Genomic DNA, 53,818 nt, shown 5'->3' with positions numbered 1-53,818 from the left:
ACAAGTAAGAGAGCCCTGAACGTCTGTTCAGGGCTTTTTTACGTCTGCAGAAAATAACTTTTACGTTCGCTCACGAGCTTTGCTCAGGCATCAGTACGCTATGCGTACTTTTTTCACCTTAAAAAACATCTTACCTTCCGGCTTTTTATGCCGGCGCACTTTTCCTTCCTCTCTGCCGCTGCCGGCTATACCACTTTAAGCTGAAACATTTTCATAAATAGCATGAATTCTCGACATTCGCCTTCTGCCAGGCTAATCTCGGGCATCTGGATGTCTAAACGTTTATATGGTTATCAGCAAGAGGTGAGCAGGTTATGCCAATCAGGGTGCCCGACGAATTACCGGCAGTGAATTTCTTACGTGATGAAAATGTGTTTGTGATGACCTCATCGCGTGCCCGTGTTCAGGAGATCCGCCCGTTAAAAGTATTGATCCTTAACCTGATGCCAAAAAAGATCGAGACTGAAAATCAGTTTTTACGTCTGCTCTCAAACTCACCGCTGCAAATTGATGTGCAGCTGTTGCGCATAGACAGCCGTGAATCACGTAATACTCCCAGCGAACACCTGAATAACTTTTACTGCAATTTTGAAGATATTCAGCACGATAACTTCGATGGTCTGATTGTGACAGGTGCGCCGCTGGGGCTGGTTGACTTCAACGATGTGGCTTACTGGCCGCAGATCCAGCGCGTGCTGCACTGGGCAAACGAGCACGTTACTTCTACGCTGTTTGTCTGCTGGGCGGTACAGGCCGCGCTGAATATCCTGTATGGCATACCCAAACAGACGCGACAGAATAAACTGTCCGGCGTCTATGAGCATCAGATCCTGCATCCGCATGCGTTGCTGACGCGCGGCTTTGATGACAATTTTCTGGCGCCGCATTCGCGCTATGCCGATTTCCCCAGCCAGCTGATTCGTGACTATACCGATCTTGAGCTGTTTGCTGAATCTGAAGCGACCGGCGCTTATCTGATGGCGAGTCGGGACAAACGGCTGGCCTTTGTAACCGGGCATCCCGAATATGACGCGCTGACCCTTGCAGGTGAATTTCACCGGGATAATGATGCGGGCCTGCAGCCGGAAGTTCCGTTTAACTATTTCCCGCAGAACAATCCGGCCCTGCCGCCACGTGCGACCTGGCGCAGCCACGGCAACCTGCTGTTCTCTAACTGGCTGAACTACTATGTTTACCAGATCACGCCGTTTGATCTGCGCCATATGAATCCGACTCTCGACTGATCTCTTTTTAGCTTCTCTCCACCGCGATCGCCCTCAGGCCATCGCGGTTTTTTTATGTCTTTTCCAAAGCAGAAACCATTGCCTTTATTTCGAAGATTTAAATAACATCATTTTCATAGGGTTAAATATTATCCACCATAAAAATGGAAATAGTTTTTGAAATAAAAATTAAAATACATATGCTCTGATCCTGTCGGTTACAAAACATCCAGCATCCCGATCCCGGCGATAAAGCCGGATCGCTTCAGGAGACAGCCAGCATGACAGATACGGTTATTCATTCAACGCTGACCTTCACTCAGCCCTTCTCTGACACGGAGCAGCAGCTGCTGACGCCGGCCGCTATCGACTTTCTGCAGGCGCTGGTTGTGCGCTTTGCCCCGGAACGCGATCGTCTGCTTAAGGTACGCCGGCAACGTCAGCAGGAGTACGATCGCGGAGCACTGCCCGACTTTAATCCGGAAACGGCTTCCATTCGTGAAAGCGCCTGGCAGGTGCGCGCACTGCCGGCGCTGCTGTGCGATCGCCGGGTCGAAATTACCGGGCCACCCGATCGCAAAATGACGATTAACGCCCTGAATGCCAACGTCAAAGTCTTCATGGCTGACTTTGAAGATTCACTGGCGCCGTGCTGGAACAAACTGATGGACGGGCAGCAGGTGTTGCGCGAGGCGGTCGCCGGTACGCTGCGATTCACGCGCGAAGATGGCCGGATCTACCAGCTGCGTTCCGATCCTGCACTGCTGATGTGCCGGGTACGCGGATTACATCTGGACGAAAAACACGTGGAATGGCGCGATAAAGCGATTCCGGCTGGCCTGTTTGATTTTGCCCTCTACGTGTTCCATAACGTGCGGGCACTGCAGGAGAAAGGGCACGCGCCGTGGTTTTATCTGCCTAAAACCGAACACGCCAGTGAGGTGGCATGGTGGCGTGAGATCTTTCGCTTCAGCGAAGATCGATTTGATCTGCCGCGCGGCACGATCAAGGCCACGGTACTGATTGAAACGCTGCCCGCGGTGTTCCAGATGGATGAGATCCTGTGGGAGCTGCGCGACCACGCGGTGGCGCTTAACTGCGGCCGCTGGGATTACATCTTCAGCTACATCAAAACGCTGGGTCAGCATAGCGACCGCATTCTGCCCGATCGGCAGCAGATCACCATGGATCAGCCCTTTCTGGACGCCTATTCCCGGCTGCTGATCAAAACCTGCCACCGGCGGGGCGTACTGGCCATGGGCGGTATGTCTGCACTCATTCCGGCGAAAGAGGAAGCGCGGAATAGGTGGGTAAAAGAGAAGGTTGAAGAAGATAAAGCGCGCGAAGCGGGCAACGGTCATGACGGCACCTGGGTGGCGCATCCCGGTCTGGCGGACAGTGCAATGGAGGTGTTCAATCGCCAGCTGGGTGAGCACGCTAATCAGTTACACGTAACGCGTGATACCGATCCACCGGTAACGGCCGGACGGCTGCTGCGTCCCTGCCGCGGTCTGCGTACTGAAGCGGGAATGCGCGCAAACATCCGCGTAGCGCTGCAGTATCTGGAGGCCTGGATTAGTGGCAACGGCTGCGTACCGATTGAGGGACTGATGGAGGATGCAGCAACGGCTGAAATCGCCCGCGCCTCTATCTGGCAGTGGATCCGCCACAAACAGATCCTGAGTGATGGCCAGCTGGTCACCGCTGCCTTGTTTGAGCAGTTTCTTGACGAAGAGCTGGCCGCACTGCGCCAGCGCTACGGCGACGTACGTTTTCAGCAGGGACGTTTTGAAGATGCGGCCGCGCTGATGGCGCAAATCACCACGGATAAAGAGCTGGTTCCATTTCTGACGCTGCCAGGCTACCGCCTGCTGGCCTGACCCCCGGAGAGAGTGCTATGAATCGGACACAACAGATCACACAACTGGAAATGAGCTGGCAGGATGCGCGCTGGAACGGTATCACGCGTCCCTATCGGGCAGAAGAGGTCATCAGCCTGCGCGGCTCGGTAACGCCCGCCTGCACGCTGGCAGAACGGGGCGCCGTCAGGCTCTGGTCGCTGCTGAACGGCGGCGCGACTAAAGGTTATATCAATAGCCTTGGTGCGTTAACCGGGGGGCAGGCAGTGCAGCAGGCGAAAGCCGGTATCGAAGCGATCTATCTCTCGGGCTGGCAGGTGGCAGCGGATGCAAACCTCGCCGGACAGATGTATCCCGATCAGTCGCTCTATCCGGTTAACTCTGTGCCGGAAGTGGTGCAGCGGATTAATCAGAGTTTTCAGCGCGCCGATCAGATCCAGTGGGCGAGTGGTCTGTCACCGGAGGATGACGCGTATGTCGACTATTTTCTGCCGATAGTGGCCGATGCGGAGGCGGGCTTTGGCGGCGTACTGAACGCTTTTGAGCTGATGAAATCGATGATTGTGGCCGGGGCTGGCGCCGTGCATTTTGAAGATCAGCTGGCGGCGGTTAAGAAATGCGGTCATATGGGCGGTAAGGTGCTGGTGCCGACGCAGGACGCGATTCAGAAACTGGTGGCAGCACGTCTCGCGGCTGATGTCATGAATGTGCCCACCGTGCTGATTGCGCGCACTGATGCAGACGCCGCCGACTTAATTACCTCTGACTGCGATCCAAACGACAGCGCGTTTATCACTGGCGAACGTACGCCAGAGGGATTCTTTCGCACCCGCGCCGGCATTGAACAGGCGATCAGCCGCGGCCTTGCCTATGCGCCTTATGCCGATGTTTTGTGGTGTGAAACCTCCACGCCCGATCTGGCGCTGGCGCAGCGCTTTGCGGACGCGATACACGCACGTTTTCCGGGCAAACTGCTGGCCTATAACTGCTCGCCTTCGTTTAACTGGAAGAAAAACCTCGACGATCGCACCATCGCCCGCTTTCAGCAGGCGCTGAGCGACATGGGCTATCGCTTTCAGTTCATCACGCTGGCAGGTATCCACAGTATGTGGTTCAGCATGTTTGACCTGGCGCACGCTTATGCGCAGGGGGAGGGCATGCGCCACTACGTTGAAAAAGTGCAGCAGCCGGAATTTGCGGCGCGCGATAAAGGCTACACCTTTTCCGCACATCAGCAGGAAGTGGGCACCGGTTATTTTGACCGTATCACCACGGTGATTCAGGGTGGCGCATCTTCTGTAACGGCGCTGACCGGCTCTACGGAAACCGCACAGTTCTGATAACGTCAGACCTGACGTGAAAAGCAGGCGCCGCTGCCGCGCAGCGGCGCGTCTTATGGCAATCGCGTACCGGAGGTGGCTGATGTCACCCAGAGAATCCCTTATTGCTCACACTATCCTGCAGGGCTTTGACGCGCAGTACGGACGTTTCCTTGATATCACCGCCGGCGCGCAGCAGCGGTTTGAGCAGGCTGACTGGCCGGCGGTGCAGCGCGCTATGAAGGAGCGTATTCACCTGTATGATCATCATGTCACGCTGGTGGTCAGTCAGTTACGCGTACTGAGCGGGCAGACGGAGTGGGACACCGCATTCTGGCTGCGGGTAAAAGCGCATTATGAGGCGCTGCTGCCGGGCTATCCGCGCCATGAAATTGCCGAGAGCTTTTTTAATTCCGTTTACTGTCGTCTGCAGGGGCACAGCCATCTGTTTCCGGAGCGCCTGTTTATTCACGCTTCGCAGCCGGCACTGAAACAACCGGAAGCGCAGCGTCCGCTGTCGCGTCTCTATGCTCCCCGGCCCGACTGGCAGAGTGCGCTGCGGCAGTTAGTGTCCGAGCTGCCTCTGCGGCTGCCGTGGCAGGATCTGGCACGCGATATCCGCTGGATCGAGCAGCATCTGAGGGAAGCGTTCAGCGCGGTGCAGCTGGAGGGTGCCACGCTGGAGGTCGCCAGCGAACTCTTTTATCGTAACAAAACTGCGTGGATTATCGCGCGGCTGCAGTTCAGCTGCGGTGAGATCCTGCCCTGTCTGCTGCCGATCCAGCGCGACAGCAGCGGACAGCTGTGGATCGATACCTGTCTGACGGATCGCGATGAGGCAAGTATCGTTTTCGGCTTCGCCCGCGCCAGCTTTATGGTTTACGCCCCGGTGCCTGCGGCGCTGGTGGCGTGGCTGCAGCCGCTGCTGCCTGGCAAAACCCTGGCCGGGCTCTATATCGCCATTGGCTGCCAGAAACATGGTAAAACCGAGATCTACCGCGAATATCTGCACTATCTGGCCTGCCATGATGACGCATTTACCCTGGCGCCTGGCATACGCGGCATGGTGATGCTGGTCTTTACCCTGCCGGGTTACGATCGGGTGTTCAAGGTCATCAAAGATCGTTTCGCGCCGCAAAAAGAGGTAACGGAAGCGCAGGTACACGCCTGTTACCAGCTGGTAAAAGAGCACGATCGCGTCGGACGCATGGCCGATACGCAGGAGTTTCGCTACTTTGCTTTGCCGCGCGCGCGCATTCCTGACGCGCTGATGGCGGAATTCATGCGTGATATACCGGAAAAGATAACGCTGCGCGGTGACAGCGTGATCATTCGCCATCTCTGGCTGGAGCGCCGCATGGAGCCGCTCAATCTCTGGCTGCAGCACGCCAGCGAAGCGCAGCGACGGCATGCGCTGGAGGAGTACGGCAACGCCATCTCTCAGCTGGCGGCGGCGAATATTTTTCCCGGCGACATGCTGTTTAAAAATTTCGGTATGACGCGCCACGGCCGCGTGGTGTTTTATGATTACGATGAAATTCGCCTGATGACCGAGCTGATATTCCGCGACGTTCCGCCAGCGCGTTATGAAGAGCAGGAGCTGCAGGCCGAGCCCTGGTACAGCGTCGGAGCAGATGATGTGTTTCCGGAGACGTTCCGCTACGCGCTCTGCAGCGAACCCGCGACCGGCAGGCTGCTGCAGGCGCTGCATCCGCAGCTGTTTGACCCTGGCTGGTGGCGGGCGCTGCAGGTGCGCATCCGCAACGGCCATGTTGAAGAGGCGATGGCGTGGCGTAACGCCCGGCGCTTCAGCGTGCGCTACGCCACGGTGGCGGTTTAACGTCCGGCATAAGCCTGCGTGACCGTCCGGGCGGCGCGGATCACCAGTGCGCCCAGTTCGGTGATGCGATCGTCCGTCATGCGGGCCAGCGGGCCTGAAATAGAGATCGCGGCAAAGGCGTCGCCGTGCTCGTCATAAATGGGCGCCGCTACGCAGCGCAGCCCCAGCGCATGCTCCTCATCATCGTGTGAGAAGCCCATTTTGCGGATCAGCGCCAGATTCTCTTTCAGCGTATGCGGCGACATCAGCGTTTTGGGGGTATAACCGTGCAGGCCTTTCTGATGCAGCAGCGCGGTCACCTGTTCATCATTCAGATGGGCCAGAAAGGCTTTTCCGGCGCCGGAGGCGTGCATCGGCAGCTTGCCGCCAATCGGGGCTGACATTCGCATCAGCTGCGTGCACTGCACCTGATCAACAATCACCGCCTGATAATCACTGAGATCCAGCACCGCCAGATTCACCGTCTCGCCGGCTTCCTCCATCAGTCGCCGTAACACCGGATGCACAATGGCCAGCAGATTGCGGCTCTGCAGAAAACTGCTGCCCACCACAAACGCATGGGCGCCAATCGTCCAGTAGCCCAGATCGCCCACCTGATGCACAAAGCCCTGCTGCTGCATCGTGGAGAGCAGACGATGCGTGGTTGAATTTGGCAGGCCCGCCTGCTGCGCCAGTTCAGTCAGCGCCACGCTGCCGTGCGCATCGGCAATCAACTCCAGCAGACGCAGGCCGCGCGTCAGCGACTGAACCTGACCGCCAGCAGGCGGCGTAGCCGCAGGGGGTGTGACGCGAGGTTTTTTTCCGCGTTTAGCCGGTACCGGGGTAGCCATAGTTGCTCCATTTCAGCGTTGTACGTGGAAACCATTTTCGTTTTAATCATTATGGAGGCAAATGCAGCTGTGCTGGTCGGATCTGTGAGCAATGAGGCAAGAAACCGTGCGGTGTCTGGCTGACGCCAGGGGGAAGAGAAGTGGAGTGTGTATCAGCACAGCTAAAGTGCGCGGGTATTACCCCGCGCATGGTGTTAATTAAAGCGCGCGTCGCGATCGGCGGTTAAATCGTAGAGCTGATATTTACGACTCAGCATCTGGCCACCATCACGCGTCAGCGGCACCCAATTCACCTGTGCACGGCCGCGCGTTGGCGTGACGGTAAACAGATCCATCGGAATCGAAATATAGAAGCCTTTGGTAAAGTCGCCTTCGCCATACGCTTCGGATGAAACATTGGTTTTGGTGGCGTAGAAACCCACGGTGACGCCGCTGTCGTAGCGTTTGGAGACATCCAGCGTGGCGCCTTTATCTTTCGCCAGATACTGTCCCACGCTCGCTTTCACCAGCACATCCTGCATAAACCACGGACGCCAGTAGGCGGTCAGATGGCCGGTTGGCGCTTTGTAGTCGCGGAACTGCATCATGTTGTCCCAGTCGCGCTGTTTAACGTAGTTAGCGTCTGCGCCCACTGCCCAGTTGCTGTCCACTGGCCGGTAGAGCACTTCAGCACCGGCGCCGCCATACATGGTTTCCAGATAGCCGCCATAAACCTGGCCATAAATGTTATTACCGAGGTAACGCATATAGTTGGCCTGCAGATCGTTGACGTAGAGATTGTTTTTCACATAGTCGCGGATATGGGTACGCACGCGCGGTAGCGTGGAGTCAGAGGGCGCGCCGTTATAGTTGAAGCGGTCATAGTTGTTCACGATATTACCAAACAGGCTGCCGCCCACCAGCAGGTGATCGGTCAGCCAGTAATCGGCGTTCGCCATCGCGCCAGCCTGATACATATAGAAGCTTTCCGGCCCGCCCACTGACTGGTTGAGCACCGGCGACAGGCTGTAGTTCAGGCGATCTTTACGCATGAACAGGCCCTGCTCGGTTGCGCCCGGATCGACCGGATTATCGCGCGACTGCTGCAGCGGCTGATCGTGTCCCAGCGGATAGCCGCTGAGCGTATTATGCAGACTGGCAACCTGCGTGCGCGTCGTCACCTGCGGCATATTAAAGCGCGACTCTGTGACGGCAATCGTATCAATGCCGGCCGGCAGATGATTCATCATTATGCGATTGGCGCGGTCAACCCCTTCGCGCGTATCGCGATATTTGATTTGCTCGCCGCTGACGTAAAGGGTCGCGCCTTTGGTCTGGATGCGCGGGCCGTTGAATCCGGCATCATATTTCAGTGCGCTGAGCTGGCTGGCGACCACGGCAGAATCCAGCAGATCGCCCTGCGGATGCGGGTCGTAAGCGGGTTTCGGCGTATCAATATGCGTCTGGCGCAGATCGTTGAAGTTGGTGCGAAGGGTGATGCCAAACATAAAGGTATTGCCGCGCTCATAGCTGGCGTTGATATCTGCCCAGTCAGTGAGGCGATAAATCGCGCCGGCATTGACCTTGCTGCGCTGCTCCAGCCGTCCGGCAAAGTCATCCTGATAGTCGTTGCCTTCATATTCCAGCTTAAGGCGCAGCGGCTGCCAGGGGGTCTGATACTCCACGCCGCCAAACAGGGCAGCGGGGCCATGAAATAGCTGCGAGCCATTGACTGCACCGGCCGTCCCGCCACCGGTACGGCTGCAGTAGCTGTCGCTGTAAGAGCAAAACGGGTTTTTCACGGTGCCGCTGCTGCCGAGATAGCCCCAGCCGAGGCCCAGCGTAAAATCAAACGGTCCCCAGGCTTTAGACGCCACCAGATACTCGCTGTCAAACAGCCCGGTACCGCCGAGGTCGCGCGAACCCACCGCCACCTCCGGCAGCCAGTAACTCTCCTGCCAGAGACGCAGTTTCAGATCGAACGCTTTATCTTTATAGCTCTGATTACCACTGAAATCTTCCACGCCGCTGTAGCGACGGGTGCGCACATCGGTATAGCGTACGGTGGTTTCCAGCCATGACAGAAGCTGCAGTGAGGCGGAATAGTAGCGGTACTGATCGTTATCCCGGGCGTTAAGACTGAATTCGCCCTCTTTCGCCATGCGCGCGGTTGGCGTCTGCATCAGGCCGACGCCACCAAAATCGGATTGTGAAGGGCCCACCGGCTGCGGCCAGGTTTCAGCCTGCACCTGACAGGCGGCCGAGACGGATGCAGCCAGCAGGCTGAGCAGTAGTTGTTTTTTCATTATTGCGGGATCCGGTGAGTCAGAACAGAAATCAGACGCGTATTTAAATCTGCCTGGCCCCACGGCAGGCTCCATGAGGTAAAGCCGAGCCAGATAATGCTGCCGGGTTCGACTTCAGCATGACGCTGATTCCAGTACGCGACCGGGACCTGCCGGACCTCGCCAGAGGGCGTAATAACGGTGGCCACGCTGCGCTCACCGCCGGTCAGGCGGTCATGTGCGGCGAGATAGTCACGCACGCTGCGCCCTGGCTGCCAGGATTCTGCGCCAGGCCGGGTGAGGGCGCCCAGAATCAGCACCTGATGCGGTTCCGGCAGGGTATAAAGATCGTAACTGCCCTGCAGCGCACGATCTGCCTCCGGATGCAGGCGCAGCCAGTCGATATCCAGCGACGTAAACTGCCGGCCGGTAACCGGCAGCGCGTCGAGCTGCCGGATCACAGCACCGATGGTCGCACCCAGTGCGGCGTCGCTGCTGTTTTGCCAGGCGCGCAGATCGGCCAGCAGCTGGCTGCGCTGTTGCTGTACGGCAGCGGTAGCGCCGCGCTCTGCGATGACGGTGCCGGGCCACCAGGTGCTGAGGCCAGGATGCGTCAGCAGCTGGCTCAGGCGCTGAAGATCATTGATTTGCACGCTGCTTTCGCCAGGCGCGGTGTGCACGCTAATCTGGCTTGCGGCCAGCGCGCTGCCTGCCGCAGGCAGAGCCAGTGCAGCCAGCAAGGTAATTATTTTTTTCATGATTTAGCCGGCTTCAGAAGAGTGGTTACAACAGGAAACTGGTCAGCGGCAAGCGTCTGCTGCGCCTGCAGCACCGTGCCGTCACGATTGTCGATCCAGAAAATGTTCTGCCAGGTGCGGTTCAGGCTCGCCATCGATACATTTTCATGCCAGACGCGGCACGGTACCGCTTCTCCCGCCAGCGTCAGCACTTCATCAGTGCCGCGCTGAAACTGCGAGGTCGCCGTTGCGGCGCGTACCCGATCCTGTTCACGCCACTGCACGACGCGTGTCCAGCTCGCTCCATTCTGCAGATACAGTGCATCAGCCAGCGGATCCCCGGCGAGGTTACTGACCGCCTGCAGGTTGTCGCGCAGCCCCAGCGTTTTCACCAGGCGTCCCTGCTGCATCACCAGCATCGCTTTATCCTGAGTCACCCACTTCTGCTGACCCGCTTCAAGGTAGCCGAGTACCACAAAGATACGTGTGCCATTGTCGATGCGGGCGTACATACTGGCGTAAGGCAGTTTCTGAATCTGTTCTGCACTGACCGTCACGTCGTCCGGACCATTAACGGCAAGCATGACGGTCTGCTCAAGACCTTTTTGCGTCTGTGTGCAGGCCTGCAGCAACAGACAAAGCAGCAGCAAAGAGAGTTGGCGCACTGTGTATCCCTGTCAAAAAAACAAAAGCCAAAAATAACCACACGGGCGTGCGGTCAGGAGAAAAAGTGTCTTATCAACGGATAGTGCCCGTTGTGGTTGTTGTTGTACCCGTATTTGCGCCGTCACCGCCGCCGCCAGCAGCGGCAAGACCGAGGCCCACCAGCGCGCCGAGCGCGCCAATCCCCACCGCAGTCGATGCACCCGAGGAGATAGCTCCCGCCTGTGCGCCAGCTGCCGCGCCGGTCTCTTCCGGTACGGCATGGGCGGCAGAAGAGGCCGCGATATATAACAAGGCTGCACCGGCAGCCACGAGTTTTTTCATAACAGCGTTTCCTGCATTGAGAACAAAAAAGAATGAAGGCGCTATCCCGGTTTCAGGCGCGTTCACGCCAGAGCAGTAAAATATCAGCGTTCAGCAGACTAAAAAGCGCGCTCTTATCCGGCTGCTGTTGTATTACAGGCAGACTTAAGTGGCGTAAACACCCTTTTTCCGTGGCACGTTTGCCACTGTCTGAAGAATAAATATGACGACATTATATACGGCAGGATTTTACACATTTTTAGTAAAATTTGGCACGGAATAGGAATTATCGGATTTTCCTGACGGGTTGTAAATTTAAATTGGCGCGCATTCAACGCGATAGAGTGCCTGGCGCATACAAACAGATCCGTTAAAAGCTGTGGTTTATACGGTGGCTTAGCGTAATGTCAGATTTTCTTTAGCAGGTGGGGAAGATATTTCATCAGCAATGAATGGCCGTATTAAAACCGGAAAACAGGCGGGATAAAAAAGGCGGCCAGCGGCCGCCCTGATAATCTTAACGCAAATTAACGCCAGGATTTATAGCGATTGATTAAGCCATTGGTGGAGCTGTCGTGGCTGGCAATATCAGCATCATTTTCAAGCTCAGGCAAAATACGGTTCGCCAGCTGTTTGCCCAGTTCCACACCCCACTGATCAAACGTGTAAATATTCAGAATGGCACCCTGTGTGAAAATCTTATGTTCATACAGGGCAATCAGCGCGCCAAGGCTGTAAGGGGTAATTTCGCGCAGCAGAATAGAGTTAGTCGGACGGTTTCCTTCAAACACTTTAAACGGCACAACGTGCGCCACGGACTCCGCCGATTTGCCGGCATCCGTAAACTCTTTCTCTACCGTATCGCGTGACTTACCAAACGCCAGCGCCTCGGTCTGAGCAAAAAAGTTCGACAGCAGCTTCTGGTGGTGATCGGCCAGCGCGTTATGGGTAATAGCCGGTGCGATAAAGTCACACGGCACCAGCTTGGTTCCCTGGTGGATCAGCTGATAAAACGCATGCTGACCATTGGTGCCAGGCTCGCCCCAGATAATCGGGCCGGTCTGATAGTCGACCGGATTGCCCTCGCGATCGACATACTTGCCGTTCGATTCCATATTGCCCTGCTGGAAATAGGCGGCAAAGCGATGCATATACTGATCGTAAGGCAGAATCGCTTCGGTTTCAGCACCAAAGAAATTGTTGTACCAGATACCAATCAGCGCCAGCAATACCGGCAGGTTCTGCTCTGCCGGGGCAGTGGCAAAGTGCTGATCCATGGCGTGTGCGCCGCTGAGCAGCTGCGTGAAGTTATCAAAGCCGATGGAGAGAATAATAGAGAGGCCAATTGCCGACCAGAGTGAGTAGCGCCCGCCCACCCAGTCCCAGAACTCAAACATGTTGCTGGTATCAATACCAAACTCGCTGACCGCTTTGCCGTTGGTAGAGAGCGCGGCGAAATGTTTTGCCACGTGCTGCTGATCGCCCGCCGTTTTCAGGAACCAGTCGCGCGCGCTGTGCGCATTGGTCATGGTTTCCTGCGTGGTGAAGGTTTTTGAGGCCACCAGGAACAGCGTGGTTTCCGGATTCAGATCTTTCAGCGTCTCGGCAATATGCGTACCGTCAACGTTGGAGACAAAGTGCATGTTCAGATGGTTTTTATAGGGGCGCAGCGCCTCTGTAACCATAAACGGGCCGAGATCGGAGCCGCCGATACCGATGTTGACCACGTCAGTAATGGGCTTACCGGTATATCCCTTCCACTCGCCACTAATGATCCGCTCAGAGAAGCCTTTCATCTTATCCAGCACGGCGTTGACTTCCGGCATCACATCTTTGCCATCAACCAGAATCGGCGTATTGCTGCGGTTGCGCAGCGCCACGTGCAGCACGGCGCGCTCTTCCGTACGGTTGATCTTCTCGCCGGAGAACATCGATTTAATGGCGCCCGCCAGGTCGGTCTCTTTAGCCAGCGCCTGCAATTTAGTGAGGGTTTCCTCAGTGATACGGTTTTTTGAGAAATCCACCAGCATCTGATCATCGAACGTAGCGGAGAATTTCGCAAAACGATCGGCATCCTGCTGAAAAAGATCGGCGATCTGCACTGATTTCATCTGTTCAAAATGCTGCTGCAGCGCTTGCCACGCTGCGGTTTGTGTCGGATTAATATTTTTCATGGCAACACTCTTGTTGATATAAGAACCGTCATTTCATCCGGGCGCGTTCCGCTGGCCCGGCCTGCTTAGTTTCTCTTACGGCGCGCTGCGGATACCCCGGTCTGTGCCTGTGTATCAGGCGCATAACCGCGTCGGGTACAGTCGAACAGGCATCGCACAAACGCATTTCAGTATGACCATAGTTGAAGGGGAAAGGAAAAATTTTGTGACCCTGGCCGCGCGGTTTCAGCGAAATCCAGGCACCAGTATGCAGCAGGCAGAAATGACAAATTCTGAGGCACATCAGTAAAAAGCCGCGTAAGCAGGCGATGTTGTGTCAGACATTATGCGTCAGGCCCGGCGCACGTTTTCACCGGAGCCGCACGGGTTAAAAAATCATTTATCCGGGCGCTACAAGGCTGGACAGCAGCACAATTTGTCGATAATTTATGCCCGCGACTTGCACCTCCGGGTGCAAGCCAGAAGAGGCGCGTCGCCCAGGCAGTGTGTTTGAGGATCCGTATCCGGCGAAAACACATCAGGGGGTGCGACGCCGAGATGGCATAACACGCGGAGTGTTGTGCTGTCGGCTGCAGGGGCTGAATCCTCTGGGTTGTCACCAGAAGCGTCCGCAGTCGGACGTTTCGCAAGGTGAAGTGCTTTTGGTGACTCATCTCCTGATCTTGTCTGTCCAATTCCGCTCTTCTCTTGTGCCAAGGCTGTTATCCCTGTCTTCTGAACCGAATTCCCGGCAGAAGATAACCTGACACGAGGTTTGTTACATGTCTCAACCGTTGATTGTGGCAAAATTTGGTGGCACCAGCGTTGCCGATTTCGATGCCATGAACCGCAGCGCGGACGTTGTGCTGTCCGATACCCATACCCGTCTGGTCGTGCTCTCTGCGTCTGCTGGCGTAACAAATTTGCTGGTCGCGCTGGCCGAAGGCCAGGAGCAGGCAGAGCGTACGCAGATGCTGGATGAAATTCGCCGTATTCAGTACGCCATTATCGATCGCCTTGCCGCGCCGGACGTAATCCGCGACGAGATCGACCGCGTGCTGGAAAACATCACCATGCTGTCAGACACCACGGCGCTGGCAAATTCTCTTGCTCTCACCGACGAACTGGTCAGCCACGGCGAACTGATGTCAACGCTGCTGTTTGTCGAGATCCTGCGCGAGCGCGGCGTTAATGCAGAATGGTTTGACGTACGCAAAGTGATGCGCACCAGCGATCGTTTTGGCCGGGCAGAGCCGCAGGTGGCTGAGCTGCAGACGCTGGCGGCGGCGCAGCTGCAGCCGCGCATTGCGGAGGCGCTGGTGGTTACCCAGGGCTTTATCGGTAGCGAGAGCAAAGGACGCACCACCACGCTGGGCCGCGGCGGCAGTGATTATACTGCTGCGCTGCTGGGCGAGGCGCTGCGGGCTGAGCGCATCGATATCTGGACCGACGTGGCCGGTATCTATACCACCGATCCGCGCGTGGTGCCGGCTGCGCGCCGTATCGAAGAGATCACCTTCGAAGAGGCGGCAGAGATGGCCATTTTTGGCGCGAAAGTGCTCCATCCCGCCACGCTGCTGCCGGCAGTACGCAGCGACATCCCGGTGTTTGTCGGCTCCAGTAAAGATCCCGCCGCCGGCGGCACCCGCGTCTGCAATGAAACGCGCAATCCGCCGCTGTTCCGCGCGCTGGCACTGCGTCGCAAGCAGACGCTGCTGACGCTGCACAGCCTGAACATGCTGCACGCGCACGGTTTTCTGGCTGAGGTGTTTGCGATTCTGGCGCGCCATAACGTTTCCGTAGATCTGGTCACTACCTCTGAAGTCAGCGTGGCGCTGACGCTGGATAACACCGGCTCTACCAGCAGCGTGGATAGTCTGCTGACGCAGGCGCTGCTCACCGAACTCTCTTCGCTGTGCCGCGTTGAAGTTGAAGAGAACCTGGCGCTGGTGGCCATTATCGGCAATAACCTGTCGAAAGCCTGCGGCGTGGGTAAAGAGGTCTTTGGGGCGCTGGAGCCGTTTAATCTGCGCATGATTTGCTACGGTGCCAGCAGCTACAACCTCTGTTTCCTGGTGCCGACACCTGATGCGGAAGCGGTAGTGCGCGCGCTGCATCACAACCTGTTTGGTGCCTGATCCCCTTTATCATGCTGATTAGCCGGACGCTGTCCGGCTTTTTTCCCGGTGAATCCCGCCATATCTGCTGGCGTTTGCCGCAAAGCGCAGTGTTATTTCCCGCCTCAGGACGCAATATGCAGCAGCTGATAGGCAATTGCCACTGGCACCGTCGGCGGCGATAACGAAATGTTATGATCCCTTCCGATCGCGGCGATCGTTCCCTGCGCGGTCCTTCACCTGTGGCAAACCATTTAAAACCGCTCCGGCCTGCTTATATACCGGAAAAAGGTCTCTGAAAAAGGATGTGCTCCATGCTCGCCAGTCTCACCCGCCTGTTTCCACTCTGGGCTGTACTGCTCTCCGTCGCTGCCTATTACTCACCATCCACCTTTACCGGTATTGGTCCGTGGGTCTCTTATCTGCTGATGCTGATTATGTTTGGCATGGGCGTCACGCTGAATATCGACGATTTTAAACGCGTGCTGGTGCGTCCGGCCCCGGTCATTGCCGGTACCTTTCTGCACTATCTGGTGATGCCGCTGGCCGCATGGGCGCTGGCAAAACTGTTTCAGATGCCGCCCGATCTGGCCGCCGGCATGATTCTGGTCGGCAGTGTCGCCAGCGGAACCGCATCTAACGTAATGATTTATCTGGCAAAAGGCGATGTGGCGCTCTCGGTGACGATCTCTTCGGTCTCTGCGCTGGTCGGTGTCTTTGCCACCCCGCTGCTGACCCGCTTTTACGTTGATACCCATATTCAGGTCGACGTGGTGGGGATGCTGCTGAGCATTGTGAAAATTGTGGTGATCCCGATTTCACTCGGGCTGATTATTCATCACACCATGAACAGCGTGGTGCGCCGCGTTGAACCCTGGCTGCCGGCGTTTTCCATGCTCTGCATTCTGCTGATCATCAGCGCGGTGGTCGCGGGCAGCCAGAGCTTTATCGGATCGGTGGGTCTGATGGTGATTCTGGCGGTGATCCTGCATAACGCTATCGGTCTGCTCGGCGGCTACTGGGGCGGCAAGCTGTTTGGCTTTGATGAGTCCACCTGCCGCACGCTGGCGCTGGAGGTAGGCATGCAGAACTCGGGGCTGGCGGCCACGCTCGGCAAGCTCTATTTCTCGCCGCTTGCTGCCCTGCCGGGGGCACTCTTCTCGGTCTGGCACAACCTCTCCGGCTCTCTGCTGGCAGGCTACTGGTCCGGTAAACCGATTAAGAAAAAAAACTGACGGGGTGCGGGCGATGCCAGTCGCCCGCAGCTATAGCAGTTGGTCAGAGCTTCAGATAAGCACGGATCCCATCCAGGAACATCTGTGTCGCCAGCATAATCAGGATCAGTCCCATCAGCCGTTCCAGCGCGTTGACGCCCTTGTCGCCCAGCAGGCGCAGAAACAGCCCCGATAGCAGCAGAATGATAACCGTAGCCCCCCAGGCGATCAGCAGCGCGCCGACCAGATGACTCATCTGATGCGGATACTGATGCGACAGCAGCATCAGGGTTGCCAGCAGCGACGGGCCGGCGACCAGCGGGATAGCCAGCGGCACGAGAAACGGCTCCTCGCCAGCCGGCAGGCCGCTGCTGCCGGTGTCGCCAGAGGGAAAAATCATGCGAATCGCGATCAGAAACAGAATAATGCCGCCGGAAATCGAGACCGTTTCGGTGCGCAGATTCAGGAACATCAGAATGCGTTCACCGGCAAACAGAAACAGCAGCATCAGCCCGAGCGCAATCAGCATTTCACGCATCAGCACCACGCGCCGGCGTCTGGGCTCCAGATGTTTCAGCACCGACATGAAAATGGGCAGATTGCCGAGAGGATCCATAATCAGCAGCAGCAGCACGGTCGCAGATATCATTTCAGTCATGGGCGGTAAACCACTCCTTTCTGTTGGTGTTCACTATTATTAGCTCTGTTGCTGAAAAAACAGGTGTAATCGAATTAATTCACTTGCCAGAAGTGCAGCATTTTGTAGAGTTGAAGGTCGCAGGTAAACCTGAATATCACGCAGGCTCGCGCACGTTTCGCGTCGGGTCTGATACATGCACTATACAGGCCTCGGCCCGAGCTCCTGAGACGGACAGAAAATGAAGAATGTAGGTTTTATTGGTTGGCGTGGCATGGTCGGCTCTGTGCTGATGTCACGAATGAGCGAAGAACGCGATTTTGACGTGATCAATCCGGTGTTCTTTTCTACGTCGCAGCTCGGCCAGGCTGCGCCCGCGTTTGGCGGTAAGTCAACCGGCGCGCTGCAGGATGCGTTTGATATCGACGCGCTGAAAGCGCTCGACATTATTATTACCTGCCAGGGCGGCGACTATACCAGTGAAGTCTATCCAAAGCTGCGTGAGAGCGGCTGGCAGGGTTACTGGATTGATGCAGCCTCTACGCTGCGCATGAAAGACGACGCCATCATTATTCTCGATCCGGTTAACCATCAGGTTATTCGTGACGGACTGAACAACGGCATCAAAACCTTTGTCGGTGGCAACTGCACCGTCAGCCTGATGCTGATGTCACTGGGCGGCCTGTTTGCGAACGATCTGGTGGAGTGGGCCTCAGTGGCAACTTATCAGGCGGCGTCCGGCGGCGGCGCGCGTCATATGCGCGAACTGCTGACGCAGATGGGCATGCTGCACGATCATGTCGCACCGGCACTGCAGGATCCCGCTTCCGCTATTCTGGAGATTGAGCGCAGCGTGACTGACTTTACCCGCTCCGGTACGCTGCCGACGGATAACTTTGGCGTGCCGCTGGCGGGCAGCCTGATCCCCTGGATCGACAAGCAGCTCGACAATGGCCAGAGCCGCGAAGAGTGGAAAGGCCAGGCCGAAACCAACAAAATCCTCAACACCGGCAACATCATTCCGGTTGATGGCCTGTGCGTGCGCGTCGGCGCGCTGCGCTGCCACAGCCAGGCATTCACGCTGAAGCTGAAAAAAGATCTGCCGCTGGCAGAGATTGAGCAGCTGCTTGCGGCGCATAACGAGTGGGTGAAAGTGGTGCCAAACGATCGCGAAATCACGATGCGCGAGCTGACGCCCGCTGCGGTTACCGGTCGCCTGACCACGCCGGTCGGCCGTCTGCGCAAGCTTAACATGGGGCCGGAGTACCTTTCTGCCTTCACCGTCGGCGATCAGCTGCTGTGGGGTGCGGCAGAACCGCTGCGTCGCATGCTGCGTCTGCTGACCGACTAAGCGCAACGACATCAGACAGGCCGGGGTTCCCCGGCTTTTTTTTAATCAGCTGACGGGCAAAACATAAGCTAAATTGCCGCCCGCGAGTGATCGGCTTCCCTTTTTTGTTTTTCTGACAACAATTTTTCATGTTCCTCCCTGGCTTCTGCCAACCCCAAGCTATGATTTAACTGAGAAGTACCGATTGTTAACAGGTTGTACTTTGTAAGCGAATTAGTAGTGGTACCTGGCAACGAATTTTCCCATGGAGGGTGGCCTCTCTTGCCGGTGTACGTATGACTCAATGAAAAGCAGCGCACTTACAGCGGCACAACTGCCTCTGCGGTCGCCTGCACAAAATCATAGGAAGAAAGTCATGTCAGAGTTTCCCGATCGCGATGCGATCAATGCGCTTTTTGCCGGGGATTACGCCGACCCCTTTTCTGTCCTGGGAATGCACCAGACCGTTCAGGGCCTTGAAGTCCGCGCGCTGCTGCCGGATGCCTCTGAAGTCTGGGTGATCGAAACCAAAACCGGCCGCAAATGTGGTCAGCTGAAGTGTCTGGATTCACGCGGTTTTTTCAGCGGCATTATTCCGCGCCGCAAGAACATGTTTCGCTATCAGCTGGCGGTGAACTGGCACGGTCAGCAGAATCTGATTGATGATGCTTACCGTTTTGGTCCGCTGCTGGCCGATATGGATGCCTGGCTGCTGGCTGAAGGCACGCACCAGCGTCCCTATGAAACTCTGGGCGCGCACGGCGCAACCATTGATGGCGTCAGCGGCACGCGCTTTGCCGTATGGGCACCGAATGCCCGTCGCGTCTCTGTGGTCGGCGATTTCAATTTCTGGGATGGCCGCCGTCATCCGATGCGCTTCCGGCGTGAACTCGGGATCTGGGAGCTGTTTGTGCCGGGCGCGGTAAACGGGCAGCTCTATAAATATGAGATTGTCGATTTACACGGGCAGATGCGTATCAAAGCCGATCCGTTTGCGTTTGAGGCGCAGATGCGTCCGCAGACGGCGTCAATGATCTGCGGGCTGCCGCCGAAGGTTGAGATGCAGCCTGCGCGCAAAGCGGCCAACGGTTTTGATCAGCCTATCTCTATTTATGAGGTGCACCTCGGCTCATGGCGACGCCACACCGATAACAACTTCTGGCTGAGCTACAAAGAGCTGGCTGAGCAGCTGATCCCCTACGTCAAAGAGATGGGTTTTACCCATATTGAACTGCTACCGATTAATGAGCATCCGTTTGACGGCAGCTGGGGTTATCAGCCGCTGGGCATGTATGCGCCGACGCGCCGGTTCGGGACGCGCGATGAGTTCCGCCAGTTTATTGCAGCGGCACACGAAGCGGGCATTAACGTGCTGCTGGACTGGGTGCCGGGACATTTCCCTGATGACGACTTTGGTCTGGCAAAATTTGACGGCACCGAACTCTATGAGCACAGCGATCCGCGCGAAGGCTATCATCAGGACTGGAATACGCTGATCTATAACTTTGGCCGGCGTGAAGTCAGTAACTATCTCTCCGGTAACGCGCTTTACTGGCTGGAACGATTTGGTATTGATGGACTGCGTGTGGATGCAGTGGCTTCAATGATCTATCGCGACTACAGCCGTAAAGCGGGCGAGTGGATCCCGAATCATCTGGGCGGGCGCGAGAACCTGGAAGCGATCGCGTTTCTGCGTCATACCAATCAGACGCTGGGCACTGCCGTGTCTGGCAGCATCACCGTGGCAGAAGAGTCAACCGACTTCCCTGGCGTCACGCGCCCGATCGAGAATGAAGGGCTGGGCTTCTGGTTCAAGTGGAACCTGGGCTGGATGCACGACACCCTCGACTACATGAAGCTCGATCCGGTACATCGCCGCTATCATCACAATCTGATGACGTTCGGTATGGCTTACAACTACAGCGAAAACTTTGTGCTGCCGCTGTCACATGATGAAGTGGTGCACGGTAAGCGCTCTATTCTTGATCGCATGCCGGGTGACGCCTGGCAGAAGTTTGCTAACCTGCGTGCTTACTACGGCTGGATGTGGGCGTTTCCGGGTAAAAAGCTGCAGTTTATGGGCAATGAGTTTGCTCAGGGACGCGAGTGGAACCATGACGTCAGCCTTGACTGGCACCTGCTGGAAGGCGATGACAACTGGCATCACGGCGTACAGCGTCTGGTACGCGATCTCAACCACAGCTATCGCCACTATGCGCCACTTTATCAGCTCGACTTTGACCCGCAGGGCTTTGAATGGCTGGTGGTGGATGACCACGATAACTCGGTGTTTGTCTTTGTGCGCCGCGACCGCGAAGGCAATGAGATCATTGTTGTCAGTAACTTCACGCCGGTCACGCGCCAGGATTACCGTTTTGGCGTCAATCAGGCCGGCGGCTGGCGTGAGGTGCTGAATACCGATCAGCACGACTATCACGGCAGCGACGTGCGCAATCATAGCATCACCCATACCGACGAGATTGCCAGCCACGGCCGGGCACAGTCGCTGAGTCTGACGCTGCCACCGCTGTCGACCATCTGGCTGGTGCGGGAGGCGGACTGATGATCGAAGCGGGCGAACCTGCGCCGCACGGTGCCCGCTATGATGGACGCGGCGTCAACTTCACGCTCTTCTCGCGTCACGCAGAGAAGGTGGAGCTTTGCCTGTTCAGCCGTGAAGGCGAGGAGCAGCGCCTTGTGCTGCCCGCGCGCAGCGGCGATATCTGGCACGGCTATGTTGCCGGGCTGAAGCCAGGCCAGCGCTACGGCTATCGCGTTTATGGCCCGTGGGACCCGCAGCGGGGACACCGTTTTAATCCGGCTAAACTGCTGGTGGACCCCTGCGCCAGAGCCGTTACCGGCAGCGTTGCGGATGACGCACCGCTGTATGGTGGTATCGCACAGCCTGACGGCCAGGACAGCGCCAGCTGTATGCCAGCATCGCTGGTTATCGCCGAAGACTTTGACTGGGGAGACGATCGGCCACCGCGTACGCCCTGGGGCAACACGGTCATTTATGAAGCGCACGTGCGCGGTCTGACGCAGCTGCATCCGGAAATTCCGGAAACGCTGCGCGGGACGTATGCGGCGCTCGGCCACCCTGTTATGGTGAAGTACCTGCGTCATCTGGGCATTACCGCGCTGGAGCTTTTGCCTGTAGCCGCTTTTGCCAGTGAGCCGCGGCTGCAGCGGCTGGGGCTGCATAACTATTGGGGCTATAACCCCTATGCGCTCTGGGCAGTGCATCCGGATTATGCGTCAGGCGAAGCGGGTGTCACGGCGCTGCAGGAGTTTCAGCAGGCGGTAAAAACGCTGCATGCGGCGGGTATTGAGGTGATCCTGGATGTGGTATTCAACCACACGGCAGAGCTGGAGGAGATTGGTCCGACGCTGTCGCTGCGCGGTGTGGATAACGCCAGCTACTACTGGCTTGATGAGCAGGGGAACTACCAGAACTGGACCGGCTGCGGCAACACGCTGAATCTCAGCGATCCGCAGGTGATGACGTGGGCGCTGGAAGCGCTGCGCTACTGGGTACAGCACTGTCACGTTGATGGTTTCCGCTTTGATCTCGCCAGCGTGCTGGGCCGTACGCCAGAGTTTTGCGCTGAAGCGCCGCTGCTGGCGGCGATCCGTGCCTGTCCGATCCTGTCACAGGTCAAGCTGATTGCTGAACCATGGGACATTGGCGAAAACGGCTATCAGGTGGGCCGGTTCCCACCGGGTTTTGCCGAATGGAACGACCATTTTCGCGATGCTGTACGCCGCTACTGGCTGCATGGCGAACTGAGCAACGGTGAGCTGGCGCGCCGGTTTGCCGCCTCAGCCGATCTGTTTCAGAACCCAGGCCGCCAGCCGCACGCCAGCATTAATTTTATTACTGCGCATGATGGCTTCACGCTGCACGACCTGGTGAGCTATAACCATAAACATAATCAGGCTAACGGCGAGGACAACCGCGACGGTAGCAGTGATAACTTCAGCCATAACCACGGGCATGAAGGACTGAAGGCGAATCCGGATGTCGTACAGCGGCGGCGGCACAGCACGCATGCGCTGCTGACCACGCTGCTGCTGGCACAGGGCACGCCGATGCTGCTGGCTGGCGATGAGCGTGGACAGAGCCAGTACGGCAATAACAACGCCTACTGTCAGGATAACCTGCTGACGTGGCTCAACTGGCAGCAGGATGATTCAGGACTGGTCGACTTTACTGCGGCGCTTATCCAGCTGCGCCAGCGCATTCCGGCGCTGACGGCAGACTGCTGGTGGCAGGAGGGGGAGGGTCAGGTGCAGTGGTTCAATACCAGCGGCAAACCACTGGAACCAGAAGAGTGGGAGCGGGGCGTGCATCAGATGCAAATCCTGCTGTCGGACCGCTGGCTGATAACAATAAATGCAACAGATGCAATCAGTGACCTAGCCTTACCAGACGGAGAATGGCATGCCATACCTCCTTTCGCCGGGGAAGATAATCCCATTTTGACAACTGTCTGGCACGGGCCCGCACGCGGCGTGTGTGTGTTCCTAAAGCAATCATAAGGAGTCAGACATGGTGAAGTTAGACAGAAACGATCCTCTGATGCTGGCGCGCCAGCTTCCTACCCAGACAGTTGCCCTGATCCTCGCTGGCGGACGCGGTACGCGTCTGAAAGATCTGACCGCAAAACGCGCGAAGCCTGCCGTTCACTTTGGCGGCAAGTTTCGTATTATCGACTTTGCCCTTTCCAACTGCATTAATTCAGGCATCCGGCGCATCGGCGTCATTACCCAGTATCAGTCGCATACGCTGACGCAGCATATTCAGCGCGGCTGGTCACTGTTTAACGAAGAGATGAATGAGTTTGTCGATTTGCTGCCTGCTCAGCAGCGCGCTGCGACAGAACACTGGTATCGCGGCACCGCCGATGCGGTGACACAAAACCTCGATATTATCCGGCGCTATAACGCACAGTACATCGTGATCCTGGCCGGCGATCATATCTACAAAATGGACTACTCACGCATGCTGCTCGATCATGCTGAACGCGGCGCGAAATGTACTATCGCCTGTCTGCCGGTTCCGCTGGCGGAAGCGACCGCCTTTGGGGTAATGGCAGTGGATGCTGAAAACAACGTGGTCGATTTTGTTGAGAAACCCGCGACGCCGCCCGCTATGCCAGGCGACGCAGATAAAGCGCTGGCAAGTATGGGTATCTATGTTTTCAATGCCGACTATCTTTATCAGTTACTGGAAGACGATTTGCTGGTAGAGAACTCCAGTCACGACTTTGGTAAAGATTTGCTGCCAAAAATTGTGGCGAGCGGTGAGGCATATGCACATTCCTTCACGCTCTCCTGCGTGCAGAATGATGAGAACGCCGAGCCTTACTGGCGCGACGTGGGCACGCTGGAGGCCTACTGGCGCGCCAATCTCGATCTGGCGTCCGTTACGCCAGAGCTGGATATGTATGATCAGGAATGGCCCATCCGGACCCATATGGAGCCACTGCCGCCGGCTAAATTTGTGCAGGATCGCTCCGGCAGTCATGGCATGACCATGAACTCGCTGGTATCAGGCGGCTGCATTATTTCCGGCTCCGTGGTAGTGAATTCAGTGCTGTTTCCGCGCGTGCGCGTAAACTCATTTTGCAATATTGATTCAGCGGTGCTGCTGCCGGATGTTGTGGTAGGCCGTTCGTGCCGGCTACGCCGCTGTGTGATTGACCGTGCCTGCGAGATCCCGGAAGGCATGGTGATTGGAGAGAATCCGGATGAAGACAGCCGGCGTTTTTACCGATCGGAAGAGGGTATCGTACTGGTGACGCGCGCCATGCTGGCCAGGCTGGCCACCGCGGGTCAGTGAGTGGCGACAAGCATACAAAAAAACCGCCGCGTGGAACGCGCGCGATAACATAATAGGGGTTCAGGATGCAGGTTTTACATGTCTGTTCAGAGCTTTTTCCGCTGCTGAAAACGGGCGGACTGGCTGATGTCGTCGGCGCATTACCTCAGGCACAAATAGCCGATGGTACGGATACGCGGGTATTGCTTCCGGCGTTTCCGGATCTGCGTAAAGGAATTCCTGATACTGATGTAGTAGCAGAGCTGCAAACCTTTGCCGGACCCGTGCGCCTGCTGTTTGGGCAGTACAACGGTGTCGGAATTTATCTGATTGACGCGCCAGGATTGTATGACCGTCCCGGCAGCCCCTACCACGACACATCGCAGTTCGCTTACGTCGATAACTATCTGCGTTTTGCGCTGCTGGGCTGGATGGGTGCCGAGCTGGCAAGCGGCGTGGACGCACTGTGGCGTCCGCAGATTGTGCATGCGCATGACTGGCATGCCGGTCTGACCTGCGCCTACATTGCCGCGCGCGGCAATCCGGCTAAAACGGTCTTTACCGTACACAACCTTGCCTATCAGGGGCTGTTTAACGCCCGGCATCTGGATGAGATTCAGATCCCGCAGGAATATTTTGGTATGCACGGTCTGGAGTTTTACGGCCAGATCTCTTACCTCAAAGCCGGCCTGTTCTTTGCCGATCATATTACGGCGGTCAGTCCGACCTACGCGCTGGAGATCACCCGCCCGGAATTTGGTTACGGTATGGAATCGCTGCTGGAGCAGCGTCTGCGTGAAGGTCGCCTGAGCGGCATTCTCAACGGCGTGGATCCGGGCATCTGGGATCCGGCGCATGACCTGCTGCTGACCGCCCGTTATGACCGCGACACGCTGGAGAGTAAAGCGGAAAACAAACGTCAGCTGCAGATCGCCATGGGACTGAAAGTCGATGACAAAGTGCCGGTCTTCTGTGTTATCAGCCGGCTGACAAAACAGAAAGGGCTCGATCTGGTGCTGGAAGCGCTGCCGGGTCTGCTGGCGCAGGGCGGGCAGCTGGTGTTGCTGGGTCAGGGCGATGCCGAACTGCAGCAGGGTTTCCTTGCGGCGGCGGCGGAACATCCCGGCAGCGTGGGCGTACAGATTGGCTATCACGAAGCGTTCTCACACCGTATTGTCGGCGGTGCCGATGTGATTATGGTGCCCAGCCGCTTTGAACCCTGCGGACTGACGCAGCTCTATGGTCTGAAATACGGCACGCTGCCGCTGGTGCGTCGTACCGGTGGTCTGGCCGATACCGTACAGGATAGCTCTCTGGAGAACCTGGCGGATGGTGTCGCCAGCGGCTTCAGTTTTGAAGACAGTAACGCCTGGTCACTGCTGCGTGCTATTCGTCGCGCCTTTGTGCTCTGGTCACGACCTTCACTCTGGCGCTATGTTCAGCGCCAGGCCATGGCGATGGATTTCAGCTGGCAGGTGGCGGCGCAAGCCTACCGCGATCTTTATCAACGTATGCTGTAATTGAGAGATTGGGAGTCCGGATATGAATGCACCTTTTACCTACGCCTCACCCACGCTGACGGTTGAAGCGCTGAAGCACTCAATCGCCTATAAGCTGATGTTTACGATTGGCAAAGATCCTTCAATCGCGAATAAGCATGAGTGGCTGAACGCGTCGCTGCTCGCGGTGCGAGACCGTATGGTAGAGCGCTGGCTGCGTTCCAGCCGTGCGCAGCTGTCGCAGGACGTGCGTCAGGTTTACTACCTGTCGATGGAGTTCCTGATGGGCCGTACGCTGGGCAATGCGCTGCTGGCGATGGGCATTTATGACGATCTTAATCAGGCGCTGGATGAGATGGGACTCAACCTCAGCGAACTGATGGAAGAGGAAAACGATCCCGGACTCGGCAACGGCGGCCTCGGTCGTCTGGCTGCCTGCTTTCTTGATTCGCTGGCAACGTTAGGCCTGCCGGGACGCGGTTACGGTATCCGCTATGACTACGGCATGTTCCGGCAGAATATTGTCGATGGTCAGCAGCGTGAGTCGCCAGACTACTGGCTGGAGTATGGCAACCCGTGGGAGTTTCAGCGCCACAATACCCGCTATAAAGTGCGTTTTGGCGGCCGCCTGCAGCATGAGGGCGCGCGCGTTCGCTGGGTGGAAACCGAAGAGATTGTCGCGATGGCGTACGATCAAATCATCCCTGGTTTTGACACCGATGCCACCAATACGCTGCGGCTGTGGGGCGCGCAGGCAAGTAATGAGATCAACCTTGGCAAGTTCAACCAGGGCGACTACTTTGCGGCCGTCGAGGATAAAAACCATTCAGAGAACGTTTCGCGCGTTCTTTATCCGGATGATTCAACTTACTCCGGACGCGAGCTGCGGCTGCGTCAGGAGTATTTTCTGGTTTCATCTACGGTACAGGATATTCTGCATCGCCACTGGAAAATGCATGAAACCTGGGACAACCTTGCTGACAAAGTCGCTATCCACCTGAACGACACGCATCCGGTACTGGCGATCCCGGAACTGATGCGGCTGCTGATCGATGAGTATAAGTTCAGCTGGGATGACGCATTTGAAGTTACCTGTCAGATCTTCTCCTACACCAACCATACGCTGATGAGCGAGGCGCTGGAGACCTGGCCGGTAGACATGATCGGCAAAATTCTGCCGCGTCACCTGAGTATTATTTTTGAGATCAATGATTACTTCCTGAAAACCATTCAGGAGCACTATCCCGACGACTGGGATCTGCTGTCGCGCATCTCGATTATTGATGAGAATGATGGCCGCCGCATCCGCATGGCGTGGCTGGCGGTCGTGGTCAGTCATAAAGTAAACGGCGTCTCTGAGCTGCACTCCAATCTCATGGTGCAGTCGCTGTTTGCCGACTTTGCCCGACTCTTCCCGGGACGTTTCTGCAACAAAACGAACGGCGTTACGCCGCGCCGCTGGCTGGCGCTGGCAAATCCGGCGCTCTCTGACGTGCTGGATGAAACTATCGGCCGCACCTGGCGCACCGATCTGTCACAGCTCAGCGAGCTGCAGCCGCATATCGACTATCCGGCGTTTATTCGCCAGGTGGCCGATGCCAAATTTGCCAACAAGCAGCGGCTGGCGGCATGGGTCGCCAAAAACATGGATATCGTGCTTAACCCGCACGCGCTGTTTGATGTACAGATCAAGCGTATTCACGAGTACAAACGGCAGCTGCTGAATGTGCTGCATGTGATCACCCGCTATAACCGTATCAAAGCCGATCCCGATGCCAACTGGGTGCCGCGCGTAAACATTTTTGCCGGCAAAGCCGCCTCAGCGTATTACGTGGCGAAGCACATTATTCATTTGATCAATGATGTGGCTGACGTGATCAACAATGATCCGCAGGTGAAGAACAAGCTGAAGGTGGTGTTTATCCCTAACTACGGCGTCAGCCTGGCGCAGATCATCATTCCGGCAGCCGATCTTTCGGAACAGATCTCCACGGCCGGTACCGAGGCCTCCGGCACCAGTAACATGAAGTTTGCGCTTAATGGCGCGCTGACGATTGGCACGCTGGATGGGGCGAATGTGGAGATGCGTGAGCACGTGGGTGCAGAGAATCTCTTTATCTTCGGCAACACCACTCCGCAGGTTGAGCAGCTGCGCAAAGAGGGCTATAACCCGCGCAAATACTTTGAGGAAGATGCTGAGCTGCATCAGGTGCTGACGCAGATTGCTACCGGCGTGTTCAGTCCGCAGGATCCGGGACGGTATCGCAACCTGTTTGATGCGCTGGTCAACTTCGGTGACCACTATCAGCTGCTGGCAGATTACCGCAGCTATGTGGATACGCAGGACAAGGTAGATAAGCTTTACCGGCAGCCGGATGAGTGGCAGCGGCGGGCGGCGCTGAATATCGCCGGTATGGGCTACTTCTCCTCAGACCGCACTATTCAGGAGTATGCAGATGAGATCTGGCATATTTCGCCGGTGAGGTTATAAAAAAGGGTCGCCACATAGGGCGACCCTGCAAAGCGGTACGATCAGCGTCAGGTGCGTCTTCATGCGCACCTGGCGTAATTATTTCAGGGTAATGCTTTTCACAATGCTGTCTGCATCGCTCTGCGCCTGCTGCTGATTCTCAGCCGGCAGCGTGATCTGCAGCGTCAGCAGTTTGCCATCCACTTTTGCCAGAACTATCGTTGACCATGACGTCTGGTTGTTGGCAGAAATCACCGTATCCAGCTGCTGAGCCGGCTGATCTTTTAGCGTTACTGCTTTATTCGACACTACCTGCAGCTGCGCATCGCGGTTGCGCTGCTGCTGCTCCAGACGTTTTGACAGCGTCTCAAGCGTATCACTGGTCGGGTCGCCGGCGATCACGATAATCGCGCGCTGGCCGGTTTCATCAGCGTACACATGCATGTTAGTGGATTCAGAACCGAGCTTACCGCTCTTATCAGACATACCCGCAGGCAGCGTAAAACTCAGTTTCCCTTCCATCAGATTCACAGTCTGAGCTGACTGGCTGACGCTGGTGCCGCTGTTATCGGCGGTGGCATCCTCTTTTTTCTGATCGCACGCCGCCAGGCCCAGCACCAGCAGACCGATACCTGCATATTTCACTACGTTGCGCATTCTGTTCCCTTTTACAATTCCAGTCTGGCTTATACAAACGGAATCGGCGGTTAAAAGCAACCGCCGATGTGTCAGGAAATCTTAGCGTACTGCGCCATTTCGTCTATGGCACATCAGCCGAAATTGATCTGGCGGGCATGATACCGTTCTGCCATGCGCTTCAGGGCGGCATTCAGCAACAGACCATAAGCGGGAAGGAAGAAGATAAGGCAGATCAGTACCTTGAAACTGTAATCCACCAGGGCAATCTCGACCCAGTGCGCTGCCATGAAGGGATCCTGGCTCTTGTAAAATGCGATAAAGAAAAAGGCCAGCGTATCACTCACGTTACCCAGAAACATCGCGCAGGCAGGCGCTATCCACCACTGCGGCAGCTGGCGCAGACGGTTAAAGACGTGAACATCAAGGATCTGGCCCAGTGCATACGCCATAAAGCTGGCGCAGGCGATACGTGCGACAAAGAGATTGACCTGCTGCAGCGACGCCCAGCCCTGCCATGCTCCCTGATAAAAGAGACAGGAGATAGCGTAGGAGATAAACAGCGCCGGGATCATCACCGCGAGGATAATACGCCGCGCCAGCGGGGTGCCGAAAATACGCACGGTCAGGTCGGTTGCGAGAAAAATAAAGGGAAAGCTGAACGCACCCCAGGTGGTATGAAAACCAAAAATAGCGACCGGCAGCTGAACCAGATAATTGCTGGAGGTGATCACCAGCAGATGAAACAGCGACAGCCAGAAAAGGGCGTGCATGCGCTGACGCGCAGAAAAAGCGATCATAATAAGCCTTTTTAACAGTGGGGTGAGGGAACCCATCTCCTTCATCATTCGCATTTTTGCTGCACTGGCTGCGCTTGCGTATCCCGATCGCTTACTTCAGTAAGCTCCCGGGAATATACGCGCTTGCCGCCTTGCCAAAAAGCAAACGATTTTGGGGACTAAGCAACGGTTTTAAAAAAAACGGACGGCATCTTAACCCGTTGCGCAATTTATGCAACGGTTAATTTTAGCGCAATCGTTGTCGCCTTGCGCTGCAGAAATGGCGAGCTAGAATGAGCATCTTTGTTTACTTACCGATAAGAGAATCATGAGCGATCCTTTCTCCGCACCCGACCATACGCTGGATGCGCTGGGCCTGCGCTGCCCTGAACCCGTGATGATGGTACGCAAGACGGTACGCACGATGCAGGCGGGCGAAACGCTGCTGATTATCGCTGACGATCCGGCGACCACACGCGATATTCCCGGTTTCTGCCGCTTTATGGATCATGATTTACTGGCACAGCAGACGGATGCGCTGCCATATCAGTATCTGATCAGAAAAGGCGCGGAGGCCTGAGGATGCAGTCATCGCGGGTGCGATGGCGTTAATGCAGGGCGCGTCTGATATCAGTAACGGGCAGTGGCCCGTTACTGATGGCCTGATTGATTATGAGAGCCAGAGCGAACGCACAATCATAAAGTGACCGGCAAAATAGCAGGCGGCGACAATGGCGCTGTCAGCGCTGAAACGCCGGCGATAGTGTGAAATAAACCAGATGATATTGGCCAGCAGCAGCAGGCCCGCACCAATCAGCAGCGAAAAGCTGTAGTCGGTTGGCCGGAAAAAGTAGTTTTCAGCCGCCAGCCAGTTCATCACCAGCGTCATGCCAATCAGGGTACAGATAGGCCAGCGCAACTCCTCCAGCCGCGTCCAGAGCAGCGCAATGACCGCAACGCCGATGATCAGGAACGTCAGCGGGATCGGCCAGTAGAAGCTCATGGTCATATGGGCGGTAAAGCTGATGGTGTAGAGCAGATGCGAAAGGAAAAAGGCACCCAGCGCATAGAGCATCTGCTGCCGCGGCAGCAGCATCAGCGCGTCGCCTGCCAGCGTGGCAATCAGTCCGGCGAGGATCAGATAATCCGTGGTATTCACAGCGGGCGCCTGCCAGGCCCAGGCAACCAGCAGCAGCAGGGTCACGGGTTTAAACAGCCAGCGTTGCCACTGCGGACCACGATAGGAGGCATCCACATAAAGCCAGCCGGAAAAAAGTACTGCAAGGAAAGACCAAAGCATTTTTTCTCCCTTTTGTAGACCAGATGTCCACATTGTTGAAATATCCCAGACTCTCTTTGAGTTTAAGTTACCGCTGGCAAATGTGACAATCGGGCAACTCTGGTTGTATGCTTTAGCCTCTTTTTTAATTATCAAATGAAGTGAAGTGCGAGCAAAAACATGAGCAAACCACCGCTAATCTTTTTTATCGTCCTGGCGATTATTGCCATTCTGGCGACCCGGCAGTTTATCAAGCAGCGGCGCGAAGCCGCGGTTAACGATGCCTCTCCGGTGCGATCGCTTACCGTGCAGGTAAAAACAAAACGTGAGTTTCCGGCGCCAAATCGCCGTTCGCGGCAGCGCGAAGAGATTGCCGGTGAAGAGATGAAATATGAAGCCTGGTTTCATCCGCTGAACGGCGCGAGCGACATTAAAACTGCGGTCAGCGCCAGCGATTATCATCAGATGGATAAGGGTGTTAAAGGCGAGCTGAAGATGCAGGGCAGCCGGTTTGTCAGCTTTACCCCCGCGCGCTAAAACCGGAGCGCCAGCGAAGGTGCTCCGGTTAAAACCGGATGTGCAGAGTTACATCTTTGGATAGTGCTTTTTCTGCCAGGCCAGCAGCTCAAACACCCCGAAAAAGAAAATTTTAGCCTGCGTGGCGCCGCTCAGTTTCGGCGCCTCTTTAGGCTGGGTGGCGCGCAGCAGTACCAGCTGCAGTCCATGCATAATCACCATGAAAAACAGGGCGACATGCACAAAGTAGCGCAGCGGGGTGGGGAAAGGGTGCACCAGATTCAGCAGCAGAAAAGCCCAGACGCAAATCATCAGTAACCGTCCCAGATTAAGCCACATCATGCGCCTCCTGTTGGCGTTGATAGAGTCGGTAGGCGACCTGACCGGCGATCTTCTCCCGGTAAAGCTGCCAGCTGGCGGGCACATCAGGCGTGCCCTGTTCCACTTCACTTTCTACGTAAATCAGCGCATCTGCGCTCAGCCACTGATTACGCTCCAGCAGCGCCAGCGTTTCCGCCAGCAGCCCTTTGCGAAACGGCGGGTCGACAAACACAATATCAAACGCTTCCCCCGGCTGGCTGAGCCACTGCAGCGTGTTGGCCTGTATCACTGTAGCCTGCGTTGCGCGCAGGGTGTCGACATTGCGCGACAGCTGCTGCGCCACGCTGCGTTCCAGCTCCAGCAGCGTCACTGAGCCCGCATAGCGCGACAGCGCTTCCAGACCCAGCGCACCGCTGCCGGCAAAGCAATCGAGGCAGCGCGCCTGCTGAAGATCGGGCGCCAGCCAGTTAAACAGGGTTTCGCGTACGCGATCGGTCGTGGGGCGCAGGCCTGCGCTATCCGGCACCGGAAGTTTACGGCCGCGCCACTGGCCACCAATAATGCGGATTTGGCCAGCGCCGCCGCTGCTGCGGGGTGATTTACTCATTTTGCTCACAACTCGTCATAATTTGTTGCGTAGTTTAACGGGCGCGACAGGCAGAAGAAACGTAAAAAAGGGTGCTGTGGTGCGCTGGCCGGAAAGTGTTAGACTATTGAACGATACAAGTGTGCGTAATGCGCTGATTTTACGCTGCAGAAAGCTTAAAAACTGAATTTATATCCCCTGGGGACAGCGTGCTACCGGGAATAAGCCATCGAGGAGTGTGGTCACACAATGGCAAAAGAGAAAAAACGCGGCTTTTTTTCCTGGCTGGGCTTTGGCAAAGAAGAGCAGGCGCCCGCCCCGGCTGAAGAGCAGGTAAAAGAGCAGCCCGCAGAGGAGGCTCAGCCTGCTGCCGCTGAAGAGAGTACGAGTGCGTCCGGGCGCGCCGAAGCGCAGGCAGCGGAAACCGTTGCGCTGACGGAGCAAAAAGCGAAAGAGCAGGCAGCAGATCAGACGGCCCGGCACGTGCCAGCGTCTGAGGATGGAAGCATCACCGCGCAGCCTGAAGAGATCCTGCCGGAAGAGGAGCCTGAGCTGGCCCCGCTGCCGGTTAACGAAGAGATCCTGCCGGAAGAGGAGCCTGAGCTGGCTCCGCTGCCGGTTAATGAGGAGATCCTGCCGGAAGAGGAGCCTGAGCTGGCTCCGCTGCCGGTCAGTGAAAAGCGCCTGACGGAAGAAACACCTGCTGTCGCGGCGGATGAGCAACCGCTGACTGCCGCCGTGGCGCCGGAACCTATTCTGCCCGGCGATGAAAGTCAGCTGGCCGAAGCGGAAGCTGAGACAGATGAAGACGCACCGCTCAGCGATGAAGAGCTGGAGGCGCTGGCGCTGGCGGAAACCTACGCTGAAGATGCTGCTGAAGCCGAAGACACCGTAAGCGATCTTCCGCTGGCGGCAGCGCCTATTGTGACGCAGGAGCAGGAGCGCCCGACTAAAGAAGGCTTTTTCGCCCGCCTCAAACGCAGCCTGGTAAAAACGCGTACCAACCTTGGTTCAGGCTTTATCAGCCTGTTTCGTGGTAAAAAAATTGATGACGATCTGTTTGATGAGCTGGAAGAACAGCTGCTGATTGCAGATGTGGGCGTGGAAACCACCCGCCGCATTATTACCAGTCTGACCCAGCAGGCAAGTCGCAAACAGCTGCGTGACGCTGAAGCGCTGTATGGTCTGCTGAAAGCGGAAATGGCTGGCATCCTTGATAAAGTGGATGCGCCGCTGGATGTGAGTGGCAAAACGCCATTTGTGATCCTGATGGTCGGCGTAAACGGTGTCGGCAAAACCACCACCATCGGTAAACTGGCGCGTCAGTATCAGGCGGAAGGCAAATCGGTGATGCTGGCTGCCGGCGATACCTTCCGTGCCGCTGCGGTTGAGCAGCTGCAGGTGTGGGGACAGCGCAACAATATTCCGGTTGTGGCGCAGCATACGGGTGCAGATTCTGCCTCGGTGATTTTTGATGCAATTCAGGCGGCGAAGTCGCGCAACGTGGATGTGCTGATTGCGGACACCGCCGGTCGCCTGCAGAACAAAGCGCATCTGATGGAAGAGCTGAAAAAAATCACCCGCGTGATGAAGAAGCTGGATGAGGATGCGCCGCATGAGGTGATGCTGACGTTAGATGCCAGCACCGGACAGAATGCGGTAAGTCAGGCAAAACTGTTTAATGAAGCGGTAGGACTGACAGGCATCGCCCTGACCAAGCTGGACGGCACGGCGAAAGGGGGCGTTATCTTCTCGATTGCTGACCAGTTCGGCATTCCTATCCGCTATATCGGTGTCGGAGAAGGCATCGAAGATTTACGGCCATTTAAGGCCGCAGACTTTATTGAGGCACTGTTTGCCCGAGAGGAATGATTGGCATGATTCGCTTTGAAGAAGTCAGTAAGGCTTATCTGGGAGGGCGCCAGGCGCTGCAGGGGGTCGATTTTCATCTGCGTCCCGGCGAGATGTCCTTCCTGACCGGACACTCCGGTGCGGGTAAAAGTACCCTGCTGAAGCTGATTTGCGGCATCGAGCGTCCGAGCGCCGGACAGATCTGGTTCAGCGGGCATGATATCTCCCGTCTGCGTCACAGCGAAGTGCCATTTCTGCGTCGCCAGATCGGAATGATTTTTCAGGATCACCACCTGCTGATGGATCGCTCAGTCTATGACAATGTGGCTATTCCGCTGATTATTTCCGGCGCCAGCGGCGAAGATATCCGCCGTCGTGTTTCCGCGGCTCTGGATAAAGTCGGCCTGCTCGACAAAGCGAAAAGTTACCCGATTCAGCTCTCCGGCGGTGAACAGCAGCGCGTGGGCATTGCGCGCGCGGTGGTTAATAAACCCGCGGTGCTGCTGGCAGATGAACCTACCGGTAACCTCGATAACGCGCTGTCAGAAGATATTCTGCGCCTGTTTGAAGAGTTTAACCGCGTTGGAGTAACGGTACTGATGGCAACCCACGATCTGGGGCTGATCGCGCGGCGCAACTACCGCGTGATGACGCTGAATCAGGGACGTCTGCACGGAGGCCACGATGGTCAATAAACGCAACAAGCGTCCGGCGGCAGCCAGGCCGGCAAAGCAGCCTAAGGCGCCGTCAAAGCGTAAAGCGCTGAAAGGCGGCTGGCAGGAGCAGTGGCGCTACGCCCTGCGCGGTACGCTGTCCGATATGTGGCGTCAGCCGCTGGCAACGCTGCTCACCGTCATGGTTATCGCCATTTCTCTGACGCTGCCCAGCGTCTGTTACATGGTGTGGAAAAACGTCAGTCAGGCGGCCACCCAATGGTATCCGGCGCCGCAGCTGACGGTCTACCTTGATAAGACGCTGGACGATAGCGCGGCAGAAAACGTGACCGCACAGCTTAAGCAGCTGGAAGGGGTCGACAGCGTGAACTACCTGACGCGCGACGAGGCGCAGAGTGAGTTCCGCAACTGGTCCGGCTTTGGCGGCGCAATGGATCTGCTGGAGCAGAATCCGCTGCCGGCAGTCGCAATCATCACGCCGAAGCTTAATTTCCAGAACTCTGACACCATGGCAAGCCTGCGCGATCGGGTGGCGAAAGTGCAGGGTGTGGATGAAGTACGTATGGATGACAGCTGGTTTGCCCGTCTGGCGGCGCTGACGGGCCTGGTCGGGCAGGTAGCCTCTATGATCGGTCTGCTGATGATTGTGGCGGTGTTCCTGGTGATTGGTAACAGTGTCCGGCTCAGCATCTTTGCCCGGCGCGATACCATCAACGTTCAGAAGCTGATTGGCGCAACGGATGGCTTTATTCTGCGGCCGTTCCTCTATGGCGGTGCGCTGCTGGGTTTTGCCGGTGCGCTGCTGTCACTGGTGCTTTCTGAAGTGCTGGTGCTGCGCCTGCAGTCGGTGGTGGCGCAGGTAGCATCGGTGTTTGGCACCGCCTTTACGCTGGAAGGGTTTGCCTGGGATGAAGGCCTGCTGCTGCTGCTGATTGCCGCGATTATTGGCTGGATTGCGGCCTGGCTTGCCACTGTGCAACATTTACGCCGATTTACGCCGCAGTAACCCATGGCAACGATTTTTTGATATACTCTTCCTCTGCTGCCAGCAGTACAGGCGCAGAGGAATGCTCCGATTTTCCCCGCTGTCACCTGTGTGTAAAATATTCACTGCTATAATTGAACTTGTGGATAACCCCGGCGTCTAATTAGCACAGATTGCTGTTGGTTTTCGTCTGACGTTGACATACTGTAACGTCTGCGCAAGGACACGCGCAGCAATTCCATTGAATTTGTGAGGGTTTGAATGACCAAAGAAATGCAAACTTTAGCGATTGCTCCTCTGGGCAACCTGGAATCTTACGTTCGGGCTGCCAATAACTGGCCGGTATTGACGGCAGAAGAGGAAAAAGCACTGGCTGAGCGGCTGCATTACCAGGGCGATCTGGATGCAGCGAAAACGCTGATCCTGTCACACCTGCGCTTTGTTGTTCACATCGCACGTAACTATGCAGGTTATGGTCTGCCACAGGCGGATCTGATTCAGGAAGGCAATATCGGCCTGATGAAAGCGGTGCGCCGCTTTAATCCGGAAGTCGGCGTGCGTCTGGTCTCATTTGCGGTGCACTGGATCAAAGCTGAGATCCACGAATATGTGCTGCGCAACTGGCGCATTGTCAAAGTCGCAACCACCAAAGCGCAGCGTAAGCTGTTCTTTAACCTGCGTAAAACCAAGCAGCGTCTGGGCTGGTTTAATCAGGATGAAGTTGACATGGTGGCGCGTGAGCTCGGCGTCAGCACCAAAGATGTGCTGGAGATGGAGTCGCGCATGGCGGCGCAGGACATGACCTTTGATATGTCCTCTGACGATGAGGCAGGCGACGGCAAGCCAATGGCTCCCGTGCTCTACCTGCAGGATAAAACGTCAGACTTCGCTGACGGTATCGAAGAGGACAACTGGGACGCCCACGCTGCTGATAAGCTGAGTGATGCGATGCTCAGCCTGGACGAGCGCAGTCAGCATATCATCCGTGCCCGCTGGCTGGATGATGACAATAAAACCACGCTGCAGGAGCTGGCCGACCGCTATGGCGTCTCAGCAGAGCGCGTGCGTCAGCTGGAAAAGAACGCGATGAAGAAGCTGCGTTTGGCGATTGAAGCCTGATATTCCGCAGACCGCAATAAGGGCGACCTCAGGGTTGCCCTTTTTTATGTCTGTCATCCGGCCGGTCGCGCGGCTCTACTCTGTCTCTTTTACCCACCCGTCCGCCTGCGCGCGGAAGCCACATGCCTGCATAAAGGCCGCCCGGATCCCCTGGTCAGCATAGCCATCATCAGCGATCCACCAGTGAGCCTGCGAACGATTCTGCGCCAGAGTCTCCTCCAGTAAGTAACGCCCGACGCCGCGCCGGCGCGTGGCCTCGCGTACTTCAAAGTGCGTGATTTTGCCGTGGGTGCCGCGGATTTCCAGCTGCAGCGCGCCCAGCAGCCGGTCGTTAAACCGTGCGGCATAGAGCCGCTGCGTATCACTCATTCTGCTCTCCAGCTGCGCGATATCCTGCTGCGGCCAGATTTTAGCGAGGTCGATGCGATCCTGCGGCGTAAGTGAAACGATACGCTGAATAGTGAGTTTCATAACCCGTACCTGTACTGGCTGAAAGGGCATAGTGTAGCGAATTTATACAGTCAGAGCGCTGTCACTTTTTTGCGATAAAAACAGGTCAAATGGCAGACACTTTGCCAGGATTGTGGAGTAAGCCCGCAACGATTGCTGAATAAGCCAGCATAACGCGCTGCCCTAGTGCGCAAATTACGGCCATAACCTCCAGAGTATTATGCTGTTCAGGCTACTCATTGCTGAATATGTCAGTTGATTTACAGCAGAAAATTCCTGTTTAATAACCTGAAAATAAAGCTGTTTTAACAAAAAAAGCCAGATAAGAGCGCTAACTCCTTCTATCTGAATCAGTTTCTTCTTTCACTGGCTGAAATAAAACCAATCACAACAGACACGACATAACAGATGGGGAAGTACGCATGAAGATGAGTAAAGGACGCGCGTTACTGGCGGGCTGCGTTGCGCTGGCAATGAGCCATGCCGCGCTGGCTGCTGATATCAAAATTGCTATCGTAGGTGCAGCAACCGGCCCGGTGGCGCAATATGGTGATATGCAGTTCACGGGCGCAGCGCAGGCGATTAAAGACATTAATGCCAAAGGTGGCGTAAACGGCGACAAGCTGGTTGGCGTGGAGTATGACGACGCGTGTGACCCGAAACAGGCGGTTGCGGTTGCGAACAAAGTCGTTAACGACGGCATTAAATATGTTATCGGCCATCTCTGCTCTTCTTCTACGCAGCCTGCGTCTGACATCTATAACGATGAAGGCATTCTGATGATCACGCCGGCCGCCACCGCCCCTGAACTGACGGCGCGTGGCTATGCTGACGTTATGCGCACCACCGGTCTCGACTCCGATCAGGGTCCGACGGCAGCGACCTATATTCTGGACCAGATCAAGCCGAAACGTATTGCCGTTGTGCATGACAAGCAGCAGTACGGCCAGGGTCTGGCAGAGTCCGTGCAGAAAACCCTGAAAGCCAAAGGCGGCAACGTGGTGCTGTTTGAGGGGATCACTGCCGGCGATAAAGATTTCTCCACGCTGATTGCCCGTCTGAAGAAAGAGAACGTCGACTTTGTTTACTACGGTGGCTACTACCCGGAGCTGGGGCAGATTCTGCGTCAGGCAAAAACGGCCGGCCTGAAAGCGGGCTTTATGGGGCCAGAGGGCGTGGGTAACGCATCACTCTCCAATATTGCGGGTGATGCGTCCGAAGGCCTGTACGTTACGCTGCCGAAGCGTTATGACCAGCTGCCAGAGAACAAGGCAATTGTTGATGCTATTAAAGGCAACAGCGCCTCAAACCGCAAAGATCCGACCGGTCCGTTTGTCTGGACTACCTATGCCGCGATCCAGTCGCTGGTGGCGGGTATTGAGCGCAGCAAGAGCGACGAGCCCGATGCCATTGCCAAAAACCTGAAAGAGGGCGCACCGGTGCCAACCGTGATGGGCAACCTGAGCTGGGATCAGAAAGGCGATCTGAAAGGGTTCGAGTTCGGCGTGTTCAAATGGCACAAAGATGGCTCATCAACCGCAGTGAAATAATCGCTGTTAACCGGTTATACCCTATAGCGTAACTATCTCCCCCTCCCGTACGCGGGCGGGGGCAGGGAGCAGGCAAACGCGCTGCGAGCGGTTTGCTTCCCTGACCCTTTCTTACCCCAGAGAGGGAATCTCTGATTCACTTGCAGGTCCTCACTATGTCCGAGCAGTTTCTCTATTTTATTCAGCAGATGTTCAACGGGGTGACCCTCGGGAGCACCTATGCGCTGATCGCCATTGGCTACACCATGGTGTATGGCATTATCGGCATGATCAACTTCGCCCACGGCGAGGTCTATATGATCGGCAGCTATGTCTCTTTTATTGTCATTGCCGCCCTGATGATGATGGGTATTGATACCGCGTGGCTGATGATTGCCGCCGGTTTTATCATGGCAGTGATCATCTCCAGCGCCTACGGCTGGAGTATTGAACGCGTCGCCTATAAACCGGTGCGCGCTTCCAAGCGGCTGATTGCGCTTATCTCCGCCATCGGGATGTCTATTTTCCTGCAAAACTACGTCAGCCTGACCCAGGGCTCGCGCGATCTGGCGCTGCCGAGTCTGATCACCGGCCAGTGGACATTGGGTGAAAGCAACGGCTTCGCCGCCACGCTCACCACCATGCAGCTGGTGATCTGGGTAGTGACGTTTCTGGCAATGCTGGCACTGACGCTGTTTATCCGCTATTCGCGTATGGGCCGCGCCTGCCGAGCCTGCGCAGAAGATCTGAAAATGGCGAGCCTGCTGGGCATCAATACCGACCGCGTCATTTCGCTGACCTTTGTGATTGGTGCGGCTATGGCAGCGGTTGCTGGCGTGCTGCTGGGGCAGTTCTACGGCTCAATCAACCCGTTTATCGGCTTTATGGCCGGCATGAAAGCATTTACTGCAGCGGTGCTGGGCGGTATCGGCAGTATTCCGGGCGCCATGATTGGCGGACTGGTACTCGGCATTGCGGAAGCGCTGACGTCAGCTTACCTCTCGACGGAATATAAAGATGTGGTCTCCTTTGCGCTGCTGATCGTGGTATTGCTGGTGATGCCAACCGGTATCCTGGGCCGCCCGGAGGTAGAGAAAGTATGAAGCGTCTCGGGCTGCTTAACGCCGTGCTTTCCGCGGCAATGCTGCTGGTACTGGCCAGCTTCTTTATGGGCGTTCGTCTGGACCTGGATGGCACCCGGCTGATTGTTGTCAGCGCGGGCGACGTTCGCTGGAACTGGATCTTCGTGGGCTGCGCGGTGGTCTTTATCTTTCAGCTGCTGCGTCCGCTGTTTGCAGGCCGGCTTCGCCGCAGCGGTAAAGCCTTTGTGCTGCCGGCGTTTGATGGCTCTACGGCGAAGCAGAAGCTGCTGATGGCGCTGCTGATCGTGGCTGCCGTTGCGTGGCCGCTGTTTGCGTCACGTGGCAGCATCGACATTGCGACGCTGACGCTGATCTACGTCATGCTGGGCCTGGGGCTTAACGTAGTGGTCGGACTCTCCGGGCTGCTGGTACTGGGCTACGGCGGCTTTTATGCCATTGGTGCCTATACTTTTGCGCTGCTGAACCACTACTACGGTTTTGGTTTCTGGGAAAGCCTGCCGCTGGCGGGCATCGTGGCTGGCGCCTTTGGGCTGATGCTGGGGTTTCCGGTGCTGCGCCTGCGCGGCGACTATCTGGCGATTGTTACGCTCGGCTTCGGTGAAATCGTGCGTATTTTGCTGCTCAACAGCACCTCCATAACCGGGGGGCCGAACGGTATCGCACAGATCCCTAAGCCCGGCCTGTTTGGCATTGAGTTTGGCCGGCGCGTCAGCGAAGGGGGATGGACCACGTTCCATGAACTGACGGGGCTTGCCTACAATCCCAACCACCGCGTGATTTTCCTCTACCTGGTGGCGCTGCTGCTGGTAGTGCTGACGCTGTTTGTGATCAACCGCCTGCTGCGTATGCCGCTGGGCCGCGCATGGGAAGCGCTGCGTGAAGATGAGATCGCCTGCCGCTCGCTGGGCCTGAGCCCGACGCGTATCAAGCTGACCGCTTTTACCATCAGCGCCGTGTTTGCAGGCTTTGCCGGCACGCTGTTTGCGGCACGCCAGGGCTTTGTCAGTCCGGAGTCGTTTACGTTTGTCGAGTCCGCTTTTGTACTGGCTATCGTGGTACTGGGCGGGATGGGGTCTCAGCTGGCGGTGATCCTCGCCGCTGTTTTGCTGGTGGTGTCGCGTGAACTGATGCGCGATCTTAATGAGTACAGCATGCTGGTGCTGGGCGGCCTGATGGTGCTGATGATGATCTGGCGTCCGCAGGGTTTACTGCCGATGAAGCGTCCGCATCTGAAACTGAAACAGAGCAAACAGGGAGAGCAGGCATGAGTCAGCCTTTATTAGCCGTTGAAGGCCTGATGATGCGTTTTGGCGGCCTGCTGGCCGTCAACAATGTGGCACTGGCGCTGCATCCGCAGGAGATTGTTTCGCTTATCGGACCAAACGGGGCCGGTAAAACCACCGTGTTCAACTGCCTGACCGGCTTTTATAAGCCTACCGGCGGAACGATCACACTGCGCGATCAGCCGCTGCAGGGCCTGCCGGGACAGAAAATCGCGCGCATGGGCATCGTGCGCACGTTCCAGCACGTGCGTCTGTTCCGTGAGATGACGGTGATTGAAAACCTGCTGGTGGCACAGCATCAGCATCTGAAAAGCGGTGTCTTTTCTGGTCTGTTAAAAACCCCGGCTTTTCGCCGTGGCGAGAGCGAGGCGCTCGATCGCGCTGCAACCTGGCTGGAGCGTATCGGCCTGCTGGAGCTGGCAAACCGTCAGGCGGGCAATCTCGCTTACGGCCAGCAGCGCCGGCTGGAAATTGCCCGCTGCATGGTCACGCGCCCGGAGATCCTGATGCTGGATGAGCCGGCAGCAGGCCTCAACCCGCGTGAAACGCATGAGCTGGATGCGCTGATCGCCGAGCTGCGCAGCGAGCATAAGGTGTCAGTACTGCTGATTGAACACGATATGAAGCTGGTTATGGGCATCTCCGATCGCATCTACGTGGTTAATCAGGGAACGCCGCTGGCGAACGGTACGCCGGAACAGATTCGCAACAACCCGGATGTGATCCGGGCTTATTTAGGTGAGGCGTAAGATGGCAAACCCGATGTTAACACTGCAGGGTGTAAGCGCCCACTACGGCCCGATTCAGGCGCTGCACAATATCAATCTGCATATCAGCCAGGGGGAGATCGTCACGCTGATTGGTGCCAACGGCGCCGGCAAAACCACGCTGCTGGGCACGCTGTGCGGTGAGCCGCGCGCCACCAGCGGCACCATTGTGTTTGACGGTAAAACCATTACCGACTGGCAGACGGCGAAAATCATGCGGGAGGCGATCGCTATTGTGCCGGAAGGACGCCGGGTGTTTTCCCGCATGACGGTGGAAGAGAACCTGGCGATGGGCGGCTTTTTTGCCAGCCGGCAGGAGTATCAGACGCGCATTGAGCAGGTTTATCAGCTCTTTCCCCGGCTGGCAGAGCGCAAAGTGCAGCGTGCCGGCACGATGTCTGGCGGTGAACAGCAGATGCTGGCAATTGGTCGTGCGCTGATGAGTCAGCCGCGCCTGCTGCTGCTGGATGAACCTTCACTCGGACTGGCCCCTATCATCATCCAGCAGATTTTTGACACTATCGAGCAGCTGCGTAAAGAGGGGATGACCATCTTCCTCGTTGAGCAAAACGCCAATCAGGCGCTGAAGCTGGCCGATCGCGGTTACGTGCTGGAAAACGGCCACGTGGTGCTGGAGGACAGTGGCGAAGCACTGCTCTCCAATGAAGCGGTGCGCAGCGCCTATCTCGGCGCCTGATCTGCCTGCGGCCCGGGATCCTGCCGGGCCGCCTTTCTCCCTGCCTGCGTTTTTTTGCTAAAAAGTGTGCACAGCGTTCACGTTTTGCCCCCTGGCTGCCCCGTTTCTGTGTGTCACATCTCTGTCATATTTCGGTTATTTTTCTATCATCTTCCCGTGTCATGTTACTCCGCGAACAAAAAATGCGTGATATTGCGCGTACCTAACAGCACAGGAAAACTTTATGACCGCTTTAACGCTTCGTCCCCGTCTGATGAGTGTGTTGCTTGGTCTGGCGCTCAGCGGTAACGCGCTGGCTGCGACCGAAATCCCTTTCTGGCACTCAATGGAAGGGGAGTTAGGCAAAGAAGTTGACTCTCTGGCACAGCGTTTTAACCAGGCGCATCCCGATTACAAAATTGTGCCCACTTATAAAGGTAACTACGAGCAGAGCCTGGCGGCGGGGATCGCAGCAGTACGCACCGGCAAAGCGCCTGCGCTGCTGCAGGTCTATGAAGTCGGTACGGCAACCATGATGGCCTCAAAAGCGATTGTGCCGGTGCATGAAGTGTTCAGCCAGGCTGGCGTGCAGATGGATGCGAAGCAGTTTGTGCCGGCCGTGGCGGGTTACTACAGCGACAGCAGCGGTCAGCTGATCTCTCAGCCGTTTAACAGCTCAACGCCGGTGCTCTACTACAACAAAGATGCCTTTAAAAAAGCGGGGCTGGATCCGGAACAGCCGCCGAAAACCTGGCAGGAACTGGCAAAAGACGCTGCCGCGCTGCGTAAAGCCGGCATGAGCTGCGGCTATGCCAGCGGCTGGCAGGGCTGGATCCAGATTGAAAACTTCAGCGCGTGGCATGCGCTGCCGGTAGCCAGTAAAAACAACGGCTTCGACGGCACGGATGCGGTGCTGGAGTTTAATAAACCGGTACAGGTGCGGCATATTCAGATGCTCGAAGAGATGAACAAAAAAGGTGATTTCACCTACTTCGGGCGCAAAGATGAGCCAACCGCCAAGTTTTACAACGGCGACTGCGGTATTACTACCGCCTCCTCAGGTTCACTGGCGGATATCAAGCACTACGCCAAATTCAACTTCGGCGTCGGCATGATGCCGTATGACGAGACCGTACCTGAAGCCCCGCAGAATGCCATTATTGGCGGTGCCAGCCTGTGGGTGATGAAAGGCAAAGATGCGGCCACGTATAAAGGGGCGGCAGAGTTTATGAAGTTCCTCGCCCAGCCGGAGATTGCCGCCGAATGGCATCAGAAAACCGGCTACCTGCCTATCACCACCGCTGCCTATGAGCTGACCAGAAAGCAGGGCTTCTATGAGAAGAATCCGGGCGCGGATATCGCCACCCGGCAGATGCTCAATAAAGATCCGCTGCCGTACACCAAAGGTATGCGCCTCGGCAACATGCCGCAAATCCGCACGGTGGTGGACGAAGAGCTGGAAGGCGTCTGGACCGGCAAGCAGACGCCACAGGCGGCGCTGGATAATGCGGTTAAACGCGGTAACGCACTGCTGCGCCGTTTTGAACAGCAGGTGAAATAAATCCGATCCACCGGGAGCGGCGCTGTGCCGCTCCCGCTTTCAGCGTGAGTTTTCTATGCCCTCATCGTCTCGTCCGGTCTTTCGTGCCCGGCTGCTGCCCTATTTGCTGATGGCACCGCAGCTGATTATCACCGCCATTTTCTTTCTCTGGCCCGCCGGAGAAGCGCTATGGTATTCGCTGCAGAGCATCGATCCGTTTGGCATCTCGAGTACCCTTGTCGGGCTGGAGAACTTCAGCCGTCTGTTCAGCGATCCGTATTATCTCGACTCGTTCCGCACCACCATCGTCTTCAGCCTGCTGGTCACGGTACTGGGCATGCTGTTTTCGCTTCTGCTGGCAGCGCTGGTTGACTATGTCGTAAGCCTGCAAAAACTCTACCAGACCCTGCTGCTGCTGCCGTACGCGGTGGCGCCGGTGGTCGCCGCGGTGCTGTGGATGTTTCTCTTTAATCCGGGGCTTGGGCTGTTCAGTCATCTGCTCAACCAGGCTGGCTATAACTGGAATTATGCGCAGAACAGCGGTCAGGCAATGTTTCTGGTGGTGCTCGCCTCTATCTGGCAGCAGATGAGCTACAACTTTCTGTTTTTCTTCGCCGCGCTGCAGTCGATTCCGAGGTCGCTGATTGAGGCGGCAGCCATCGACGGGGCCGGGCCGGTACGCCGCTTTTTTCATCTTTCACTGCCACTGATTACGCCGGTGAGCTTCTTTCTGCTGGTGATCAATCTGGTCTACGCCTTCTTTGATACCTTCCCGGTCATTGACGCCGCCACCGGTGGCGGGCCGGTACAGTCTACCACCACGCTTATCTACAAAATTTATCGGGAAGGATTTACCGGTCTCGATCTCTCCTCATCTGCCGCGCAGTCGGTTGTGCTGATGCTGCTGGTGATTGGCCTGACTATTCTGCAGTTCCGCTTTGTTGAGCGTAAGGTGCAATATCAATGATTGAGAACCGACGCGGGCTGGATATCTTCAGCCACACTCTGCTGATTCTGGGTGTGCTGACCATTCTGTTTCCGCTCTATGTGGCCTTTGTAGCCGCCACGCTGGATAACACCGCGGTTTATCAGGTCCCGATGACGCTGGTGCCCGGCACGCATCTCTGGGAGAACGTCTCGCGTATCTGGACGCAGGGCGTTAACGGCAGCGCGGCGTTTGGCATGATGCTGCTGAACAGCTGTATCATGGCGCTGGCAATTACGTTCGGCAAAATCAGCGTCTCTATGCTCTCAGCCTTTGCGCTGGTCTGGTTTCGTTTTCCGCTGCGCACGCTCTTTTTCTGGCTGATTTTCATTACCCTGATGCTGCCGGTTGAAGTGCGCATCTTTCCGACGGTAGAAGTGATCGCCACGCTCAACCTGCTCGACAGCTACAGCGGTCTGACGCTGCCGCTGATGGCGTCGGCAACGGCCACGTTTCTGTTTCGCCAGTTTTTCCTGTCGCTGCCGGATGAGCTGATTGAAGCCGCGCGCATTGATGGTGCCGGACCAATGCGCTTCTTTTGGGACATTGTCCTGCCGCTGTCAAAAACCAACCTTGCCGCGCTGTTTGTGATCACGTTTATCTATGGCTGGAATCAGTATCTCTGGCCGCTGCTGATTATTAATGATGCCAGCCTGAGCACCGCCGTAGCGGGGGTAAAAAGCATGATCAATACCAGCGGCGGCCCGACGCAGTGGAATGAAGTGATGGCAGCGATGTTATTAACCCTGATCCCACCGGTTGTGGTGGTTCTTGTAATGCAGCGCGCATTTGTGCGTGGCCTGGTGGAGAATGAGAAATAGATGGCAGGCGTAACCTTACAGAGCGTGACAAAATCGTATGACGGCAAAAATGCGGTGATCCAGCCGCTGACCATTACCATCAACGAGGGCGAGTTTATGGTGATGGTGGGGCCCTCCGGCTGCGGTAAGTCGACGCTGCTGCGTATGGTGGCCGGACTGGAGCGCGTCAGCTCCGGCGACATTTTTATTGCTGAGCAGCGGGTCACGGAGATGGAGCCGAAAGATCGCGGCATCGCGATGGTCTTCCAGAACTATGCGCTCTACCCGCATATGACGGTAGGCGAAAACATGGGCTATGGCCTGAAGATCCGCGGCATGAGTAAAGCGCAGATCGCTCAGCGCGTGCTGGAAACCGCGCGCAGTCTGGAACTTGATCACCTGCTGACCCGGCGACCGCGTGAACTTTCAGGCGGCCAGCGGCAGCGCGTGGCGATGGGACGCGCTATCGTACGTGAGCCGGCTGTATTCCTGTTCGATGAACCCCTGTCTAACCTTGATGCGCGGCTGCGCGTGCAGATGCGCCTTGAACTGCAGCAGCTGCACCGTCGCCTGAAAACCACCAGCCTCTATGTTACGCACGATCAGGTTGAAGCGATGACGCTGGCAGAGCGGGTGATGGTGATGAATAAAGGGATTGTGGAGCAGGTTGGCACGCCGGTAGAGGTCTATGAGCGTCCGGCCAGCCAGTTTGTCGCCGCTTTTATCGGCTCACCGGCGATGAACCTGCTGCCAGGGCAGATCAGCCGCGACGGCACGCACTTTACGCTGGATGCCCTGAACAGCCTGCCACTGGGCGGGAGACGGCCGCAGTGGGCTAACCAGACGATGACGCTCGGCATTCGTCCTGAGCATATCCATCTCTCTTCACGTGAAGCAGGCGGCGTGCCACTGGTGATCGATACGCTGGAGATCCTCGGCGCAGATAACCTTGCGCATGGCCATCTTGGCCAGGCGCGGCTGGTGGTCCGGCTGCCGCACAGCGAACGTCCGCAGGCGGGCAGCACGCTGTGGCTGCATCTGCCGCCGGATGCGTTACACTTCTTCGATTCTGTACATGGAAAACGTCTGGAATGAGTGACAACAACTGGCCCTACCCGAAAATTGTGGCCCATCGCGGCGGCGGTAAACTCGCCCCGGAAAATACGCTGGCGGCGATTGATACCGGCGCGCGCTATGGCCATACCATGATTGAGTTTGATGCCAAACTCTCGCAGGATAAACAGATCTTTCTGCTGCACGATGACACGCTCGATCGCACCAGTAACGGCTGGGGCGTGGCAGGCGAGCAGACGTGGTCGCAGCTGGCACAGCTCGATGCCGGCGACTGGTTCGGCCGGGCATTTACGGGCGAACCGCTGGCGCTGCTGACAGATGTGGCGGCGCGCTGTCGCCAGCACCGGATGATGGCAAATATTGAGATCAAACCGACCACCGGCACCGACGCTGAGACAGGTGCTGCCGTGGCGCTGGCTGCCCGTAAGCTCTGGCAGGGGCAGATACCCCCGCTGCTCTCTTCATTTTCACCTGACGCGCTGGCAGCGGCACAGCAGGCCGCTCCGGAGCTGCCGCGTGGTTTGCTGCTGGATGAGTGGGATGACGCATGGCAGGCACTGACCGCCAGGCTGGGATGCGTGTCGATTCACCTGAATTACCGGCTGCTCGACGCAGAGCGCACAGCGCGGCTGAAAGCAGCCGGGCTGCGTATCCTGGTGTATACGGTTAATCAGCCCGCGCGTGCACGCGAGCTGCTGAACTGGGGTGTGGATGCCATCTGCACCGACCGCATTGACATCATTGGTCCCGACTTCAGTTAGTTACTGTTCGGCATTGTGCCGTTCTGCTGCGTATTCTGACCCGGCTGCGACTGCAGCACCTGCTGCCGGGTACTGTCGCGTTTTTCCTGCAGCTGCCGCTGCATATTTTGCGTCTGCCGCTGCTGATCCTGATGCAGCAGGCGCTGCTGCTGCTGCTGCTGGGTCTGCATCTGCGTCTGCATACGCTGCTGGCTTGGGTTATAGCCGGGCTGATTCACATTGTTATTATTCAGCGTGTTCGCCATACCGCTTAGCGGCAGCAGGGCTGCCAGCGCAATAAGCCATGGTTTCATTATTCCCTCCGGTCGTCTGACCTGCTGTGTAAACAGGCTGCCTGCAGGCAGTCTGCGTCTTGATCATAAGTTTATGCGATATCACAAAGCCTGAAATCGGGCGTGCGTGCAATTTGCGTTAAGTGGTATGTTTTTACTGCATTAGCAAACACTTGCATTACTAAATAACAAATGTAAACAACTGAAAAGGATGGTGGCAGGATGAAGACAGCAGGCAGGTTGCGCCAGTTGAGCTGGGCGATGTTAATGAGTTTTACCGTGGTGCAGGGGGCCGCCGCCGCGCCCGCCAGTGCACCGCCTGTCTCTTACGGCGTTGACAGCGACACCTTTCATCCGGTGAAAGCGCAGCACGGCATGGTTGCTTCGGTGGACGCTATGGCAACTCAGGTGGGCGTGGAGATCCTTAAGCAGGGTGGTAATGCAGTGGATGCGGCGATCGCCGTGGGCTTTGCGCTGGCGGTTACTCATCCGCAGGCGGGTAATCTCGGCGGCGGCGGCTTTATGCTGCTGCGCACCGCTTCCGGACGCACTGCTGCTATCGACTTTCGTGAAATGGCGCCGGCGCGCGCCTCGCGCGATATGTTCCTTGATAAGCAGGGCAACGCGGATAGTAAGTTATCGCTTACTTCGCACCTGGCGTCGGGTACGCCGGGCACGGTGGCAGGATTTGCGCTGGCGGCACAGAAGTATGGCACGCTGCCGCTGCGCACGCTGCTGGCCCCGGCTATCAGGCTGGCACGCGACGGTATTATCGTCAACGACGCGCTGGCGGACGATCTCGCCACCTATGGCAAAGAGAATCTGATCAATTACGCCACCAGCCGGGCAATTTTTTATAAAGCGGACGGTAAACCTTATCAGAAAGGCGATCGGCTGGTGCAGAAGAACCTGGCCCGCAGCCTGCAGCTGATTGCGCAGCAGGGGGCAGACGCATTTTATAAAGGCCGTATTGCTGATGAGATCGCGGGCGAGATGGCACAGCATGGCGGGCTGATTGGCAAAGGCGATCTTGCTGCTTATCGTGCCGTGGAGCGCAAACCGGTCAGCGGCACCTATCGCGGTTATGAAGTGTTCTCTATGCCGCCTCCCTCATCCGGCGGGATCCACATTGTGCAGATCCTGAATATTCTGGAGAACTTCGACCTGGCGAAGTGGGGCTTCGGCAGCGCAGATGCCATGCAGGTTATGGCAGAAGCGGAGAAGCACGCCTATGCCGATCGCTCCGAGTATCTTGGCGATCCCGATTTCGTCAAAGTGCCGCAGCAGGCGCTGACCAGCAAAGCTTACGCCAGAACCCTGGCGCAGCAGATCGATGTCAGCAAAGCGCGGCCGTCATCAGAGATCAAACCGGGTAAACTGGCACCGTATGAGAGCAATCAGACCACCCATTTCTCTGTGGTGGATAAAGCGGGTAATGCCGTGGCAGTGACCTATACCCTGAACACCTACTTTGGCAGCGGGATCGTGGCGGGCAACAGCGGCATCCTGATGAACAATGAAATGGATGATTTCTCCGCGAAGCCCGGTACGCCAAACGTCTACGGTCTGGTCGGCGGTGAGGCGAATGCGATTCAGCCGGCGAAGCGTCCGCTCTCCTCAATGTCACCAACGATTGTGGCAAAAGAGGGGAAAACCTGGCTGGTCACCGGCAGTCCGGGCGGCAGCCGGATCATCACAACTGTGCTGCAGATGGTGGTTAACAGCATCGATTTTGGGATGAACGTGGCGGAAGCAACTAACGCCCCGCGTTTTCATCACCAGTGGCTGCCCGATCAGCTGCGCGTGGAGAAAGGCTTCAGTCCTGATACGCTGCGGCTGCTGGAAGCCAAAGGCCAGCACGTGAAGGTGATGCCTGCAATGGGCAGCACGCAGAGCATCATGATTGGGCCGGACGGCATGCGCTACGGCGCGTCCGATCCGCGTTCCGTCGACGATCTCAGCGCCGGTTATTAACCGCTGCGGCGGCGCACGCCGGTGCGCCGTCAGCATAACGAACGGTATTCTGGCGCATGGCGTTTCCCTGCAGGCCGGGAAAATTCTATCCGATCTCAGCCAGTTCTGGCATCGGGTGAATAAAAACCGGCAACGGGGTTTACAGACGCGAATGATAATGATTATTATTGTCATGCGAGCCCGGCCTGACAGCTGTGGTAAGCACGACATTGCTCACATTGCTTCCGGTATTGTTTAGCCAGCCTGCGTGCTGGCTTTTTTTTATCCGCAGGCGGTCCGCCCTGGGTGCAGACGGGCATCAGACGCGGAAGCGGTAAAAATAGTGATAAACTCAGCGTATCTCTGGCCTCAGGTGCATACGATGAAGAAGAAAAGACCGGTATTACAGGACGTCGCCGATCGCGTCGGCATCACCAAAATGACCGTCAGTCGCTACCTGCGCGACCCCGAGCGCGTCTCTGCGGCGCTGCGTGACAAGATTGCCGTTGCGCTGGATGAGCTGGGCTACATCCCTAATCGTGCACCCGATATGCTCTCAAACGCCACCAGCCGCGCCATTGGCGTGCTGCTGCCCTCCCTGACCAACCAGGTTTTTGCTGACGTGCTGCGTGGCATTGAAACCGTGACCGATGAGGCGGGATATCAGACGCTGGTGGCGCACTTTGGCTATAACCCGGAAAAAGAAGAGCGACAGCTGCGCTCGCTGCTGGGCTGGAATATTGACGGGGTGATCTTAACCGAACGCACCCATACCACCGGCACGCTGCGCATGCTGGAGGTGGCCGGGATCCCGGTTATTGAGATAATGGACAGCGTTACGCCGTGTCTTGATATGGCGGTGGGATTTGACAATGTCGAAGCGGCGCGGCAGATGACGCAGGCTATCCTGAAAAAAGGGCATCGCCACACGGTCTACCTGGGGGCACGGCTGGATGAGCGTACGCTGCAGAAGCAGCAGGGATATGAACAGGCGATGCGCGAGGCGGGCCTGATACCGCATAGCGTGATGATGGAAGACGCCTCTTCCTTCAGCGCCGGCGCGCAGCTGCTGTGCGAGGCGCAGAAGCGTTATCCGGCAACGGACAGCCTGTTCTGTACCAATGATGACCTGGCGGTAGGGGCCATGTTTGAGTGCCAGCGTCAGGGGCTGCGCGTGCCGGAGCAGATGGCGATTGCGGGCTTTCACGGGCATGACATTACGCAGGTGGTGACGCCACGCCTGGCAACCGTGCTGACGCCGCGCGAACGCATGGGGCGCGAAGCGGCCGCCATGCTGCTGGGGCGCATTGGTGGCGATTACGCCTTCAGCGGCCCGCTCGATATCGGCTTTGAAATCGCTGAAGGTGACAGCATCTGATTTTAGCGATTATATGCGTCACTTCACACTTTTACGCTTTTCCGGCTGCCGAGGGTTGTCAGCACCGGAACGCACTCCGACAATGAATGACAGATTTGTTATCGGTAACATTGGCAGAATAAGCTGCCGGAGCGCAAAACTATGATCACGCCATCTTCATCACATCACGTTTTTATCCTGATGGGTGTATCCGGCAGCGGAAAGTCTGTCGTCGCTAATCGGGTCTCACACGAACTGAATACCGCCTTTCTGGACGGGGATTTCCTCCATCCGCGCAGCAATATCATGAAAATGGCGGAAGGCCATCCGCTGGATGATAACGATCGCCAGCCGTGGCTGCAGGCTCTGAACGACGCGGCTTTTGCCATGCAACGGACCCAGGCAGTGTCGATTATCGTCTGCTCAGCGCTGAAAAAGTCCTATCGCGACATTCTGCGTCAGGGCAATCACAACCTGAAGTTTATCTACCTGAAAGGCGATTTTGATACGATTGAAACCCGTCTCAAAGCTCGTAAAGGCCACTTCTTTAAGCCGCAGATGCTGGTGACGCAGTTTGCCACGCTGCAGGAACCTGGCACAGATGAGGCTGACGTCCTGATGGTGGATATCAATCACTCGCTGGATGACGTTGTTGCGGCTACGGTTGCGACCATCAGGGATGCAATCAACAAGGGCGAGTAATGAGTACCGCAACGCTGGTGTTAACCGCAGCAGGCTCTGTCCTGCTGCTGCTGTTTCTGGTAATGAAAGCGCGTATGCACGCCTTTGTCGCCCTGATGTTAGTTTCTATCGGCGCCGGGCTCTTCTCCGGAATGCCGCTCGATCAGATCGCCGACACCATGCAAAAAGGCATGGGCGGCACGCTGGGCTTTCTTGCCATTGTGGTGGCGCTTGGCGCCATGTTTGGCAAAATCCTGCATGAAACCGGTGCGGTAGATCAGATCGCTATCCGGATGCTGAAAACCTTTGGCGAAAGCCGGGCGCACTATGCGATGGGGATTGCCGGGTTGATCTGTGCGCTGCCGCTGTTTTTTGAAGTCGCAGTCGTGCTGCTGATCAGTATCGCCTTTGCGGTAGCGCGCCGCACCCATGACAATCTGGTGAAGCTGGTGATCCCGCTGTTTGCCGGCGTGGCGGCGGCGGCGGCGTTTCTGCTGCCGGGACCTGCGCCGATGCTGCTGGCAGCACAAATGCACGCTGATTTTGGCTGGATGATCCTGCTGGGACTCTGTGCAGCCATCCCGGGCATGCTGATCGCCGGGCCGCTGTTTGGCAGCCTGATCGCCCGGCACGTCAGCTTCAGCGCACCGCCGGAAGATCATCAGCCGGAGGTAGGCGAGGGGAAGCTGCCCTCATTTGGTTTCAGCCTCTCTCTGATCCTGTTCCCGCTGCTGCTGGTTGGCCTGAAAACCATCGGTGCCCGCTTTACCACGCCGGATACCCGGCTTTACGAATGGCTGGAGTTTATCGGCCATCCGTTTACCGCGATCCTGCTGGCGCTGCTGGTGGCGATCTATGGTCTGGCGTACCGGCAGGGCATGGATAAAGAGAAGGTGATGCAGGTATGCGGCAGCGCGCTGCAGCCCGCTGGCATTATTCTGCTGGTGATCGGTGCCGGCGGCGTCTTTAAGCAGGTGCTGGTCGACTCTGGCGTGGGGCCGGTGCTGGGGCACGCGCTGACCGGTGCCGGTATGCCGATTGCGCTGGCCTGCTTTATTCTGGCGGGGGCCATCCGGGTGATTCAGGGTTCTGCAACCGTGGCCTGTCTGACCACCGTGGGTCTGGTGATGCCGGTGATCGAACCGCTGCATTACAGCGGCGCGCAGCTGGCGGCGCTCTCTATCTGCATTGGCGGTGGTTCAATCATTATCAGCCACGTCAATGACGCCGGCTTCTGGTTGTTTGGCCGCTTTACCGGTGCCACTGAGGGCGAGACGCTGAAAACCTGGACGCTGATGGAGACCATTCTCGGCACCACCGGCGCTGTCGTCGGCATGATTGCGTTTAGTCTGTTATCGTAAATTACCCGGGGGCGCATGAATGCGCCCCTGCATTACCCCGTAGGGTCGGCATTCATGGCGAATAGTACCGTGCGCGCCATAAACCCGGGGCGCATGAATGCGCCCCCTACATTACCCCGTAGGGGCGTCATTAATGACGCCCTGGCCGATGCCTGCACCGGATTCGATGACGTCATTAATGACGCCCTGGCCGATGCC

The 53,818-nt window shown here is 56.9% G+C and carries 46 protein-coding genes and 1 riboswitch; of the genes, 32 read left to right on the top strand and 14 right to left on the bottom strand.

Going from position 1 to position 53,818, the window contains the following annotated elements; genetic code table 11:
• Positions 1-314 precede the first annotated feature (314 nt).
• The 4 genes from metA (at position 315) to aceK (ending at position 6,241) form a co-directional block, all read left to right on the top strand.
• Positions 315-1,244 (top strand): homoserine O-acetyltransferase MetA, encoded by a 930-nt coding sequence (gene metA, locus B3041_RS15665; RefSeq protein WP_065650413.1) that lies wholly within the window; start codon positions 315-317, stop codon positions 1,242-1,244.
• A gap of 260 nt (positions 1,245-1,504) precedes the next feature.
• A complete protein-coding gene (gene aceB, locus B3041_RS15660) occupies positions 1,505-3,103 on the top strand; it encodes a malate synthase A (RefSeq protein WP_292977040.1) in 1,599 nt (532 codons plus the stop codon).
• A gap of 17 nt (positions 3,104-3,120) precedes the next feature.
• The gene (gene aceA, locus B3041_RS15655; RefSeq protein ID WP_065650411.1) at positions 3,121-4,422 is read left to right on the top strand and encodes an isocitrate lyase; all 1,302 of its coding nucleotides are present in this window, start codon (positions 3,121-3,123) and stop codon (positions 4,420-4,422) included.
• An 82-nt stretch (positions 4,423-4,504) separates the two neighbouring features.
• Positions 4,505-6,241 (top strand): bifunctional isocitrate dehydrogenase kinase/phosphatase, encoded by a 1,737-nt coding sequence (gene aceK, locus B3041_RS15650; protein WP_065650410.1) that lies wholly within the window; start codon positions 4,505-4,507, stop codon positions 6,239-6,241.
• Here the strand turns inward: aceK and iclR are convergent.
• The 6 genes from iclR to pgi form a co-directional block, all read right to left on the bottom strand.
• Positions 6,238-7,071: a glyoxylate bypass operon transcriptional repressor IclR gene (gene iclR, locus B3041_RS15645; RefSeq protein ID WP_065650409.1), complete on the bottom strand. Its 834-nt coding sequence runs from the start codon at positions 7,069-7,071 to the stop codon at positions 6,238-6,240. The two genes, aceK and iclR, sit on opposite strands and share 4 nt — an antisense overlap.
• 194 nt (positions 7,072-7,265) lie before the next feature.
• Positions 7,266-9,356 carry a YjbH domain-containing protein gene (locus B3041_RS15640; protein WP_292977036.1) on the bottom strand — a complete coding sequence of 697 codons (2,091 nt, stop codon included), beginning with the start codon at positions 9,354-9,356 and terminating at the stop codon, positions 7,266-7,268.
• The gene (locus B3041_RS15635; RefSeq protein ID WP_292977034.1) at positions 9,356-10,093 is read right to left on the bottom strand and encodes a capsule biosynthesis GfcC family protein; all 738 of its coding nucleotides are present in this window, start codon (positions 10,091-10,093) and stop codon (positions 9,356-9,358) included. The genes B3041_RS15640 and B3041_RS15635 overlap by 1 nt, the downstream gene beginning before the upstream one ends.
• Positions 10,090-10,737 carry a YjbF family lipoprotein gene (locus B3041_RS15630; protein ID WP_292977032.1) on the bottom strand — a complete coding sequence of 216 codons (648 nt, stop codon included), beginning with the start codon at positions 10,735-10,737 and terminating at the stop codon, positions 10,090-10,092. The genes B3041_RS15635 and B3041_RS15630 overlap by 4 nt, the downstream gene beginning before the upstream one ends.
• Positions 10,738-10,810: 73 nt before the next feature.
• The gene (gene yjbE / locus B3041_RS15625) at positions 10,811-11,059 is read right to left on the bottom strand and encodes an exopolysaccharide production protein YjbE (RefSeq protein ID WP_065650405.1); all 249 of its coding nucleotides are present in this window, start codon (positions 11,057-11,059) and stop codon (positions 10,811-10,813) included.
• 506 nt (positions 11,060-11,565) lie between these two features.
• Positions 11,566-13,212: a glucose-6-phosphate isomerase gene (pgi, locus tag B3041_RS15620; RefSeq protein WP_065650404.1), complete on the bottom strand. Its 1,647-nt coding sequence runs from the start codon at positions 13,210-13,212 to the stop codon at positions 11,566-11,568.
• A 454-nt stretch (positions 13,213-13,666) separates the two neighbouring features.
• Positions 13,667-13,861, top strand: a riboswitch (Lysine riboswitch).
• Positions 13,862-13,973: 112 nt separating this feature from the next.
• Here pgi and lysC point away from each other — a divergent pair.
• Positions 13,974-15,329 carry a lysine-sensitive aspartokinase 3 gene (gene lysC, locus B3041_RS15615; RefSeq protein WP_065650403.1) on the top strand — a complete coding sequence of 452 codons (1,356 nt, stop codon included), beginning with the start codon at positions 13,974-13,976 and terminating at the stop codon, positions 15,327-15,329.
• Between the two features lie 293 nt (positions 15,330-15,622).
• Positions 15,623-16,543 carry a ketopantoate/pantoate/pantothenate transporter PanS gene (gene panS, locus B3041_RS15610; protein WP_065650402.1) on the top strand — a complete coding sequence of 307 codons (921 nt, stop codon included), beginning with the start codon at positions 15,623-15,625 and terminating at the stop codon, positions 16,541-16,543.
• A 43-nt stretch (positions 16,544-16,586) separates the two neighbouring features.
• Here panS and B3041_RS15605 read toward each other — a convergent pair whose 3' ends face one another.
• Complete coding sequence (locus B3041_RS15605; protein ID WP_039381881.1) at positions 16,587-17,180, bottom strand: YhgN family NAAT transporter; 594 nt, start codon at positions 17,178-17,180, stop codon at positions 16,587-16,589.
• Positions 17,181-17,400: 220 nt separating this feature from the next.
• Between B3041_RS15605 and asd the strand changes: the two genes are divergently transcribed.
• The 6 genes from asd to glgP all read left to right on the top strand — a co-directional run bounded on the left by asd (position 17,401) and on the right by glgP (position 28,303).
• Complete coding sequence (gene asd, locus B3041_RS15600; protein WP_292977027.1) at positions 17,401-18,510, top strand: aspartate-semialdehyde dehydrogenase; 1,110 nt, start codon at positions 17,401-17,403, stop codon at positions 18,508-18,510.
• Between the two features lie 355 nt (positions 18,511-18,865).
• Entirely contained in the window at positions 18,866-21,052 is a 2,187-nt protein-coding gene (gene glgB, locus B3041_RS15595; protein ID WP_065650400.1) for a 1,4-alpha-glucan branching enzyme, read from the top strand.
• On the top strand, positions 21,052-23,031 hold the full coding sequence (glgX, locus tag B3041_RS15590; protein WP_292977024.1) for a glycogen debranching protein GlgX: 1,980 nt from the start codon (positions 21,052-21,054) through the stop codon (positions 23,029-23,031). The genes glgB and glgX overlap by 1 nt, the downstream gene beginning before the upstream one ends.
• 10 nt (positions 23,032-23,041) lie before the next feature.
• Positions 23,042-24,334, top strand: a complete 1,293-nt coding sequence (glgC, locus tag B3041_RS15585) for a glucose-1-phosphate adenylyltransferase (protein ID WP_065650398.1) — start codon at positions 23,042-23,044, stop codon at positions 24,332-24,334.
• A 65-nt stretch (positions 24,335-24,399) separates the two neighbouring features.
• Complete coding sequence (gene glgA, locus B3041_RS15580; protein ID WP_065650397.1) at positions 24,400-25,833, top strand: glycogen synthase GlgA; 1,434 nt, start codon at positions 24,400-24,402, stop codon at positions 25,831-25,833.
• Between the two features lie 22 nt (positions 25,834-25,855).
• Positions 25,856-28,303 carry a glycogen phosphorylase gene (gene glgP / locus B3041_RS15575; RefSeq protein ID WP_065650396.1) on the top strand — a complete coding sequence of 816 codons (2,448 nt, stop codon included), beginning with the start codon at positions 25,856-25,858 and terminating at the stop codon, positions 28,301-28,303.
• Between the two features lie 78 nt (positions 28,304-28,381).
• Here the strand turns inward: glgP and B3041_RS15570 are convergent, their stop codons facing one another.
• Positions 28,382-28,939, bottom strand: a complete 558-nt coding sequence (locus B3041_RS15570; protein ID WP_065650395.1) for a DcrB family lipoprotein — start codon at positions 28,937-28,939, stop codon at positions 28,382-28,384.
• A 113-nt stretch (positions 28,940-29,052) separates the two neighbouring features.
• The gene (locus B3041_RS15565; protein WP_292977020.1) at positions 29,053-29,718 is read right to left on the bottom strand and encodes a 7-cyano-7-deazaguanine/7-aminomethyl-7-deazaguanine transporter; all 666 of its coding nucleotides are present in this window, start codon (positions 29,716-29,718) and stop codon (positions 29,053-29,055) included.
• A 307-nt stretch (positions 29,719-30,025) separates the two neighbouring features.
• Between B3041_RS15565 and tusA the strand changes: the two genes are divergently transcribed.
• Entirely contained in the window at positions 30,026-30,277 is a 252-nt protein-coding gene (gene tusA, locus B3041_RS15560) for a sulfurtransferase TusA (protein WP_065650393.1), read from the top strand.
• Between the two features lie 90 nt (positions 30,278-30,367).
• Here tusA and B3041_RS15555 read toward each other — a convergent pair whose 3' ends face one another.
• The gene (locus B3041_RS15555) at positions 30,368-30,997 is read right to left on the bottom strand and encodes a lysoplasmalogenase (protein WP_065650392.1); all 630 of its coding nucleotides are present in this window, start codon (positions 30,995-30,997) and stop codon (positions 30,368-30,370) included.
• A gap of 159 nt (positions 30,998-31,156) precedes the next feature.
• Here B3041_RS15555 and B3041_RS15550 point away from each other — a divergent pair, with 159 nt between their 5' ends.
• A complete protein-coding gene (locus B3041_RS15550; protein WP_065650391.1) occupies positions 31,157-31,513 on the top strand; it encodes a DUF2500 domain-containing protein in 357 nt (118 codons plus the stop codon).
• A 48-nt stretch (positions 31,514-31,561) separates the two neighbouring features.
• Here B3041_RS15550 and B3041_RS15545 read toward each other — a convergent pair whose 3' ends face one another.
• Positions 31,562-31,831 carry a DUF1145 family protein gene (locus B3041_RS15545; RefSeq protein ID WP_039331733.1) on the bottom strand — a complete coding sequence of 90 codons (270 nt, stop codon included), beginning with the start codon at positions 31,829-31,831 and terminating at the stop codon, positions 31,562-31,564.
• On the bottom strand, positions 31,821-32,420 hold the full coding sequence (rsmD, locus tag B3041_RS15540; protein ID WP_065650390.1) for a 16S rRNA (guanine(966)-N(2))-methyltransferase: 600 nt from the start codon (positions 32,418-32,420) through the stop codon (positions 31,821-31,823). The genes B3041_RS15545 and rsmD overlap by 11 nt, the downstream gene beginning before the upstream one ends.
• Positions 32,421-32,648: 228 nt before the next feature.
• On the opposite strand from rsmD, the gene ftsY reads away from it, so the two are divergent.
• From ftsY to rpoH, 4 genes are all read left to right on the top strand, one after another.
• Positions 32,649-34,271, top strand: coding sequence for a signal recognition particle-docking protein FtsY (gene ftsY / locus B3041_RS15535; protein WP_065650389.1), 1,623 nt, complete (start codon positions 32,649-32,651; stop codon positions 34,269-34,271).
• Between the two features lie 5 nt (positions 34,272-34,276).
• Positions 34,277-34,945 carry a cell division ATP-binding protein FtsE gene (gene ftsE / locus B3041_RS15530; RefSeq protein WP_065650521.1) on the top strand — a complete coding sequence of 223 codons (669 nt, stop codon included), beginning with the start codon at positions 34,277-34,279 and terminating at the stop codon, positions 34,943-34,945.
• Entirely contained in the window at positions 34,935-35,930 is a 996-nt protein-coding gene (gene ftsX / locus B3041_RS15525; RefSeq protein ID WP_065650388.1) for a permease-like cell division protein FtsX, read from the top strand. The genes ftsE and ftsX overlap by 11 nt, the downstream gene beginning before the upstream one ends.
• Positions 35,931-36,170: 240 nt before the next feature.
• Positions 36,171-37,028 (top strand): RNA polymerase sigma factor RpoH, encoded by an 858-nt coding sequence (rpoH, locus tag B3041_RS15520; protein WP_065650387.1) that lies wholly within the window; start codon positions 36,171-36,173, stop codon positions 37,026-37,028.
• Positions 37,029-37,103: 75 nt separating this feature from the next.
• Here rpoH and panM read toward each other — a convergent pair whose 3' ends face one another.
• A complete protein-coding gene (gene panM / locus B3041_RS15515; RefSeq protein ID WP_065650386.1) occupies positions 37,104-37,499 on the bottom strand; it encodes an aspartate 1-decarboxylase autocleavage activator PanM in 396 nt (131 codons plus the stop codon).
• A 401-nt stretch (positions 37,500-37,900) separates the two neighbouring features.
• On the opposite strand from panM, the gene B3041_RS15510 reads away from it, so the two are divergent.
• From B3041_RS15510 to ugpQ, 10 genes are all read left to right on the top strand, one after another.
• Complete coding sequence (locus B3041_RS15510) at positions 37,901-39,028, top strand: branched-chain amino acid ABC transporter substrate-binding protein (RefSeq protein WP_065650385.1); 1,128 nt, start codon at positions 37,901-37,903, stop codon at positions 39,026-39,028.
• Positions 39,029-39,183: 155 nt separating this feature from the next.
• Complete coding sequence (gene livH / locus B3041_RS15505; protein ID WP_065650384.1) at positions 39,184-40,110, top strand: high-affinity branched-chain amino acid ABC transporter permease LivH; 927 nt, start codon at positions 39,184-39,186, stop codon at positions 40,108-40,110.
• Positions 40,107-41,378 (top strand): high-affinity branched-chain amino acid ABC transporter permease LivM, encoded by a 1,272-nt coding sequence (locus B3041_RS15500; RefSeq protein ID WP_292977011.1) that lies wholly within the window; start codon positions 40,107-40,109, stop codon positions 41,376-41,378. The genes livH and B3041_RS15500 overlap by 4 nt, the downstream gene beginning before the upstream one ends.
• Positions 41,375-42,142, top strand: a complete 768-nt coding sequence (livG, locus tag B3041_RS15495; protein ID WP_065650382.1) for a high-affinity branched-chain amino acid ABC transporter ATP-binding protein LivG — start codon at positions 41,375-41,377, stop codon at positions 42,140-42,142. The genes B3041_RS15500 and livG overlap by 4 nt, the downstream gene beginning before the upstream one ends.
• Position 42,143: 1 nt before the next feature.
• The gene (gene livF / locus B3041_RS15490; protein ID WP_292977009.1) at positions 42,144-42,857 is read left to right on the top strand and encodes a high-affinity branched-chain amino acid ABC transporter ATP-binding protein LivF; all 714 of its coding nucleotides are present in this window, start codon (positions 42,144-42,146) and stop codon (positions 42,855-42,857) included.
• Positions 42,858-43,080: 223 nt separating this feature from the next.
• Positions 43,081-44,397: a sn-glycerol-3-phosphate ABC transporter substrate-binding protein UgpB gene (ugpB, locus tag B3041_RS15485; RefSeq protein ID WP_065650380.1), complete on the top strand. Its 1,317-nt coding sequence runs from the start codon at positions 43,081-43,083 to the stop codon at positions 44,395-44,397.
• A gap of 55 nt (positions 44,398-44,452) precedes the next feature.
• Complete coding sequence (ugpA, locus tag B3041_RS15480) at positions 44,453-45,343, top strand: sn-glycerol-3-phosphate ABC transporter permease UgpA (protein ID WP_292977006.1); 891 nt, start codon at positions 44,453-44,455, stop codon at positions 45,341-45,343.
• Positions 45,340-46,182 (top strand): sn-glycerol-3-phosphate ABC transporter permease UgpE, encoded by an 843-nt coding sequence (ugpE, locus tag B3041_RS15475; protein ID WP_065650378.1) that lies wholly within the window; start codon positions 45,340-45,342, stop codon positions 46,180-46,182. Before ugpA ends, ugpE begins: the two co-directional genes overlap by 4 nt.
• Positions 46,183-47,256, top strand: coding sequence for a sn-glycerol-3-phosphate import ATP-binding protein UgpC (locus tag B3041_RS15470; RefSeq protein WP_292977004.1), 1,074 nt, complete (start codon positions 46,183-46,185; stop codon positions 47,254-47,256).
• The gene (gene ugpQ, locus B3041_RS15465) at positions 47,253-47,996 is read left to right on the top strand and encodes a glycerophosphodiester phosphodiesterase (RefSeq protein ID WP_065650376.1); all 744 of its coding nucleotides are present in this window, start codon (positions 47,253-47,255) and stop codon (positions 47,994-47,996) included. The genes B3041_RS15470 and ugpQ overlap by 4 nt, the downstream gene beginning before the upstream one ends.
• Here ugpQ and B3041_RS15460 read toward each other — a convergent pair.
• On the bottom strand, positions 47,993-48,289 hold the full coding sequence (locus B3041_RS15460) for a DUF2756 domain-containing protein (RefSeq protein ID WP_065650375.1): 297 nt from the start codon (positions 48,287-48,289) through the stop codon (positions 47,993-47,995). The genes ugpQ and B3041_RS15460 overlap by 4 nt on opposite strands.
• A 201-nt stretch (positions 48,290-48,490) precedes the next feature.
• Between B3041_RS15460 and ggt the strand changes: the two genes are divergently transcribed.
• From ggt to gntU, 4 genes are all read left to right on the top strand, one after another.
• The gene (gene ggt / locus B3041_RS15455; RefSeq protein WP_292976974.1) at positions 48,491-50,242 is read left to right on the top strand and encodes a gamma-glutamyltransferase; all 1,752 of its coding nucleotides are present in this window, start codon (positions 48,491-48,493) and stop codon (positions 50,240-50,242) included.
• 361 nt (positions 50,243-50,603) lie between these two features.
• Positions 50,604-51,599: a gluconate operon transcriptional repressor GntR gene (gene gntR, locus B3041_RS15450; protein WP_065650373.1), complete on the top strand. Its 996-nt coding sequence runs from the start codon at positions 50,604-50,606 to the stop codon at positions 51,597-51,599.
• Positions 51,600-51,740: 141 nt separating this feature from the next.
• Positions 51,741-52,280, top strand: coding sequence for a gluconokinase (gntK, locus tag B3041_RS15445; protein ID WP_065650372.1), 540 nt, complete (start codon positions 51,741-51,743; stop codon positions 52,278-52,280).
• Complete coding sequence (gntU, locus tag B3041_RS15440; protein ID WP_065650371.1) at positions 52,280-53,620, top strand: gluconate transporter; 1,341 nt, start codon at positions 52,280-52,282, stop codon at positions 53,618-53,620. The genes gntK and gntU overlap by 1 nt, the downstream gene beginning before the upstream one ends.
• The last annotated feature ends 198 nt before the right edge of the window (positions 53,621-53,818 follow it).

Source organism: Pantoea sp. UBA4549 (assembly GCF_002387285.1).
In the GTDB taxonomy this organism is placed as follows: Bacteria; Pseudomonadota; Gammaproteobacteria; order Enterobacterales; family Enterobacteriaceae; genus Pantoea; species Pantoea borealis.
The sequence above is the reverse complement of the archived record's forward strand: the minus strand, read 5'-3'. Positions and strand labels throughout refer to the sequence as shown.

What these genes read in the sequence shown, in the direction of transcription:
- metA (WP_065650413.1), top strand. Translation starts at nt 315, where the DNA reads ATGCCAATCAGGGTGCCCGACGAATTACCGGCAGTGAATTTCTTACGT.
- aceB (WP_292977040.1), top strand. Translation starts at nt 1,505, where the DNA reads ATGACAGATACGGTTATTCATTCAACGCTGACCTTCACTCAGCCCTTC.
- aceA (WP_065650411.1), top strand. Translation starts at nt 3,121, where the DNA reads ATGAATCGGACACAACAGATCACACAACTGGAAATGAGCTGGCAGGAT.
- aceK (WP_065650410.1), top strand. Translation starts at nt 4,505, where the DNA reads ATGTCACCCAGAGAATCCCTTATTGCTCACACTATCCTGCAGGGCTTT.
- iclR (WP_065650409.1), bottom strand. Translation starts at nt 7,071, where the DNA reads ATGGCTACCCCGGTACCGGCTAAACGCGGAAAAAAACCTCGCGTCACA.
- B3041_RS15640 (WP_292977036.1), bottom strand. Translation starts at nt 9,356, where the DNA reads ATGAAAAAACAACTACTGCTCAGCCTGCTGGCTGCATCCGTCTCGGCC.
- B3041_RS15635 (WP_292977034.1), bottom strand. Translation starts at nt 10,093, where the DNA reads ATGAAAAAAATAATTACCTTGCTGGCTGCACTGGCTCTGCCTGCGGCA.
- yjbE (WP_065650405.1), bottom strand. Translation starts at nt 11,059, where the DNA reads ATGAAAAAACTCGTGGCTGCCGGTGCAGCCTTGTTATATATCGCGGCC.
- pgi (WP_065650404.1), bottom strand. Translation starts at nt 13,212, where the DNA reads ATGAAAAATATTAATCCGACACAAACCGCAGCGTGGCAAGCGCTGCAG.
- lysC (WP_065650403.1), top strand. Translation starts at nt 13,974, where the DNA reads ATGTCTCAACCGTTGATTGTGGCAAAATTTGGTGGCACCAGCGTTGCC.
- panS (WP_065650402.1), top strand. Translation starts at nt 15,623, where the DNA reads ATGCTCGCCAGTCTCACCCGCCTGTTTCCACTCTGGGCTGTACTGCTC.
- B3041_RS15605 (WP_039381881.1), bottom strand. Translation starts at nt 17,180, where the DNA reads ATGACTGAAATGATATCTGCGACCGTGCTGCTGCTGCTGATTATGGAT.
- asd (WP_292977027.1), top strand. Translation starts at nt 17,401, where the DNA reads ATGAAGAATGTAGGTTTTATTGGTTGGCGTGGCATGGTCGGCTCTGTG.
- glgB (WP_065650400.1), top strand. Translation starts at nt 18,866, where the DNA reads ATGTCAGAGTTTCCCGATCGCGATGCGATCAATGCGCTTTTTGCCGGG.
- glgX (WP_292977024.1), top strand. Translation starts at nt 21,052, where the DNA reads ATGATCGAAGCGGGCGAACCTGCGCCGCACGGTGCCCGCTATGATGGA.
- glgC (WP_065650398.1), top strand. Translation starts at nt 23,042, where the DNA reads ATGGTGAAGTTAGACAGAAACGATCCTCTGATGCTGGCGCGCCAGCTT.
- glgA (WP_065650397.1), top strand. Translation starts at nt 24,400, where the DNA reads ATGCAGGTTTTACATGTCTGTTCAGAGCTTTTTCCGCTGCTGAAAACG.
- glgP (WP_065650396.1), top strand. Translation starts at nt 25,856, where the DNA reads ATGAATGCACCTTTTACCTACGCCTCACCCACGCTGACGGTTGAAGCG.
- B3041_RS15570 (WP_065650395.1), bottom strand. Translation starts at nt 28,939, where the DNA reads ATGCGCAACGTAGTGAAATATGCAGGTATCGGTCTGCTGGTGCTGGGC.
- B3041_RS15565 (WP_292977020.1), bottom strand. Translation starts at nt 29,718, where the DNA reads ATGATCGCTTTTTCTGCGCGTCAGCGCATGCACGCCCTTTTCTGGCTG.
- tusA (WP_065650393.1), top strand. Translation starts at nt 30,026, where the DNA reads ATGAGCGATCCTTTCTCCGCACCCGACCATACGCTGGATGCGCTGGGC.
- B3041_RS15555 (WP_065650392.1), bottom strand. Translation starts at nt 30,997, where the DNA reads ATGCTTTGGTCTTTCCTTGCAGTACTTTTTTCCGGCTGGCTTTATGTG.
- B3041_RS15550 (WP_065650391.1), top strand. Translation starts at nt 31,157, where the DNA reads ATGAGCAAACCACCGCTAATCTTTTTTATCGTCCTGGCGATTATTGCC.
- B3041_RS15545 (WP_039331733.1), bottom strand. Translation starts at nt 31,831, where the DNA reads ATGTGGCTTAATCTGGGACGGTTACTGATGATTTGCGTCTGGGCTTTT.
- rsmD (WP_065650390.1), bottom strand. Translation starts at nt 32,420, where the DNA reads ATGAGTAAATCACCCCGCAGCAGCGGCGGCGCTGGCCAAATCCGCATT.
- ftsY (WP_065650389.1), top strand. Translation starts at nt 32,649, where the DNA reads ATGGCAAAAGAGAAAAAACGCGGCTTTTTTTCCTGGCTGGGCTTTGGC.
- ftsE (WP_065650521.1), top strand. Translation starts at nt 34,277, where the DNA reads ATGATTCGCTTTGAAGAAGTCAGTAAGGCTTATCTGGGAGGGCGCCAG.
- ftsX (WP_065650388.1), top strand. Translation starts at nt 34,935, where the DNA reads ATGGTCAATAAACGCAACAAGCGTCCGGCGGCAGCCAGGCCGGCAAAG.
- rpoH (WP_065650387.1), top strand. Translation starts at nt 36,171, where the DNA reads ATGACCAAAGAAATGCAAACTTTAGCGATTGCTCCTCTGGGCAACCTG.
- panM (WP_065650386.1), bottom strand. Translation starts at nt 37,499, where the DNA reads ATGAAACTCACTATTCAGCGTATCGTTTCACTTACGCCGCAGGATCGC.
- B3041_RS15510 (WP_065650385.1), top strand. Translation starts at nt 37,901, where the DNA reads ATGAAGATGAGTAAAGGACGCGCGTTACTGGCGGGCTGCGTTGCGCTG.
- livH (WP_065650384.1), top strand. Translation starts at nt 39,184, where the DNA reads ATGTCCGAGCAGTTTCTCTATTTTATTCAGCAGATGTTCAACGGGGTG.
- B3041_RS15500 (WP_292977011.1), top strand. Translation starts at nt 40,107, where the DNA reads ATGAAGCGTCTCGGGCTGCTTAACGCCGTGCTTTCCGCGGCAATGCTG.
- livG (WP_065650382.1), top strand. Translation starts at nt 41,375, where the DNA reads ATGAGTCAGCCTTTATTAGCCGTTGAAGGCCTGATGATGCGTTTTGGC.
- livF (WP_292977009.1), top strand. Translation starts at nt 42,144, where the DNA reads ATGGCAAACCCGATGTTAACACTGCAGGGTGTAAGCGCCCACTACGGC.
- ugpB (WP_065650380.1), top strand. Translation starts at nt 43,081, where the DNA reads ATGACCGCTTTAACGCTTCGTCCCCGTCTGATGAGTGTGTTGCTTGGT.
- ugpA (WP_292977006.1), top strand. Translation starts at nt 44,453, where the DNA reads ATGCCCTCATCGTCTCGTCCGGTCTTTCGTGCCCGGCTGCTGCCCTAT.
- ugpE (WP_065650378.1), top strand. Translation starts at nt 45,340, where the DNA reads ATGATTGAGAACCGACGCGGGCTGGATATCTTCAGCCACACTCTGCTG.
- B3041_RS15470 (WP_292977004.1), top strand. Translation starts at nt 46,183, where the DNA reads ATGGCAGGCGTAACCTTACAGAGCGTGACAAAATCGTATGACGGCAAA.
- ugpQ (WP_065650376.1), top strand. Translation starts at nt 47,253, where the DNA reads ATGAGTGACAACAACTGGCCCTACCCGAAAATTGTGGCCCATCGCGGC.
- B3041_RS15460 (WP_065650375.1), bottom strand. Translation starts at nt 48,289, where the DNA reads ATGAAACCATGGCTTATTGCGCTGGCAGCCCTGCTGCCGCTAAGCGGT.
- ggt (WP_292976974.1), top strand. Translation starts at nt 48,491, where the DNA reads ATGAAGACAGCAGGCAGGTTGCGCCAGTTGAGCTGGGCGATGTTAATG.
- gntR (WP_065650373.1), top strand. Translation starts at nt 50,604, where the DNA reads ATGAAGAAGAAAAGACCGGTATTACAGGACGTCGCCGATCGCGTCGGC.
- gntK (WP_065650372.1), top strand. Translation starts at nt 51,741, where the DNA reads ATGATCACGCCATCTTCATCACATCACGTTTTTATCCTGATGGGTGTA.
- gntU (WP_065650371.1), top strand. Translation starts at nt 52,280, where the DNA reads ATGAGTACCGCAACGCTGGTGTTAACCGCAGCAGGCTCTGTCCTGCTG.